Raw genomic sequence first — 51,191 nt, 5'->3', positions numbered from 1 at the left:
GATGGTAGTGTGGGGTTTCCCCATGTGAGAGTAGGTCATCGTCAAGATTAAATTCCGAAACCCCAATTGCGAAAGCAATTGGGGTTTTGTTTTTGTGCAACAAAAAATGCCTCATTCCTCGCAACACTCACGTTGGTCCTCTCAGCTGTCACCGCTGCGTGACAGTGCTAAGGTTCGGCCCTAGCTTTTGCATTTTCCAAGGAAGCCTTTATGTCGGACGCCACGTCCCTCAGCGCTGGTTTTATGGTGGTTCACGGTAACCGCCTGGACGAGTTGCGCAGCCTGGTGGTCAGCTGGATGCGGCGTTACCCCTTGGCACCCCTGGAGAATGAGATCGCCCTCGTGCAAAGCAATGGCATTGCCCAATGGCTGAAGCTGGCCCTGGCTGAAGATCCTGAGGAAGACGACATGGGCGGCTGTGGCATCGCTGCCGCTATCGACGTACAGCTCCCTGGCAGCTTCATGTGGCAACTCTATCGTATGGTGCTGGGCCGTGATGAGATTCCGCCCAAATCCCTGCTGGATAAAGCCCCACTGACCTGGCGCCTGATGCGGCTTTTGCCCGAACTGATCGATCAGCCGCACTTCGAACCTCTGCAACGCTTCCTCACGCACGACACGGATCTGCGTAAACGCTATCAGTTGGCCGAACGCCTGGCGGACCTGTTCGACCAATACCAGGTCTATCGCGCCGATTGGCTGGAGGACTGGGCGGCGGGACGTCATCAACTGCGCAGCGCCCGAGGCGAGGCCAAGGCCCTGACCCCCGCCAATTGCTGGCAAGCCGAGCTATGGCGTGCCTTGTTGCTGGACGTGGGTGAGGAAGGCATGGCGCAAAGTCGCGCCGGTGTTCACCAACGGTTTATCGAGCGCATTCTCAACCTGGATACGGCACCGCAGGGGTTGCCCTCGCGAGTGATCGTTTTCGGGATTTCCTCCCTGCCGGCACAAGCCCTTGAAGCCTTGGCCGGATTGGCTCGCTTCAGCCAGGTCCTGCTGTGCGTGCACAACCCTTGTCGTCACCATTGGGCGGATATCGTCGCCGACAAGGATCTGTTGCGCCATCAGTACAAGCGCCAGGCGCGCAAGGCCGGAATGCCAGCGGTGCTCGACCCGCAAACCCTGCACCAACATGCCCATCCGCTGCTGGCCGCCTGGGGTAAGCAGGGGCGTGACTACATCAATCTGCTCGACAGTTACGACGATCCCAACAGCTATCGCTCGGCCTTTCGCGACGGCCGCATCGACCTGTTCAGTGAGAGTCAGCCACAGACCCTGCTGAACCAACTGCAGGACGATATTCTCGAACTGCGTCCACTGGAGGAGACTCGTCAGCTATGGCCGGCAGTCGATCTGCAGCAGGACAAGTCGATCCGTTTTCACATTGCCCACAGCGCCCAGCGTGAAGTGGAAATCCTCCACGACCAACTGCTCGCGCGCTTCAGCGAGGACTCCGAATTACGTCCGCGGGATGTGATCGTGATGGTCCCGGACATCGACAGTTACGCCCCACATATTCGCGCGGTCTTCGGTCAGATGGAGCGGGACGACCGGCGTTTCATTCCGTTCACCCTGACGGACCAGGGCCAGCGTGGCCGCGATCCATTGCTGATTGCCGTGGAACACCTGCTCAAGCTGCCGGACAGCCGCTTCCCCGTCAGTGAAATCCTCGACCTGCTGGACGTCCCGGCCTTGCGCGCACGCTTTGGCGTGGATGAAGCCGATCTACCGACCTTGCATCGCTGGATCGAAGGCGCCGGCATCCGCTGGGGCATGAGCGCGGAACAGCGAGCCGATCTCGGCTTGCCGGAGGAGCTGGAGCAGAACAGCTGGCGTTTCGGCTTGCGCCGCATGTTGCTGGGTTATGCCGTGGGCCGCTCCGAGGCCTGCGAGGGGATCGAGCCTTACGATGAGATCGGTGGCCTGGATGCGGCGTTGATCGGGCCGCTGGTGGCACTGCTTGATGCGCTGGAAACGGCTTATCAGAGCCTCACCTTGCCGGCTTCGCCGCCGCAATGGGGTGAGCGCCTGCAAGCGCTCACGCAGCAGTTTTTCCTGGCCAGTACCGAGCATGACGATTATCTGCTGAGCCAGCTTGAGGACCTGCGCGAAACCTGGTTGGAAACCTGCGAGTCGGTCGGCCTGCATGACGAGTTGCCGCTGACCGTGGTCCGCGAGGCCTGGCTGGCCGGCCTGGACCAGGGGCGTTTGTCCCAGCGCTTCCTGGCCGGCGCGGTGAATTTCTGCACGCTGATGCCGATGCGCGCGATTCCCTTCAAGCTGGTATGCCTGCTGGGGATGAACGATGGCGACTATCCGCGGGCGCAACCGCCGCTGGATTTCGACCTGATGGGCAGCGACTACCGGCCCGGTGACCGCTCGCGACGGGAAGACGACCGTTATCTGCTGCTGGAGGCGCTGCTGTCGGCGCGGGATCAGTTGTACGTCAGCTGGGTCGGTCGCAGCATTCGCGACAATAGCGAGCGCCCGGCGTCGGTGCTGATCGGCCAGCTGCGCGATCATCTAGCCAGCGGTTGGACGCTGGTCAACGAGCAGGACGACCTGCTCCACGCCATGACCCAGGAGCATCCTCTGCAACCTTTCAGTGCCCGCTATTTCCACGAAGGCGCCGGGCTGTTCAGTTATGCCCGGGAGTGGCAACTGTTGCACCAGGCTCGGCCTGCTCCTCAAGCACTCGAACCCCTGGCGCCCTATGTCCAGGAGGAGCCGTTGAGCCTGGGGCAGTTGCAGGACTTTTTGCGCAACCCGGTGCGGCACTTTTTCAGTCAGCGCCTGAAGGTGTTCTTCGAGGCGGCCGATGCGCCGTTGGCCGACGAGGAGCCATTTGTGCTCGATGCCCTGCAACGCTACAGCCTGAGCGACAGTCTGCTGGAGGCGGCATTGACCAGCGCCGATGATCCGGAGCAGGCCTTGCAGGCCCAGGCGCAACGGCTACAGGCCAGCGGTCTGCTGCCCATGGCCGGTTTTGGCGAGAGCCTGCAAAGGGAGTTGATCGAGCCTTTGCCGGATCTGCTGCAGCGTTACCGGCAATTGCTGGAGCTATGGCCGATCCCGGTCACTAGCGCCTTGCCGATTACCCTTGAACTCAAGGAGGTGAAGGTCGAAGGCTGGCTGAGCGGTCTGCACCAACGCGGCGATGGCGGATTGTTGTCGGTGACGACTATCCCCAACAGCATCGGCTCGACCAAGACCCGCAAGTGGCACCGCCTGACCCGCCCTTGGGTCAATCATCTGCTGGCCTGTGCCAGCGGTTATAGCTTGACCACCGCTCTGGTCGCCAGCGACGACACACTGCTGTTGCCGCCCCTGGATCGCGATTCGGCGCTGCAAAGCCTGGGTGATCTGCTGCTGGCCTGGCAGGCGGGCATGTGCCAGCCGTTGCCGGTCGCGGTAAAGACCGCCTTTGCCTGGCTCGGCCAGAGCGACCCGGGCAAGGCCGAAGCGGCAGCGCGCAAGGCTTATGAGGGGGACGGTCAGACCACCGATGGCGAGCGGCGGGAAAGCCCGGCCCTGGCGCGTCAGTACCCGGACTACAACGCGTTGATCGCCGACGAAACCTTCAGCGGCTGGGTCGACGCCTTGTACCGCCCACTGTTGCAAGCGCCCTGGCGCTCCGCAGCCAACGGGGAGGCTGAGGCATGACCCAGGCACCTTTGGCCCTGGCGTTCCCGCTACGGGGCAGCCAACTGATCGAGGCCAGCGCCGGTACCGGCAAGACCTTCACCATCTCGGCGCTCTATCTGCGCCTGGTGCTGGGGCACGGCGGCGAGCAGGCCGGGTTCGATCGCGAATTGCTGCCCCCACAGATTCTGGTGGTGACCTTTACCGACGCGGCGACCAAGGAGCTGCGCGAGCGGATCCGTACCCGCCTGGCTGAGGCCGCGCGCTTTTTCCGGGAGGAAACCGCCGCGCCCGATGCGCTGATTGCCGAGTTGCGCGATCAGTTCTCCGCCGAGCAATGGCCGGGTTGCGCCAGCCGCCTGGATATCGCCGCGCAATGGATGGACGAGGCCGCGGTCTCGACCATCCACAGTTGGTGCCAGCGCATGCTGCGCGAGCATGCGTTCGACAGCGGCAGCCTGTTCACCCAGACTCTGGAGACCGACCACAGCGATTTGCTGGGCGAAGTGCTGCGCGACTACTGGCGCCTGTTTTGCTACCCGATGCAGGGCGACGCGTTGAATTGGGTTCGGGCCAACTGGGGCGGGCCTGCGGCTTTGCTGCCCAGGGTGCGTGCGCTGTTCGGCAGCGAGCGGGAGGTCAGCGAAGAGCAGACGCCGGCGCAACTGATCGAAGCCTGCCTGCTGGAGCGCCGCGCGGCGCTGGTCCAGCTCAAGGCGCCCTGGCTGCAATGGGCGGCAGAGCTGCGGGAGATCTGCTTGCAGGGTGTCGCGAGCAAGACGGTCGATGGGCGCAAGATGCAGGCTCGCTACTTCGAGCCCTGGTTCGAAAAGATTGCCACCTGGGCTGCCGACGAAGCCATCGAGCAACTGGATATCGGTACCGGTTTCAGTCGCCTGACCCCCGACGGCATGGCCGAGGCCTGGAAGGGCGACGCCCCGGATCATCCCGCGCTGGAGGCCATGGCGGGGCTGAAGGCCGCGCTCGATGCCTTGCCCAGCCCGGATGCCGCAGTGTTGCAACACGCCGCGCGTTGGGTCGGTGCGCGCTTCGAGGAAGAGAAGCGCCGTCGTGCGGAAATGGGCTTCGACGATATGCTGCTGCGCCTCGATGCGGCGTTGCAGGCCAATGGCGGCGAGCGCCTGGCGACGCTGATTCGCGAGCAGTTCCCGGTGGCCCTGATCGACGAATTCCAGGACACCGACCCGGTGCAGTACCGGATCTTCGAAAGCATCTACTGCATCGAGGACAACAATCCCGAGACCGGACTGTTCCTGATCGGCGACCCCAAGCAGGCGATCTACGCCTTCCGTGGCGCGGACATCTACACCTACCTGCGTGCACGTCAGGCCACCAGCGGCCGCTTGCACACCCTGGGCACCAACTTCCGGTCCAGCCACGCCATGGTCAACGCAGTGAACCATGTGTTCGAGCGGGCCGAGTGTCGTGAGCAAGGTCGCGGCGCGTTCCTGTTCCGCGACCGGAGCGGGGAGAACCCCGTTCCTTTCCTGTCGGTGGCCTCCCAGGGCCGCAAAGAGCAACTGCAGATAGCCGGGCAGGGCGTGCCGGCGCTGAATATCTGGCACCTGAGCGCCGAGCAACCCATTTCCGGGGCGCTGTACCGGCAACAACTGGCGGCGGCCTGTGCCAGTGAAATCGTCGCCTTGCTCAACGGCGGGCAGCAGGGCCAGGTCGGGTTCGCCCGGGACGGTCAGCCTTTGACGGGGCTGCTGCCGGCGGACATCGCCATTCTGGTGCGCGACGGCAAGGAAGCTCAGGCCGTGCGCGGTGAGCTGGCCGCGCGCGGGGTGCGTAGCGTGTACCTGTCGGACAAGGACTCGGTGTTCGCCGCCCAGGAAGCCCACGACCTGCTGGCCTGGCTCAAGGCCTGTGCCGAGCCGGATGTCGAGCGTCCGCTGCGCGCCGCGTTGGCCTCGATCACCTTGAACCTGCCGCTGGTCGAACTGGAGCGCCTGAACCAGGACGAGCTGGCCTGGGAGAGCCGGGTCATGCAGTTTCGCGGTTATCGCCTGATCTGGCGGACCCAGGGCGTGCTGCCGATGTTGCGGCGCCTGCTGCATGACTTCCAGTTGCCCCAGGCCTTGATCGCCCGCAGCGATGGCGAGCGGGTCCTGACCAACCTGCTGCACCTGTCCGAACTGTTGCAGCAGGCGGCGTCCGAACTGGACGGCGAGCAAGCGCTGATCCGCCATCTGGCCGAGCACCTGGCCTTGTCCGGGCAGGCCGGCGAGGAGCAGATCCTGCGTCTGGAGAGCGACGAGCAACTGGTCAAGGTGGTGACTATCCACAAGTCCAAGGGCCTGGAATACCCGCTGGTGTTCCTGCCATTCATCTGTTCGGCCAAGCCGGTGGACGGCAGCCGTCTGCCGCTGCACTACCACGACCCATCGGGCAAGGCGCAGGTGACGCTGCGGCCCACCCCGGAGCTGATTGCCCAGGCCGACGATGAGCGCCTGGCTGAGGATCTGCGCCTGCTCTACGTGGCCCTTACCCGTGCCCAGCATGCCTGCTGGCTGGGTGTCGCGGACCTCAAGCGCGGCAACCACAACAGCTCGGTGCTGCACCTTTCGGCCCTGGGTTACCTGCTCGGCGGCGGTGCGCTGTTGAGTGAGTCCAGCGGCTTGGCCCGCTGGCTGCTGGACCTGCAACAAGGTTGCGCGGACGTGCGGGTCGGCGAAATGCCGAGCCCCTCCGACAGCCGCTTCCATCCACCGCGCAACGACGCCACCCTGCTGGCGCTGCTGGAGCCCAAGCGGCGGGCCGCGGAAAACTGGTGGATCGCTTCCTATAGTGCCTTGCGCATCAGCGACAGCCTGGGGGCCGGCAACACCGAGGCCCCGGAAAGTCCGCAGGCGCAAAAGCTCTTCGATGACGAACGCCTCGACCCCGACGCACCCCGTGAAGTCGCGGTCAGTGGGGTGGATATCCACCGTTTCCCCCGCGGGCCGAACCCGGGGACCTTCCTCCATGGCCTGCTGGAATGGGCGGGCGACGAGGGCTTCGCCGCCGCTCCCGCAACCATCGAGGACGCCATCGGTCGACGCTGCAATCGCCGGGGCTGGGAAGGCTGGATCCGCACCCTGAGCGACTGGCTGCGGCATCTGTTGCAACTGCCTTTGCCTGCCGGTTCGGGACAGCCGCCCGTGGTGTTCGCGCAGTTGACCCAGTACCGGATCGAGATGGAGTTCTGGTTCGCCAGCCACAAGGTCGATGTGCTCAAGCTCGACGAACTGGTGCGCCAGTACACCCATCAGGGCGTACCCCGGGTGACCGCCGAGCCGGTGCTGCTCAATGGCATGTTCAAGGGCTTTATCGACCTGACCTTCGAGCACGCAGGGCGCTATTACGTGGCCGACTACAAATCCAACTGGCTGGGCGTGGATGACGCCGCCTATACCGAGCAGGCCATGGAACAATCGATTCTCGACAACCGTTACGACCTGCAATATGTGTTGTACCTGCTGGCCTTGCATCGCCAACTGCGGGCGCGCCTGGCGGACTACGACTACGACCGGCATGTGGGCGGTGCCCTGTATCTGTTCCTGCGTGGCACCGGGGCGGCCAGTCGCGGGGTGTTTTTCACCCGGCCGCCCCGTGAGCTGATCGAGCGCCTGGATCGTTTGTTCCAGGGCAAGCCCGAGCAGCCCAAGGCCGAGCCGGCCTGGGAACAGGGAGTCTTGCTGTGAACGAGGACCTGCTGACGCCGCTGGAATCCCGCCCCCAGCCGGACCTGGTGCCCCTGGTGCGGGCGGCCGATCTGCTGCTGTTGCTCGACCGTTGGGTCGAGCGCGGCTGGCTGCGCGCCCTGGACAAGGCCTTCGTCGCCTTCCTCCATGAACTGGAGCCGCAGGGCGATCCATTGGTACTGATGGCTGCGGCGTTGACCAGCCATCAACTGGGCCACGGCCACGTCTGCCTCGACCTGTTCGAAACCCTCAAGGAACCTGACTTCGCCCTGTCCCTGCCGCCGGAGGGCGATCTGCTAAGCACGGCGACGGTGTTGCCGTCCCAGGTGCTGGCGACGCTGGACGGTGCGCACTGGTGCAAGGCCCTGGCGGCCAGTGACCTGGTGGCGTTGGCGGCCGACCCGAGCGAGCAGGCGCGCCAGCGGCCCCTGGTGCTGTCGGGTAAGCGACTGTATCTGCGCCGTTACTGGGCCTATGAGCGGCGCATCGACAATGCCTTGCGCCAGCGTCTGGCGGTGCAGGAGGAAACCCCCGCGGACCTGGCCGAGCGCCTCGGCGGCCTGTTCGGCGCGGCCAAGGCGGCGGGGCCGGTCGACTGGCAGAAACTCGCCTGCGCCCTGGCCACCCGTGGCGCCTTCAGCATCATCACCGGCGGGCCGGGCACCGGTAAAACCACCACGGTGGTGCGCCTGCTGGCCTTGCTTCAGGCCCCGGCGGTCGAGGCCGGCAAGCCGTTGCGTATCCGGCTCGCGGCGCCCACCGGCAAGGCGGCGGCGCGCCTGACCGAATCCATCAGTCTGCAGGTGCGTTCGCTGTCGGTCGCCGACAGCGTGCGCGAGAAGATCCCCAGCGAGGTGACCACGGTGCACCGGTTGTTGGGCAATCGCCCGGGCACCCGGCACTTCCGCCACCATGCCGGCAACCGCTTGCCGCTGGACGTGCTGGTGGTGGACGAAGCCTCGATGATCGACCTGGAGATGATGGCCAACCTGCTCGATGCTTTGCCGGTGCATGCCCGCCTGGTGTTGCTGGGGGACAAGGATCAACTGGCGTCGGTGGAGGCCGGCGCGGTGCTCGGCGATCTGTGTCGCGATGCCGAAGCCGGCTGGTACAACCCACAGACGCGTCGCTGGCTGGAGTCAGTCAGCGGCGAGCACCTGGCCGACAGCGGTTTGCAGGAAGACAGCGCGGGCACCCACCCGCTGGCCCAGCAGGTGGTGATGCTGCGTCACTCCCGGCGTTTCGGCGAAGGCAGCGGGATCGGCCAACTGGCGCGCTGGGTCAACCAGCAGCAGGCCGAGGAAGCGCGCCGCCTGCTGGCCGCCCGCAGCCACGCCGACCTGTACGGCTTGAGCCTCAAGGGCGAGCAGGATCGTGCCCTGGAGCGCTTGCTGCTGGAAGGCCACGGCGAGGGGCCCCAGGGTTACCGGCATTACCTGAACCTATTGCGTAGCCAGCGTCCGCCCGCCGGTACGGCGCTGGAAGATCCGCGCTGGACGGCCTGGTCCCGTGACGTGCTGTTGGCTTTCGACCAGTTCCAGTTGCTCTGCGCGGTGCGCAAGGGGCCCTGGGGCGTCGAGGGCCTGAACCAGCGGATCACCGCCGCGTTGTTCAAGGCGCGCCTGATCGAAAGCGACCAGCAATGGTACGAAGGTCGCCCGGTATTGATGACGCGCAACGATTACGGCCTGGGCCTGATGAACGGCGATATCGGCATCGCCTTGAAGCTGCCCGAGCACGAAGGCATGCAGGGTGGGCGCCTGGTGCTGCGCGTGGCTTTCCCGCGCAACGATGGCCAAGGTGGCGTGCGCTTCGTGCTGCCGAGCCGGCTCAACGATGTGGAAACCGTGTATGCCATGACCGTGCACAAATCCCAGGGCTCGGAATTCGCCCACACGGCACTGATCCTGCCGGAGGCGCTGAACCCGGTACTGACCAAGGAGCTGATCTACACCGGCATCACCCGGGCCAAGGACTGGTTCAGCCTGATCGAGCCGCGGGCCGGCGTGTTCGAAGAGGCGGTGCGGCGCAAGGTCAAGCGCCTGAGCGGTTTGATGCTCGACCTGGGCTGAGCGTCGGGCGCCGGATACCTGGCGCCCTCGAGCCAGCGGCGAATGTCCCGTAGCAATGTGCCGAATTCGCCGCGTTGGCGAGCTTGCAAAGGGCGGTGGGCTTGCATACCGTCGAGCCGCGCCCGGCAGCTCGTCGATTGCCGGGCTCGCTGACGGTATCACTCTTGGGCGTGCAGAGTATTTCCAGTTGCATCGGCTAACCTCAACCTTGTTTCGGGCTATGCATGGCCCCCTCTGCGGCACTCGGCCGGAGCGGGCGCCATGGCGTCATAACAATAAATGCGCTTCGAGTCGAACCTGCACGGAGCTGGTCTCGCCCAGGGCGATGCCGGCGGCTCATGCGGGGGCCGATCTTGCGTGGACAATGCCGGCGATGAAGAACAGGAAGGCTCAAATCGGCCCTTCATTTTTTACTACCCCAATCGCCTGTTCTCCATGGCCGGGAGCCTCGCGGCGGTTTCTCCGGCTGTGCTATCGTTGCGGCATCATTGTATGAAGATCAAAGAGAATCCCTGCATGAACGTGGCTGTCTCGGCGACAGAGCGCTTTTCGGGCTGGAGGCAGGTACTGCTGTCCGCCCTGGTCTGTCTGCTGAGCACTTTCGCCGTCGCGGAGCCCGAGCCTGCCACCAGCCTGGCCGAGCAGCGGGCCAAGGCGGTAACTCAGGTGGTACTGGGCATTCTCAGCTACGCGCGCTGGCCGGTGGAGCCGGCCCAACTGCGTTTGTGCGTGGTCGGGCCGACCGAGTACACCGACGATCTGGTCAAGGGCACGACCCAGGCTACCGGGCGCCCGGTCCTGGTGCAGCGCTTGCTGGCCGACCATCCGGGCATCGTCAATGAGTGCGATGCGGTGTATATCGGCAAGCTGACTGACGACCAGCGTGCCCGCCTGTTCAATTCCCTGATCGGTCATCCGGTGCTGAGCATCAGCGAAGGGGGCGACCAGTGCACCGTGGGCAGCCTGTTCTGCCTGCGCGTCAGCGATAACCAGGTGTCGTTCGAGGTCAATCTGGATTCGGTGGCCCGCAGTGGCGTGCGCATCCATCCGAGCGTGCTGCAACTCTCCCGTCGTCGACCGGCGGCACCATGAGCTTCTTCAAATCTCCCGCCCGTCCTACGTTGCGTTCGGTCATTGGTCGCGGAAACCTGATCGTCGCGCTGTTGGCCATCTCCATGGCCAGCCTGTCCCTGACCTTTCTCGGGGTACTGGCGCTGCGGGTCTATGCCGACCACAACCTGCACCTGATCGCCCGTTCGATCAACTACACCGTCGAGGCGGCGGTGGTGTTCAACGACAGCGCGGCGGCGACTGAGGCCCTGGCCCTGATTGCGTCCACCGAAGAGGTGGCCGATGCCCAGGTCCTCGACGCCAAGGGCCGGGTGCTGGCCCGCTGGGAGCGCCCGGAAACCGGTCTGCTGACCGACCTGGAAATGCAGATCGCCCGAGCCTTTCTCGAGAAACCCATCACGGTGCCGATCCTGCACCAGGGCCGGGAAATCGGCAGCATCGCCCTGACCGGCCACGGCGGCAGCCTGCTGCGCTTTTTGCTCAGCGGCCTGGTGGGGATTGTCCTGTGTATCGCCGTGAGCGCCTGGGTAGCGTTGTATCTGGCGCGCCGCCAGTTGCGCGGCATTACCGGGCCGCTGCGCAGCCTGGCCGACGTGGCCCATGCCGCACGCCGCGAGCGGGCGTTCGACGTACGGGTGCCGCCGGCGGAGATTGCCGAACTGGACAACCTGGGCAACGACTTCAATGCCCTGCTCGATGAGCTGGAAGCCTGGCAGAGCCACCTGCAGAGTGAAAACGAAACCCTGGCCCACCAGGCCAACCACGACAGCCTGACCGGATTGCCGAACCGGGCGTTTTTCGAGGGGCGGCTGATCCGCGCGCTGCGCAGCGCCAGCAAACTCAACGAGCGGGTGGCCGTGCTGTTTCTCGACAGCGACCGCTTCAAGGGCATCAACGACAACTTCGGCCATGCCGCCGGCGATGCGGTGCTGATGGCGGTGGCCTCCAGGGTCCGCGCGCAATTGCGCGAGGAAGACCTGGTGGCGCGTCTGGGGGGCGACGAGTTCGCCATTCTGCTGACCCCGCTGCACCGGATCGAAGACGCCGAGCGTATCGCCGAGAAGATCATCGCCAGCATGGAGGCGCCGATCGCGCTGCCGGGCAGCGCTTCGGTGCTGACGTCGCTCAGTATCGGCATTGCCGTCTACCCTGATCATGGCACCACCCCGGGCGCGCTGCTCAACGCCGCCGACGCGGCGATGTATCAGGCCAAGCGTGTCGCTCGAGGCGGGCAACACACCGCGGGGGAGGATCCTCCCGTCGTTCATATTCAATCCAGGAGCTAATCCTTTGTTTTCGTCGACTCGTCCTGTCCTGCGATTTTTTACCGCCGCCCTGTTGCTGGCGCTGTTTTCATTGACCGGCTGCCAGAGCGTGCCGCCCAAGGGGCTGAGCCCGGAGCAAGTGGCGGTGCTCAAGCAGGAGGGGTTCGAACTGACGGATGAGGGCTGGGCCTTCGGCCTGTCCGGCAAGGTGCTGTTCGGCAGCGATATCGAGACGCTGAATGCCGCCAGTACCGAGATTGTCGAGCGTATCGGCAAGGCCCTGGTCAGCGTGCACATCGACAAGGTCCGGGTCGACGGCCACACCGATGCCTCCGGCAAGGAAGCGTATAACCAGCAACTGTCCTTGCGTCGGGCGAAAAGCGTGAGCAAGGTGCTGGTAGCCACGGGCATGCGCGAAGAAAATATCCAACTGCGTGGCCTCGGCAGCAGCGAGCCGGTGGCCCCCAACAACACCGCGACCGGGCGCACCGAAAACCGCCGCGTCTCGATCGTGGTGATCGCCGACTGATCGGCGAACAGCATCGCCCGGGTCTGCTCCATTAGCAGGCCCGGATTCTGTTCGGTCACGCTGCGTATTTAATCCCACAGCAGGGTGATGCGCTTGAGCTTGCGCAGGTCCTCGCGGCAGTACATCCAGAACTTCAAGGAAATCAGGTTAACCCAATGATTACGGGGTCTAACCGCTATGAGTCTCCTTGAAGTTCAACCTGCTGTTACAAGCACCGTTACAAACCTCGCTTTTCCCTTGAGGCCGACCACAAGGCTCGCCAAGCCGTATCACTACAGACGCAATGGTATTTACTACATGCGTCTCAGGACGACAGGTAGCACGACTGAGGCTGCTGCGGTTTCCCTCAAGACCAGCAATAGGCGGGACGCACTGGACGCCTCAGAGCAGCTTTCAGGCTTCGTCAGAGCCTTCCATCTGGAGAACCCAGAGGCTTCATGGAGCAAACTGAAGGAGCATTTCCGTAGGGTCTCGGTGGAGCTGTTTGAGTCGGGGCGTGATGGCGACGTTACGCAGGTTTGGGGAGGCTTGCACGATAGCGACTCTGGTCCTACGGGAGGATTAACCAACCCCCTGAAGCCCGGCGAGAACTCCCCTGTGTCTCTATCTGTATTGGCGCCTGCGATGACCTTTGAGATTCTCTCGGGGCTCTACTTGGCCGACCGTGGGCAAGACCAAAAGACCTCAACGCTGAAGGAGACCAAGATTTGCCACGGGACAATCTCTACGGCTCTCGGAGAGCTGGACATGCGGACTCACTCAAGGGCTGACCTCGTGGCTCTGCGTGATCGTCTTTCAGAAAGCCGCATGCCCTCAACGGTCAACAAGCTCCTCGTCAAGCTTTCAGCAGTCCTTGCATGGGCAGTTGATAACGGTCACATATCCAAGTCATACGACAAGAAGCTGAAGCTCACAAAGGGCCTTGAGTCGCGCCGTAAGGCGTTCACACAGGATCAGGTAGGCAAGCTGGTGACTTACTCCAATACGTTGCCTGAGACCTCATGGAAGCGTTGGTTGTTGAGCCTCGGGGCCATCACTGGCGGGCGTCTCAATGAAATCTCACAGCTAACGGTAAGTGATGTACAGACCCTTGCTTCAGGCATTACGGCTATTCACATCAACGAGCAGGGCGAAGGGAAGTCAATCAAGAACAAGCGCAGTGAGCGCCTGGTGCCGTTGACTGACGGTGCCTATGGGTTCGATCTCGCAGCATTCCTAAGGTACGTTGAGGCGTGCAAGATCAGTAAGTCGGAATCGTTGGCTCAGATTGGTTACAAGACCGCTGGTGATTGGGCGAATCAGCAAGCTATCCCAGCGGCTCTCGGGGAGTCCTTTGGCCCCGGCTTGGTGTTCCATTCATTGCGCCATTCGTTGGCGTCCTTGATGCAAGCCAAAGGAGTCCCTACGACTCACGCTCAGGCTGTGATGGGACATGCATCGGGTACGATTACTTTTGATGTTTACGGATCAGGGGTGCCTGTGGAGACCATTGCAGAGATGCTTTGCGGCTTGTTTGATGGGAGTCCCGAAAACCGCTGAGAACGCCGCTGACATATGGCTATCAAAAAAGACTTCTACTTCACACCTCGTGGCATCGCTGAGCCGTACTGCGCGATCCAAAAACCCGATTACGGCAATCCCGAAAAGGGCTTTGGTAATCCTCGCGGTGAATACAAGGTCAACTTAACTATTCCCTCGGCTGAAGCCCAACCGCTGGTCGATACGATCGTTAAGGCCCACGAAGCGAACTACTCGAAACTGTGCAAGCAGTTCGAGAAAGACCGCCCTGAGCTGGAAAAGAAACTGCAACGCGGTAAGAAACTTCTGGAACCCTACGAGGGTGACATGCCGTTCTTCGAGAATGACGACGGCACTGTCACCTTCAAAATCAAGGGTTACGCCTCGTACCTGGACAAGAAAACCCAAGAGTCCATAGCGCTGCCTTTGAAGGTCGTAGACGCCAAGGGCAAGCGTATGGAGAACGTTCCGGCTATTGCGGGCGGCTCTGAGCTGAAAGTGAAGCTCTCCCTGTTCCCTTACGGGTTTTCCATGGTCGGGGGCGCATCCGTCATGCTGCAATTGGATTCGGTGATGCTGATTAAGCTGGTCGAGTTCAGCCGTGATGATTCTGAGGATGGGTGGGGCAATGAGGTCGTTGAGGGCGGCTATGAAACAGCAGAGTTCAGGAGAGCTGCCATGGTCAAAACTTTGCCGAGGTTCGTCCCTGACAGTGTTCGGGAGGTATCCATAGATCGACGGCAGCCATCCTCAAGCACTCGCATGTCCCAGAAGAAGAGCAAGGAAGCGATGTTTCCCGTAATTTAATCCTTCAGGCATGCCCTATAAGAATCTTGTAGGTCTCGCAGAATCTCCCAGGTACCACGCTCGCCTTCCAGGCACCCCATGCATAGGGGGGGCATTCAGCAGCCCTTGGTGGCACCTCAGCGCTCCCAGCAAAAACCCTCACTGAAGCCGGAAGGACATCACGTCCGACTGATTTTTGATGAGGGAATCACACTATGCACGACTACTTCACTGCTCGAAGCAGTTTCCAGCGTTGGGCCGACCGACGACGAACCGATCCCTGGATTGCCGAAGACGCCGAGAGGGTTTTCCGTTTTAGCCAACGAACGGACGAACAGAAGCCTCAAGAGAAGCAACCCACTGGACCCCAGCGTGGTCGGCCTGAACTCAATACGCCCAACCCAGTAGCGTCCGTGATGCCCTTGTTGTCATTTGATCGACCTCAGTGGGTTGATGACATTGTTTATGGGGCGGTAGCAACGGCGGCTGGCGCGAGTAAAGGCAGGCTGAATGTGAAGCCGGGTTGCGTGCTTGCTGCGTTGCATCTTGCGGCTGTTTCGACTGGAGCAGTGAAGACAGCCGATATGTCCATTCGAACTGCGCAGACCATTGCCAAGGCAGCGAGACACGCCGCGCATGGAATCGCCTTCTACTTGGATCGACACCCAGCAATCAGGACTCGGTTGATGTTCGAATAAACGCAGGGAGTAATAAGTGAAGACCTTTTAGAACCAGCAAGCCAGGAAAGGTCAAGACCCGGAGAGGAAAGATTGCTTCATGGCGATCTTTGGGTTTGCTCTGTGAAGGGATGCCGGTCGTGATAACAACTTCCCTCCTGAGAGAAGAACTTCAAGATTTCCTCGTTGAGTTCTCATCAGTTGGGAACGGTTTTGCGACCACGATTCCCACCACAGGGCATCTTGCAAAGCTGCATACATGATATGACGGTCTGAGTCATAAGGTGGGTGAGCATTACTCGTTGACATGGGCGTCTGATGGTCGTAAGGTTTCGCCATTAAGTGAGTGAGTACTGCTCACGTACAAGGAGCTTATCAGCAATGACAATACATAGCAGCATTCAGCACACTGCGACCATGGACCCGGCTTTGGCATTAATCGGAAGCTTCCCCGGAACCTCGGACCCAGCGATTTACATAACGGCAGAATATAGCAGCGACTATAGCGCCTACGAGGGTACAGGGTCTTGGAAATGGGTGGCTAAACGGTCTTGGACATACGGCGGTGCGACCCGAACAGAAACTCTCGAAATCCCTCAAGACGCCGAAGGTGCAGATGCAGAGAATGTTGAAACCATCATTCGCGCCCTTACACGTGAGCCATCGAACAGCGAAGTGAAGTACGCGGTATCACGAGCTGATGAAGAACCGAGATTCATAGCGATTCGTATCGGGTGAAACAGCAAACACTCACAGCGCTGGCGGTCTAAAAAGCAAATTACCCAAATAGCAATAACATGTGTGAGCAAGGATCGTATACCTTGAAGGGCTTAACGCTACCCAAAGGAATACTCCATGGCCGCTCCACACTTTATTATCGACAGCCTCACAATCTCCAAGGCGACGCCCAAGAGGCGCCATGTTGATCTCAGGACCAGCCTCACTGATGCCCTGAACGAGTTCGTTGAGTTGGGTCTGTTCGAAAGCGTAGAAAGTGCTGAGGGTTTGACCACTTGGCAGATGATTGGGGGCGCCGTCGTTGCTCAAGAGATGATCTACGAGGACATCTTCAAGAGGCCGCAAAAACTTACGCAGCTAACCCGTGATGCCGCGTTGGGAATTATCCTGCGAGCAAGACACTCAGGCGACCGAGCGGCGCTTGTTGAAGCAATTCGCAAGGCCTGACGGTGGGCAGATTTTAAAACCCCTCACTAACAGGGAAGAGACCTCACGGTCCTTCTAATTCATTCTTCTATTTCACAAATGAGGATTTATTCATGAGTATCCATACGCAACGCAAGTTAATGCAGAAACACGTAGCGGACTTGCAGGCACAGTTATTGGGCATTGAATTGATGCGCGTAGCTGGTGAGGCTGCATTAACAGCAGGTGATGAACTTGGGGTTGCGGTGTTCGATGAGTATTCGACTTGCGGGGGGCACGATATTAGCTTCTTGAGCGATGCTGTCGAGATAGCTCGGACGTGGGCAAGAGCGCATACGTCAGAGGACTTTTTGAGCTGGAGCAATCATGCGCATTTCTCTACCGATTTGGGGGGGTGTGCGGCGGCATGTATAGTCGCTCACTGGGGAGATGTGTATCCTAAGTTTGGTCCGTTTAAAGAGCCCGAAATGGTATTCCCAGAGGATGAGGTAGAAACACCATCGGATGCAGAATTCGAGGCAGATTAAATCTTTTCTGCAACTAATGCGTCTAAGTAGGTCGCCGAGGCGGTTTGCCGACCATTAAGATTATGAGGCAATGCACTAAAGATCAGTCAGGTTGCGTTGCTTCTCAAGTTCTCTTTGTCGCGGAATAAGGCCAAGGCTACACGTCGTTTATTTTGGCAGGCTATCAAACCTGTAAATTTCTACTGTACGGTGGAGGGGCCATGCAAAGGTTTCTCCACTTACTAATTTAGCAATCATATCCAATAACGACGCCATGTAGGTCCGACCGCCTACCATGGGGCTCATCTCTTTATCACAGCTTCTTTTGGCTGAACTTCTTGGAACCTGAGAGTAACCCATGTGGGGTGCTGTGAGGCTGTCAGGAGGTCGGCCAAGAAGTTCAGCCAAAAGGAAATCACAAAACTATGAGTATCGATATCGTGCATAAGCACGCAGGCCACTTGATTGTTATTCAAGGCCAGTTTTTCAAAGCTAATGAGTCAGGCATGTGGAGTCTGACCGAAGTGTGGCAGGTTTTGAAGTTGCCCAAGGGGAAGCAGCCGGGGCGCTGGAGGGGGAAAGAGAAAGAACGCTTAGCCCAAAGCCAAAATTTGGATGTGCGAAATCTTGGTAACTCCGGCCACCAAGTTATGGCGACCAAGCGAGCAACAATTGAATACGCCGGCTGGGTCTCCCCTGAATTCAAAGATCTTGTTTATGACGCTTTCGAAGCGGTGCTTGAAATGCCAGAGGTTACTTTGCTGGTCGCCGAAAAAATGGCCGAGCTGGGGCGTACAAAGTCAGTCGAGATATTGCGTCGAATTACTGAGAGTGACAAAGAGGCGCGGCAAATTGCTCTTAAGTCGCTCAACAAAGGACGAACACCACGAAAGTTAACACCAAGAGAAGCAGAAGTCGCGAGGCTCTCCCGAAAGGCTGCCCGTTTTGAAAGGCAGCAACGAGGGTACTTGTAAAAACAGCGTCGATTACTTAGTAGGCATAACGTTCAGGCCCGACTGCCTGAAAGTGAAAACATTATTCAAACTTATTTCTGCCTGACTTTCCGAACCGTGCCGGAGCCTTGAGTGTGGGCGCTTGAGCAGGTTAGTGGAAGTTGGCGGAAAGTCAGATAAAAGGACAAGCACTCATATGACCACTGGTAACGCAGGTAATGAATACGCATCCGTGAAGGCCAAAGGAACGCCTTACGACAGCATGATTCGACAGGAAGCTGACCGCAACGGTGTCCCTTACGACTTCATGCACAAGCTGATTTACAACGAGTCCAGTTTCAACCCCACCTCTGAATCCTCTACAGGCCCTCTCGGCCTCGGACAGTTCACAGAGCTAACCGGAAAGGCTTACGGCCTGATGTCCCCAGAGGATCGCAAGGACCCCGCAAAGGCTATCCCAGCGGTCGCCCGACACCTCAAAGACCTTTCCAGTGCCTACAAGGGTGACCTCTTGAAAGCCGCTCTTGCATACAACCAGGGCCAGGGTCGTTTAGGGGCCCCACAGCTGGCCGCTTTGGACTCTGGCGACTTCAGCAAGATCAGCCCCGAAGGCCAGAACTACATGCGCAAGCTGCTGGACGTATCCGGCGACTCGCCATCCCGCCAGTGGTTCGATGCCCAGGAGGTGACCAATCCTGGCATCAACCCAAAGGCCCAGGCCGTCACCTTTGAGGAAGCCACTCAGGGCGTGACGGCAGCCTCAAAGGTTCGAGTGGGTGAGGGGCTGCCTCAACTGGGAAACATGAACCTCGATGGCGGTACGGCCCCACAGACACAGCAGGGCTACATGGGGAAACCTGAAAAGGGTTTCTTCGAGGGCACTGGCGAAGCCTCAAAGGCCTCTGTGGCTACATCCCCGCTCGCTTCGATCTTCCGCTATGCCACTCAGGAGGACCATGACCCGCTGGACTGGGTGAACCCTACTGATAACTCCCAGTGGACCGCTGAGGACTACGACATGATCCGTAAGGAAGGCGTGGACCCTCAGTATTTCAGCTTCGTGCAGGACTACGCCAAGGGCAAACGGGCAAACCTTCCGAATGCCATCGCCATGGCGAAGGAGAACATGGCCTACGAGCGGACAATCAACGGGGCAGGGACGGGCGCACAGATTGTTGGTGGATTCGCAGGCGCAGGCCTCGACCCTCTGACCTATACGCCCCTCCCAGGCGCTACCGGGTCCCGCCTCATCTCCCGAGTTGCCCAAGGTGCAATGTACTCAGGCGGTGCTGCTGTGGCCTCTGAGGGTCTACGTGAAAACATGACGGGCATAGAGGGCCACTATGGGACCGCTCTGGTTGGTGGTGCCCTGTTTGGTGCAGGTGCTACAGCTCTGTTCGATAGGGCCCTCCAGGCTGCTCCAAAAGCTGTTCCTCGCGCCGAGATGGCAGATGGTGACCTTGAGGCGATCCTTGCGCGACACGGCGAGTCTGCCTTGCCGAATGAACGCATAGAACTGCATCCCGATATGGAGTTCGACGCTAACGATTTTGCTGGCCCGAGCATCCGCCTGGAGGCCCGAGAGACGGCCCGTCAGTTGGGCGTGGAAGATCCTTCACGTTTCCCCTGGAAAGCCGGAGAGGAGCCCAAGGAGGCCCTCGACGTGACCTATGTAGACCATCCCAACGAACCGGGCGCTGTCCGGCTACAGGATGGCTCTATCTTGTCTGCAAGTAATCCTCTCAACCCGAAGCTACTGGCTGAGGCCGCTGAGGTAATGCCCGATCGTGCAGCCATGGGCGTGTCGATGGGCGGCTTTACCGAGATTGGCTACACGCTGAACCGCTCCGAAAGCTCTGAAGTCCTGGCAATTGGCAGCCAGTTGTTTCGATCCCCTACAGGGACCCTCAGCGGCTCCAATGGGAAGTTTGGGGCTACGGCCTCGGACATCATCGAGCGTATCCAGGGGCAGGACCATGTGACCTACAACAAGATGTCTGAGGAGGTCTTGGAGGCCATCAAAGACCCCAGCTATGTCATGTCGGACGGTGGTCGGCAGGCTCATATCGAGCGTGCTTTCCGTCGAGTCGCTGAGGCTATTGAGGAGGTATCGGGCAACAAGCTGACCCAGCTCACAGCAGGCGAACGTCAGCTGATGGAAACCGTTAGGAGTCACTACGACACTAAGGGCGACTATCTCGCCACACCTGCTCAGTTCGGCAATCGTAAGGCTCGCCCAGTTCTCCCTGAGACCCGCCACGCTGGTTCCTACATTCCAAACATCTACTCGACCGCCTCTAAGAACCTGCACCTGCAAAAGTTCGGTGGTCAGGATGGGCTTCAAGAGGCCATTAAGGAGTCCTGGCTTGCCAGCTATGCGGCACGACCTCACGTCAAGGCACGGGTCGATGCGTTCCTTAAGGACGCTGTGGACGAAGCGGTACAAGCCCGGATGCCTAAGCCTGTCGCGGGGAAGAAGCCAGCAGCTCCAACAGCTCCAGTGGATGCCGTGAAGCTCCGTGAAGACATCTTGAATGAACTGGTCGAGGACTATGCCGAGCGTAAGGCTTTCGGTATCGCAAAGTCTGATGACTTCGATTCCTCGAACCTCCTGGCCCTGGGCGATCAGGGGAGCATTCCGGGCTCTATGGGGCTGGCGTCCAACAACTTCCTTGAAGGGCGTCACCTGTTCGATTCGGACATGGCGATTCCCCTTTCGGACGGCTCGCAGTTCGCAGTGAATGACCTTCGTGAGTTCGACCTCTCCCGCATCACTCCAAGCTATGACCGCCGTGTTAACGGTGACATCGGAATCATGGGGGCCACTGGAAGAACCACCGCGGAACTCCTGTATGACATCAGCCGGGTGAAGACCGCAGCAGCGACTGAGCGTAAGGCTCTTGAGGAGTCCGTGAAGATCCTTACAGGCCGAGCGCGTCGAGACCCCGAAGGTGCCTTAGCTACAGCTTCGCGGGCCCTTACGGATATGAGCTTCTTTGCGAAGAACGCTTACATGGGTGTGCAAAGCATTACTGAGGTTGCCGGTATGGTGACTAAGGGGCACACACGGATGCTCTTGAAGGGTGTTCCGATCCTGAAGGACATGGCTACCTGGGGCTCGAAGGTCAAGGCGGACGACCTCGCAGATATGCACTCGATGGTATTTGGGAGGGAGCTGGACAACCACATTCGGCCAACCCGCCAGGACATCATCGACCGTCTTCGGGATCAAGCAGGAACCAACCCGATGCTCGCCCAGGTTGTGGGGACCGTTAAGGCTGCTACTGGCTGGGCTGCTGCTCGTTCTCCTTTCACCAAGTTCCTCACAGAGTCGTCTAACTACATCGCAGATGCGGGCCGTCAAGGAGTCCTCTCGGACTTTGTGAACCATGTTGTAGACGGTCGTTCGTCCAAGCTCTTCGATCCTGAGCGCCTGAAGTCGATGTCTATCACCCCTGAGCAGTTTGAGGGTGTGCAGGACCTCATCAGGACCTACGTGAAGAAACAGCCGGATGGGTCCTACAAGGTCACCGACCGGGCAGCCTTCCAGCGTGACCCGAGGACGATGGACCTGTGGCGTATGGGCGACAAGATTGCAGACGAGACCATTCTCCGTCCCCATAAGTTGTCTTCCGCTGACACAGAGGCTTACGGGGCCGGTGTGAAGATGGCTATGCAGTTCAAGAACTTCACGATGCGCTCCGTTAACTCCAGGCTCATTCGGGGTTTTCACGATGCCACTAAGAACGGTCGAGCAATCGACCAGACCATGCAGGCGGTCCTTTCGACTGGTCTGGCCGTCTCTGGCTACATCGCAATGAAGTACAGCCAAGCGGCAGGGATGCCCAAGGACCAGCGCGAGAAGTTCTTACAGCAATCGCTTGATCCCAACATGTTGGCCTATGCCGCTGTGTCGCGCAGTTCCCACATCGGCGCCCCGCTGGGCTTGGTGAACATCGTAGCGGCGCCTCTGGGATTCGATCAGGCCGCAATGGTCCGCTCCTCGATTCTCCCAAGGGGTCCTAAAGAGCAACGTCCCCAAGGTGCCATGAAGTACAGCGCTACGAAGGACGACCGGACCATTGCAGTTCTCGGACGTGTTGCCGAACAGGTCCCGGCCTATGGGGTTCTCGCGAGCGCCGGGCAGGTGGGTTACAACGCTTTTGGAGCTGCTGGTACGGATTCACGCCGTGCGGATCAGGAGTACATGACAGGCGTCTTTAACGGCCTTCGTGGGCTCGTTCCGAATGACCCTGTGAGTCAAAAGCTACTGCTCATGATGATGGAAGGGCAGGGCGTAGAGATTCGCTAAATCACCTCATTAAAAACACCCACTACAAGCAGGATTCCGCCCTGGGTCCTGCTTTCACTCATTTGAACGGAGTCCTCTCAATATGCAAAAAACCAAAGCAACTCTTGCTGACCTTATAAGCGCTTCGAACAACCTTTCCCCGAACGACCTCTCAGACTTTAACGCTATGCTGGCAGGCCGAAATCCGGTTGATGTTTTTCCTAAAGCCCTGGACGAGACTACTCATGTAATCAAGCAGGGGAACCGCGTACTGGCTGTGGGTGGGCACGCTCAGGGAGGTATTTGGTTTGTTACGACCAATGTAGTTAATGAACTATCGAAAGCTGAGCGGTTTCGATTTTACAGAATGCTTAAGAGCCATCTGGTAACTATCAAAAGTGAAAGCTCCAACGACATAGCCTTGACTAACTTTGTCTCTGTCAATAATCACGCTCATGTCAGGCTTCTGGAAGCGCTTGGAGCAACATTCCAAACGGGTCATGTGATGAGCCCTGCAGGTTTCCCTTTCAAACAGTTTTGGTTGTAGGAGGTTTTATGTGTGATCCAACAGGAGGTGTTGCAACTTTTGCTGTAATCGCCGCTACCAGTGCTGCATTGGGCGCACACGATGGGGCCAAGGCCAAGGGCCAGATGACTGACAACGAGCGCAAGCAGCAGAACGAAATCGTTAAGCAAGCAAACTGGGCCGAGAACGACCAGAAGCTCGCCACGGTGGACAAGCAAGACGAAGCACGCCGACAGCTCGCAGAAGTGAACCTTCAGGCCCTGCGCAATCAAGGGACCATCAACACGGCCATTGGCGAATCCGGTATGTCCGGTAACTCAATGGACCGCCTCAAGAACTCGGTAGCCAACGATGCGTCCGCCGAGAAGATGAACATCACCGACAACTATACCCGCGACTATCAAGCCATCTTCGCAAACCGGGTGGGGTCCTCTGAGAACTCCAAGTCTGCTGTCCGGGGTCAAGGTGGTAACAGGTACAAGGTGAACAACATCGCTAACGCTCTGAACATCGTGTCTGCGGGCGTACAGGGCTACGCAGCAGGAGGCGGTAAGTTCGGTAAGGGCACTTCAAAGACTCCTGCGGGAGGGAGTAGCGTGAGCGTTCAAAACGGAGGCACACGGTAAATCTCTAAGGGGACCTTTTAGGTTCCCTACTTTTTCAAAATGACCACCTCTGAAAGGGCCGGTTTATAAGGCCTCCAAAAGCACTCACTATATAGGGAAGGGGGACTTAAAGTTACTCATCGCTGATAGGACCCACAGAAGCCTTTAGGCCCTGTTTGATGGTGGTTATCACCCACCACCTAAACCCTACAGCTCAAGGAGGGCTATGCGATGAGTACACGGTGTGTGAATACCTGTGTTGCTGTAATCCGCACTCTGGCTACCCACCGTGTCACCTACCGATTTCTTGGTCTACTCCTTGTCAGTCTTGGAGTTGCTCAAGGTGGTCCTTTGGTCGAAGGCTTTGGGAATGTCGTCTGCGTTCTACTTGGTGGCTGTGACGGGTGACCTGGCTGTGAAATGTGCTGAGGGTTTCAGGAAAGCAAAAGGGCATGGAACCTGCAACTTTCCTCGTGCAGGTCTATGATGCCACTTTGATCCTTACCGACTTGGGTGAATTGAATGGCAGTAATGGACCTGTACTCTAAACGTCAACAGCGGTTACGGGGTGAGGTGAGTGACGTCTATTCGTATGACAGCTTTCCCGGCACATTTCGAGTGCAGTTGTCCTTCATGATTGAAGAGCTTTTAGGCGATCTTAATGAATACTTCAGTTACCACCAAGCAAAGCGCGCGTACACGGACATTGTGAAGGTATTGAGGAAGGAGTACGGCCAGCAATCCATAACCAAGGTTCATCACAATGAACCGTACTCGGAGCTTCATAACTTTCTAATCGAAGAGCGAGATGTGGAAAGGTGCCTCGATGCCATCGAGCTATGTTTTGGACTTGGTGATAGCGTGGCGCGATCTTCAACCTACATAAAGCGCTCGACCCCTAATGAACGTGTTGACGAATGTTTAGCAGAATTGAATGAAAGGTTTAAAGAAGCAGGGTTAGGGTATGAGTTCATCGATGGAAGAATTGTTCGCATGGACTCACAGCTTCTTCATTCGGAAATCGTGAAGCCTGCCATTGGGTTCCTAAATGCTGAAGGATTCGAAGGCGCCCGCGATGAGTTCTTCGGTGCATACGAGCATTATCGCCATGGCAACCACGAAGAGGCGTTGGTCGATGCGCTAAAGGCCTTTGAAAGCACAATGAAGGTCATTCTGATAGCCAACGAAAAAACCTATGGTGCTGGTGATACCGCTTCGAAGTTGATCTTGGCGTGCAGGGATGCTGAGCTGATGCCCGCGTACAACGAATCCCAACTCCAATCTTTGGTCAACGTACTCAACAGCGGCATACCTACGTTGCGGAACAAGAACGGGGGGCACGGGCAAGGGGAGGCGGTTAGGACTGTTGAGCCAGAGATTGTCGCCTATGGATTGCACTTAACGGCTTCCGCGATAGTCATGCTTGCAGGTCTTGAGGCAAAACGCAGATCGGCTCCTTGAGAATCTGACAGAAAAATCTGGATGACCACCTCAATCCGGGTGTGTCCGCGCATCCCCCGTGGGTACCCTTGCGTGAGCCTTATCGAGCCTGCGTGGGTCCTCATCGCGTGCCTATGTGCGCGCTTCCAGGCGCTCTCAGATGTTACAAGTCACGTATCAATCACTGAGACAAATCGTTGGAAAAGGCTTGTCGACCTCATTACGATGCGGCCACCTGATTCCTTGAAGATCCATCAGTCGGCGAACACCATCGCCCGGGTCTGCCCCATCAGCAGGCCCTGATTCTGTTCGGTCACGCTGCGTATGTAGTCCCAGAGCAGGGTGATCCGCTTGAGTTTGCGCAGGTCCTCGCGGCAGTACATCCAGAATTGCCGGGTAATGCTGATGTCCCCCGGCAGCACGGGCAGCAGGTTCGGGTCCTGGGCCGCCAGGAAGCACGGCAGGATCGCCAGCGAGCGGCCTTGCTGCGCCGCCACGTACTGGGCGATCACGCTGGTGCTGCGCAGGTTGGCGCTGGCGCCGGGCAGTACATTGGCCAGGTACAGCAGCTCGGAACTGAACGCCAGGTCGTCCACGTAGCTGATGAATTGATGCGCGCCCAGGTCCGCCGGGCGGCGGATCGGTGGGTGCTGGTCGAGGTATTCCTGGGTGGCGTAGAGCTGCAGGCGGTAGTCGCACAGTTTGCAGCAGACGTAGGGGCCGTGCTCCGGGCGCTCCAGGGCGATGACGATGTCGGCTTCGCGCTTGGACAGGCTGATGAAGTGCGGCAGCGGCAGGATGTCCACCGAGATCGCCGGGTAGGCGTCGACGAAATGGCTCAGCTGCGGGGTGATGAAAAAGCTGCCGAAGCCTTCGGTGCAGCCCATGCGCACATGGCCCGAGAGCGCCACGCCCGAGCCCGAGACCTGTTCACAGGCCATGTGCAGGGTGCTTTCGATCGACTCGGCATAACCCAGCAGCCGCTGGCCTTCGGCGGTCAGCACGAAGCCGTTGGTCCGGGACTTTTCGAACAGCAGGGTGCCCAGCGCGACCTCCAGCGAACCGATGCGCCGCGACACCGTGGTGTAGTCCACCGCCAGGCGCTTGGCGGCGCTGCTGGCCTTGCGGGTGCGGGCGACTTCGAGGAAAAACTTCAGGTCGTCCCAGTTCAGCGAACCGAGGGAGGTGATGTTTTTTTGCATGATGGACCGGATTTTATGTGCGTTCTTATTAGAAGTTTGCACATCTATACTCCAAAAACAGTCCGACAACCAACTCGCGACGCACGCCTCGTTTCAAGGCGGTCCCACGCCTTGGCTCCCTGCATAAGAACCTCAAGAAGTCAGGAGACCCGTATGAACGCATCCCTCAATCCCGACGGCACCACCCTGCAGCAGGTCAAGCTGTTGATCGACGGCCAGTGGGTCGAGTCCAAGACCCGCGAATGGCACGACATCACCAACCCGGCCACCCAGCAGGTGCTGGCCAAGGTGCCATTCGCCACGGCGGATGAAGTCGACGCCGCCATCGAAGCCGCGCAGCGGGCCTTCCAGACCTGGAAACTGACCCCGATCGGCGCGCGGATGCGCATCATGCTCAAGCTCCAGGCGTTGATCCGCGAGCACTCCAAGCGCATCGCCCTGGTCCTCAGCGCCGAACAGGGCAAGACCATCGCCGATGCCGAAGGCGACATCTTCCGTGGCCTGGAAGTGGTCGAGCATGCCTGCTCGATCGGCAGCCTGCAGATGGGCGAGTTCGCCGAGAACGTCGCCGGCGGTGTCGATACCTACACCCTGCGCCAGCCGATCGGCGTCTGCGCCGGGATCACCCCGTTCAACTTCCCGGCGATGATTCCGCTGTGGATGTTCCCGATGGCCATCGCCTGCGGCAACACCTTCGTGCTCAAGCCTTCGGAGCAGGACCCGCTGTCGACGATGCTGCTGGTGGAGCTGGCGCTGGAAGCCGGGGTTCCGCCTGGCGTGCTCAACGTGGTCCATGGCGGCAAGGACGTGGTGGACAAGCTGTGCACTCATCAGCACATCAAGGCGGTGTCGTTCGTCGGCTCCACCGCGGTCGGCACCCATGTCTATGACCTGGCAGGCAAGCACGGCAAACGCGTGCAGTCGATGATGGGGGCGAAGAACCACGCCGTGGTGCTGCCCGACGCTAACCGCGAACAGGCGCTCAATGCCCTGGTCGGTGCCGGTTTCGGCGCGGCCGGCCAGCGTTGCATGGCCACTTCGGTAGTGGTCCTGGTGGGCGCGGCGAAACAGTGGCTGCCGGACCTCAAGGCCTTGGCGCAGAAGCTCAAGGTGAATGCCGGCAGCGAGCCGGGCACCGACGTCGGGCCGCTGATTTCCAAGCGGGCCAAGGAGCGCGTGCTGAGCCTGATCGAAAGCGGCATCAAGGAAGGCGCCAAGCTGGAGCTGGATGGCCGCGACATTAAGGTGCCGGGCTTCGAGCAAGGCAACTTCGTCGGTCCGACCCTATTCTCCGGGGTGACCACCGACATGCAGATCTACACCCAGGAAATCTTCGGTCCGGTGCTGGTGGTGCTGGAAGTGGACACCCTCGACCAGGCCATCGCCCTGGTCAACAGCAACCCCTTCGGCAACGGTACCGGCCTGTTCACCCAGAGCGGCGCGGCGGCCCGCAAGTTCCAGGCCGAGATCGATGTCGGCCAGGTCGGGATCAATATCCCGATTCCGGTGCCGGTACCGTTTTTCAGCTTCACCGGTTCCCGCGGTTCCAAGCTGGGCGACCTGGGCCCTTACGGCAAGCAAGTGGTGCAGTTCTACACTCAGACCAAGACCGTCACCAGCCGCTGGTTCGACGACGACAGCGTCAACGATGGCGTGAACACCACCATCCATTTGCGTTGAGGAGTCGCTCATGAAAATCGCATTCATCGGCCTCGGCAACATGGGCGCGCCCATGGCGCGCAACCTGCTCAAGGCCGGGCATCAGCTGAACCTGTTCGACCTGAACCAGGCCGTGCTCAAGGAACTGGCCGGGCTGGGGGGCAGCATCAGCGCCTCGCCTCGCGCCGCCGCCGAAGGCAGCGAACTGGTGATCACCATGCTGCCGGCCGCCGCCCATGTGCGCAGCGTCTGGCTGGGCGACGACGGCGTGCTGGCGGGGATTGCCCGTGGTACGCCGGCGGTGGATTGCAGCACCATCGATCCGCAGACCGCCCGCGATGTGGCGGCGGCCGCCGCCAAGCAAGGCGTGGCCATGGCCGATGCGCCGGTCTCCGGCGGCACCGGCGGCGCGGCGGCGGGCACCCTGACCTTCATGGTCGGGGCCAGCGCCGAACTGTTCGCCACCCTGCAGCCGGTCCTGGCGCAGATGGGGCGCAATATCGTGCACTGCGGTGAAGTGGGGACCGGGCAGATCGCCAAGATCTGCAACAACCTGCTGCTGGGCATTTCGATGATCGGCGTCAGCGAGGCCATGGCCCTGGGCAATGCCCTGGGGATCGACACCCAGGTGCTGGCGGGCATCATCAACAGCTCCACCGGGCGCTGCTGGAGCTCCGATACCTACAACCCCTGGCCCGGGGTGATCGAAACCGCGCCGGCCGCGCGCGGCTACACCGGCGGCTTCGGCGCCGAGCTGATGCTCAAGGACCTGGGGCTGGCCACCGAAGCTGCGCGCCAGGCGCATCAGCCGGTGGTGCTGGGCGCCGTGGCGCAGCAGCTGTACCAGGCCATGAGCCTGCGTGGGGAAGGGGGCCTGGACTTCTCGGCCATCGTCAACAGCTACCGCAAGCCGAACTAGGAACGACCCCGGCCTGCGACCTTCAGCGGTCGCAGGCCGGGCCAATAGCTGTGAACGCTGCACGTTTCCGGGACCCATGTCGGGTGGGCTCCCGGTTTTTTATGTCTGGCGTAGAAAAAACTGTAGGAGCGAGGCTTGCCCGCGAGGCGGTGTGTCTGAGATATCGCCATCGCGAGCAAGCTTCGCTCCTACAGGTCCGCGGTGTACCCGGCCGATCAGGCGAAAACGAAGTATTTGCGCACGGTCTCGACCACTTCCCAGGTGCCTTTCATCCCCGGCTCGACCACAAAGATGTCACCGGCGCGCAGGTGGATCGGCGCCATGCCGTCCGGGGTGATCACGCAGTAGCCTTCCTGGAAATGGCAGTACTCCCATTTCACGTAGTCCACCCGCCATTTGCCGGGCGTGCAGATCCAGGTGCCCATGATCTTGCTGCCGTCTTCGCTGGTGTAGGCGTTGAGGTTGACGGTGTGCGGGTCGCCTTCGAGTTTTTCCCATTTGCAGGCGTCGAGCACGGGCAGCGGGTGGGTATCGCGGAGGACGGTAATCGGACGAGTCATGATGGCTCCAGGCAGTAGGGCGAACTGAAGTCGCACCCTATAGCGCCCGGCATCCGCTTGGTTGTCTGTACTCGACATCGGGGTGTCCAGAAACGCAGTGTTCGCCGGTGAAATGGCATTGAAATTTCCAAGCGCTAATCAGAACTTTCCTTGCATTTCATGCGAAAGATTCCACGCTTACCGGAGTATTTCGCAAGAATCTTCACGGGCATCGCTCGTATGATTCAGGTCGAAGTGGCCGAGAGCAACGCGATGAACACAACCCCAAGCTGGTGGGATATCAGCCCGCCCCTGAGTACTGCGACCCCGACCTGGCCTGGCGACACGCCGTTCCAGGAAGAGCGGGTCTGGCAGTACGGACCCGAATGCCCGGTGAATGTCGGGCGCATCACCCTGTCGCCGCACACCGGCGCCCATGTCGACGCGCCGCTGCATTACAGCGCTGATGGCGCGCCGATCGGCGAGGTGCCGCTGGACGTCTACCTCGGCCCGTGCCGGGTCGTGCATTGCCTGGGCTGCGGCCCGCTGGTATTGCCCCGGCACCTGGAGGGCCACCTGGACAACCTGCCCGAACGGGTGCTGCTGCGTACCTACCGACAGGCACCGTTGAGCACCTGGGACCCGGACTTCAGCGCCGTGGCCAAGGAAACCGTCGAGCTGCTGGCCAGCCACGGCGTACGCCTGATCGGCATCGATACCCCGTCCCTCGACCCGCAGCAGTCGAAAACCATGGATGCCCATAACGCCGTGGCCCGCCATGGCCTGGCGATTCTGGAAGGCATAGTGCTCGACGAGGTGCCCGCGGGCGACTACGAACTGATCGCGCTGCCCCTGCGCTTCGCCCATCTGGATGCGAGCCCGGTGCGTGCGATCCTGCGGCCTTTGCCGCGATAATTTTCACAACGGTTTTTACAACGGTTTCTACAACAACGAAGCTTCGACCCCCATGCGCCCTCCACCAGGGCCTGCGACGGGGGATCGATCAGCCGCGACCCGACATGAGGAGCCCACGCGATGAGTCAATGTCCTTACTCGAGCAGCCCGCCGCCCGATGGCTGGCATAACGCCGAGCTGAATTTTTCCGATTCCATGAGCTACGGCGACTACCTGGACCTGGGGCGCATCCTCAATGCCCAGCACCCCCTGTCGCCGGACCATAACGAAATGCTCTTCATCATCCAGCACCAGACCTCGGAGCTGTGGATGAAGCTGATGCTGCATGAGCTCAATGCGGCTCGCGAGCATGTGCATCAGGGGCAGTTGCAGCCGGCGTTCAAGATGCTGGCGCGGGTGTCGCGGATCTTCGACCAGCTGGTGCACGCCTGGGCGGTGCTGGCGACCATGACCCCGTCCGAGTACAAGTCGATCCGTCCGTACCTGGGGCATTCCTCGGGCTTCCAGTCGTTCCAGTACCGCGAGATCGAGTTCATTCTCGGTAACAAGAGCGCGACCCTGCTGCGTCCCCATGCCCACCGTCCGGAGCTGCTCCAGGAGCTGGAGCTGGCGATTGCCACGCCGTCGCTGTACGACGAGGCCATTGGCCTGATGGCCAGGTCCGGCCTGGCCATCGACCCCGAGCGCCTGGCCCTGAGCAGCCGCGAGCCGACCCGGCATGACCCTTCGGTGGAGGCGGCCTGGCATGAGGTGTATGCCGACCCGTCGCGGTACTGGGACCTGTACCAGTTGGCGGAGAAGTTCATCGACCTTGAGGACTCCTTCCGCCAGTGGCGCTTCCGTCATGTGACCACGGTGGAGCGCATCATTGGCTTCCAGCCCGGCACCGGCGGTACCGAAGGGGTCGGCTACCTGCGCAAGATGCTCGACACCGTGCTGTTCCCCGAGCTGTGGCGCGTGCGTTCGACGCTGTAAACGACAGGCAGGAAAAAGGCCCGGCATTCATCGAATGCCGGGCCTTTTTCATGTTGGACACGGGGGCGTTGTCATCGGGGCCACCGGGTCATCGTTTATCGTGGGCAAGCTGCGCTTCTGTAGGAGCGAGCGGGCGGCGATCCGACTTGCCCGCGATGGGCGCACCGCCGTTCTGTCAGGCCACCGCCCGAGCGTCGGCCCTGGCCAGCCGCAGGCGATAGAAGGCCCAGATCAGCAGGCCCCAGACCGGAATGGCGTAGACCGACACCCGGATTCCCGGAATCATCAGCATCACGCCAATGATCACCAGCATGAAGGCCAGGCACAGGTAGTTGCTGAACGGGAACCAGAAGGTCTTGAACGACGGCACTATGCCTTGCCGGTTCATGGACTTGCGGAACTTCAGGTGGGTCAGGCTGATCAGCGCCCAGTTGATCATCAACGACGCGACCACCAAGGCCATCAGCAGCTCCAGGGCCTCATGGGGCGCCAGGTAGTTGACCAGCACACAGAGCAGGGTGATCAGCGCCGAGACGCCCAGCGCCAGCAGCGGCACCCCCTGTTTGTTCAGCTTCATCATCGCCTTGGGCGCGTCACCCTGTTCGGCCAGGCCGTAGAGCATGCGGCTGTTGCTGTACACGCAGCTGTTGTACACCGACAGCGCCGCGGTCAGGACCACGAAGTTCAGCACCTGCGCCGCGGCGTCGCTGCCGATCAGCGAGAAGATCCGCACGAACGGGCTGCCGCCGTAGGAGTCGCCGGAGGCGTTGAGGCTGACCAGCAGCTCGTTCCAGGGGTACAGGCTGAGCAGCACGGTCAGGGCGCCGACGTAGAAGATCAGCACCCGGTACACCACCTGGTTGATCGCCTTGGGGATCACCTTGCGCGGCTCGCTGGCCTCGGCGGCGGTGATGCCCACCAGCTCCAGGCCGCCGAAGGAGAACATGATGAAGGCCATGGCCATCAGCAGGCCGGTGCCGCCGTTGGGGAAGAAGCCGTCGTGGCTCCACAGGTTGCTCACCGCCGCCTGCGGGCCGCCGGTGCCGCTGAACAGCATGTAGCAGCCGAGGACGATCATGCCGATGATCGCCACCACTTTGATGATCGCGAACCAGAACTCCATCTCGCCGAAGTTCTTCACGTTCATCATGTTGATCAGGTTGATCAGCACGAAGAACGCCGCCGCGCTGACCCAGGACGGGATCTCGGGCCACCAGAACTGGATGTACTTGCCCACGGCCGTGAGTTCGGCCATGCCCACCAGGACATACAGCACCCAGTAGTTCCAGCCAGCGAGAAAGCCGGTGTAGCCGCTCCAGTATTTGTGCGCGAAGTGGCTGAAGGAGCCGGCCACCGGCTCCTCGACGATCATCTCGCCGAGCTGGCGCATGATCAGGAAGGCGATGAACCCGGCAATCGCATAACCGAGGATCATCGACGGGCCGGCGGACTTGAGCACGCCGGCTGAGCCCAGGAACAGGCCGGTGCCGATCGCCCCGCCCAGGGCAATCAGCTGGATATGGCGATTCTTCAAGCCACGCTTGAGTTCGCCGGTTTTCAGGATCTCATCCACTACACACGCTCTCTTTATCGTTGTTATCAGATCTGCCCGTATTCGCGGCCAGATCTCGGCTGAATGCTGACGGATCAGATATTACTCTCGGTGAACTTCTCGTAATACAGCTGAACGCTCTCAAGTTGCTGATCTTGCAGCCAGATTCGGATCGATTCGACCATCGGCGGCGGTCCGCAGACGTACATGTCCACCGGGGCGTCGCGCAGTTCACTGCAATCGAAATGCTCGGCGATGTAACCGCGCTTGCCCGGCCAGTCCGCCGCCGGCTCGCTGACCACCGCAGTGTAGCGAAAGCCCGGCAATTGCCCGGAATAGGCCTCGATGCGCGCGGTTTCGCACAGGTCGGCGGCGTGGCGCACGCCGTAGTACAGGTGCACGGGCCGGGTGCAGCCGTCGGCGACCAGCTGTTCGAGCATCGCCAGCAGCGCAGACAGGCCGGTGCCGCCGGCCACCAGCACCAGCGGGCGGACGATATGGCGCAGGTAGAAGGCCCCCAGCGGCGCCTCCAGCTCGATGCGATCGCCGACCTGGCAGCGTTCGCGCAGGTAGTTGCTCATCGCCCCGTCGGGCAGCAGGCGCAGGAGAAACTGCAACTGTTGGCTGCCCGAGCGATTGGCGAACGAGTAGGAGCGCTTGCACGAGGTGCCGGGGACCGACAACCGGGCGTACTGCCCCGGCAGGAAGTCCAGCGGCGCCTGGCCCTGGTCCAGCTGCAGTTGCAGGATCGCCGTGTTGTCGGACACCTGGCGTACCTCGCTGACCGTGGCGCTCAGCGGCGCCGGTCCCGCGGCGCTGCACAGGCTGGAATCGAAGTCGAAGTAGAAGGTGGCGTCGGACTGCACCCGGGTCTGGCAACTGAGCATCTTGCCCTGGGCCAGGTCCGTGCTGGTGAGGGCTTCCTCGTCCACGTAGTCCTGGCTGTAGCGGCCGGATTCGCAGCGGCCCTGGCAGGTGCCGCAGACCCCTTCGCGGCAGTCCAGGGGGAGTTTGATGCCGTTGCGCAGGGCGGCATCGAGCAGTATTTCGTTGGCGTTCACCGGAAAGAACAGCGTCTTGCCATCGGCAAAGCTGAACGCGACCTTGTGGTTCATGCCCGGTCTCCGTCAGAGGTGGTAGAAATCGAGCACCGAATTGATGGTGTCGTTGAGCAGCAGCACATGCTTGCGGGTGATCCGCCAGCTGTCGCCGTGGGGCATGAGGCTGTAGGTGGCATGGCCGAAGAACTGCTCGGCGGTGGCCAGGCGATAGAACAGCGTGTGCCAGTTCAGCCGCACCTGCAGGCTGCCGTCGGCCTGCTCGGCGATGCGCACGTTGGCGATGTTGTGCAGGGTGCGCGGCATGGGAATGGTCGAGGCGGCCTTGCCGGTGCGGATGCGGAACACCCGGTCTTCCAGGCCCGAGCGGCTGGCATAGTAGATCAGCGACATGCCGCGCTTGGGGTCGGTGGTGTAGACATGCTCGGAGTCCCATTGCGGCAGGTGGAACTCGCTGCGCGGGTCGAAGAGTTCGAGGTATGCGTCCCAGTCCTGGGCGTCGCACAGCTCGGATTTGCGGTAGAAAAACTGCTCGATGCGGTATTGCAGGTCGGCGTTCATCGTCACACCTCCTTGAGCTTGAGGGATTGTTCAGCGGCGACCTTGCGGGCCAGGCCTTCGAGCAGGAAGCGCTGCCAGTTGCCGTGCTGGTTGACGTACAGCCCTTCGTGGGTGAATTCGGTGCCGGTCATGGCCGGCCGGATGCCGATGGCCTCGCTGTTGCGGGTCGGCCCGGTTTCCCAGCGGTGGCTGCCGCGGGAGATATCGCTCCAGCGCTCCAGGCGGCCCTGGAAACCGCGCTGGGCCTCGCGGAATTCCACCAGGTCGTCCGGGGTGCCCATGCCCGAGACGTTGAAGAAGTCCTCGAACTGGCGGATGCGGTTTTCCCGGTCGGCGTCGGACTCGCCCTTGACCCCGATGCACTGGCTGATGATCTCGGTCTTGTTCCAGGCCAGTGGGCGGATGATCCGCAGCTGGGAACTGATCTGGTCGAGGAAGAACAGGCTGGGGTAGATGTTGAGGTTGCGCAGGCGGTGCATCATCCATTCGGCCCTGGCCTGGCCGTACTCCTCCACCAGCCGCGGCATGATGCTGGCGTAGCCGGAGCGCACCGCGGGGTTGGGCATGTCGCTGAACAGCACGCTGTGGCCGTTCTCGAAGGCGAACCAGCCGTCGTCGGTGTCGGCGTCGCCGGCGCCGAGCTTGCTGTAGTCGAGGGTGGTGCCGGCGCTGCCGTTTTCGCTGTTGACCTGCTGGCGGTGCTGCACCGTGGCCACGTAGTTGTAGTGCACGGTGCTCACGTGATAACCGTCGAGGCCGTTCTCGTTCTGCAGCTTCCAGTTGCCGTCGTAGGTGTAGGCGGATTTGCCCGGCAGCACTTCCAGTTCGCCGGTGGGCGACTGGGCGACCATCATGTCGAAGAACACCTTGGCGTCGCCGAGGAAGTCTTCCAGGGCGTTGTCGGCCTGGGTATCGAGGCTGATGAAGACGAAGCCCTTGTAGCTGTCGATGCGGGCCTTCTTCAGGCCGCGGGTGGCTTTGTCGAAGCCCTCGGGGTATTCCCCCGGCGCCTTGACCTTCACCAGGCGTCCGTCGCTCTTGTAGCACCAGGCGTGGAACGGGCAGGTGAACGTGGACTGGTTGCCCTTGCCGACCCGGGTCAGGGTGGTGCCGCGGTGCTGGCAGGCGTTGATCAGTGCGTTGAGCCGGCCTTCGCCGTCGCGGGTGATGATCATCGGCTGGCGTCCGGCGCGCATCGTGACGAAGTCGTGGTTATTGGCCAGCTCGCTTTCGTGGCAGGCGTAGATCCAGTTCTTCTCGAAGATCAGTTCCATCTCCAGGTCGAACAGCTCGGGCTCGGTGAACATGTCCCGGGCGATGCGGAATACGCCGTCGTCGGGGCGGAAGTCCAGGCAGCCGTCGATGAAGCTTTTCCATTGTTCTGCGTTTCTTGCACCACTCATGAGTGAGTACCTTTTTTATTCAGGCCAATCGGTGCCTGCATTAGAGAGAGTGGGGCGCCCGGGTGGCTATCCGCTTAGTCGGCCAAGGCCATCCACAAAATTGAACAGCCCGATCACCCGTAGCCGCTGCCGAGCCTTAGCGAGGCTGCGATCGGGGCGCAGCCCCGTAAACCTGACGGCGCGGTGTGCCTGATACTCGGCGGTGCTTGGCCTGGCGGCCGCTGCGCGGCCGATCGCAGCCTCGCCAGGGCTCGGCAGCGGCTACAGGGGCTACGGGGCGGGGTTCGGGTGTGGGGGAAATACCCAGGGCCGGCGCCCCAGGCGATCAACGGCTGCACCGCGATGCGCCGATGAGCTACCGTTTGGCGCAGCCTGGCGCGGGTTTTCGGCCAGGGGCGAGCAGGTTCTATCCACTTAGTCGGCAATTGCTATCCAGGCAGTTGGCAGTGCTGGACGGTGGCGCAAAACTTGCTCCTGCAGGTCAGTACTTCCAACCAGACGCGCCGTCAGAGCGCGCGAAAATTGCCGTGGGTGCGCCGTGATGAATAGCAAGGCCGATTCGCAGTTTCGCGATATTCGTATCGATCGCTTCGACCTCGAAGGGGCGCGCAGCTGGATGTCGGGCATCTGCGGCCCGCACCGGCTCGAGACCGCGACCCCCGAGCGCATCCGCTTTCACCACAGCGCCAACGTGTTCAAGTCCCGGGCCACGACCCTGGGCACCATCGAGTACGGCACCGACGTCACCATCGACATCGAGGACGCCGAACATTTCAGCAGCTACAGCCTGAGCCTGCCGCTGAGCGGCGACCAGGAACTGAGCAAGGACGGCCGGCTGCTGCGTTCCAACCGCGACCAGGGGGTGATCATCGCGCCCAACGAAAGCCAGATGCTGGCGATCTCCGGCGACTGCCGCAAAATCCAGGTGGTGATTACCCGGGCGGCCATGAGCGAGGCCCTGGAAGCCTTGCTGCAACGCCCGCCCGAGGCGCCGCTGCGCTTCGAGGCGGTGATGGATGCGGTGCAGGGCGCGTCGGCCTCCTGGTGGCGCATGGCGCAGTATTTCATCGGCGAACTGGAGCGCAGCAGCGAGCTGTACGAGCAGCTGGCGTTCACCCGGGACCTGGAAAGCTCGCTGATCAAGGGCCTGATCCTGGCCCAGCCGAACAACTACTCGGCCCAGCTGCGCGAGGTGCTGGAGGTCAAGCTGCCGCACTACCTGCTCCGCGCCCGCCAGCATATCCACGCCAACGCCCGGGAACCCTTGTGCCTGGAGGACCTGGAGGCCGCCGCCGGGGTCTCGCGCTTCAAGCTGTTCGAGGCGTTCAAGAAGTACTTCGCCCTGTCGCCGATGGCCTACCTGAAGAAATACCGGCTCACCGCGGTGCGCCAGGAAATCCTCGAGCACGGCTCGGCGCGGACCATTTCCGAGATCGCCCTGGGCTGGGGCTTCAGCCACCTGGGGCGGTTCTCCGCCGAGTACCGCAAGCTGTTCGGCGAATCGCCCAGCGTCACCTTGCAGCGCCACGACGCGCGGCGCCTGGGCGGCTTCTGATCATTTGCGCGGTACCAGGTCCAGCAGGCCGTCCTGTTCCTTGATTTTCTGCAGGATGATTTCCGAGCGGATATCGGTGACCCCGGACGTGCGGTTCAGGTGATTGACGATGAAATCCGAGAAGTGCTTGAGGTTGCGCGCCTGGACCCGCAGCACGTAGTTGCTGGCGCCGGTGATCACGTAGGCGGTGGCCACTTCCGGCCACTGCTGGACCTTCTTGATAAAGGTCTCGTGCCAGTCCTCCACGTCCTGGCGCAGCGACACGTGGACGATGGCCTCCAGCTCGATCCCCAGGCGCTCGGCGTTGAGCACCGCGCGGTAGCCGCTGATGATGCCTTCGCCCTCCAGCAGGCGCAGGCGGCGCAGGCAGGCCGAGGGCGAGAGGGCGACTTTTTCCGCCAGTTCCTGGTTGCTGATACGGCCGTCCTGTTGCAGGAAGTGCAGGAGGCGCAGGTCTGTGGAGTCGAGAATCATGGTTGGCATTTATCCGCGTTTTTATAGGTTGTAGTCGAATAATCTTCGAGCTTGTGCCGCTCTTGCAACGCATTTTGCACGAAAATTCTCCAGGGCTTCGTTCATTATTTCTTCACCGTGCTGCTGCCGATATCCCCGGCGCAGTCGTACGCCATAGTGAAAACAGGACTTCCCATGACAACAAGAAACCACTGCCTGGCCCTCGACGCCCAGGATCCGCTGGCGCCACTGCGCAACCAGTTCGCCCTGCCCGAAGGGGTGATCTACCTCGACGGCAACTCCCTGGGCGCGCGCCCGGTGGCGGCGCTGCAACGGGCGCAGCAGGTGATCGCCGAGGAGTGGGGCGATGGCCTGATCCGCAGCTGGAACAGCGCCGGCTGGCGCGACCTGCCGCAGCGTCTGGGCGACCGCCTGGCCCGGCTGATCGGTGCCGACGCCAACGAAGTGGTGATCACCGACACCACCTCGATCAACCTGTTCAAGGTGCTTGCCGCAGCCTTGCGCGTGCAGGCGCTACGGGCGCCGCAGCGGCGGGTGATCGTCAGCGAGAGCAGCAACTTTCCCACCGACCTGTACATCGCCGAAGGCCTGAGCGAGATGCTCCAGCAGGGTTATTCCCTGCGCCTGGTGGACAGCCCCGAGGAACTGCCCCAGGCCATCGGCGACGACACCGCGGTGGTCATGCTCACCCACGTCAACTACAAGACCGGCTACATGCACGACATGCCGGCGGTCACCGCGCTGACCCACGAATGCGGCGCGCTGAGCCTGTGGGACCTGGCCCACTCCGCTGGTGCGGTGCCGGTGGACCTGAAGCAGGCCGGCGCCGACTATGCCATCGGTTGCACCTATAAGTACCTCAATGGTGGGCCGGGTTCCCAGGCCTTCGCCTGGGTGTCGCCGCAGCTCTGCGATCTGGTCACGCAGCCCCTGGCCGGCTGGTTCGGCCATGCGCGGCAGTTCGCCATGGAGACGCAATATCAGCCGAGCAGCGGTATCGCCCGCTACCTGTGCGGCACCCAGCCGATCACCTCGCTGGCGATGGTCGAGTGCGGCCTGGAGATCTTCGAGCAGACCGACATGGCCAGCCTGCGGCGCAAGTCCCTGGCCCTGACCGACCTGTTCATCGAGCTGGTGGAGCTGCGCTGCGCCGGTCACGGCCTGAAACTGGTCACCCCGCGTGAACACAACAAGCGCGGCAGCCATGTCAGCTTCGAGCACCCCGAAGGGTATGCGGTGGTCCAGGCCCTGATCGCCCGGGGCGTGATAGGCGATTACCGCGAGCCGCGGATCATGCGCTTCGGCTTTACCCCTCTTTACACAAGCTTCACCGAAGTCTGGGATGCCGTGCAGATCCTCGGCGAAATCCTTGATCAGAAAACCTGGTCCCAAGCGCAGTTCCAGGTGCGCCACAGCGTCACCTGATACCCCTGGCCTCGTAGTCCTGCCGTTGCGATTTTGCGGCGGCAGGGCTTCGGTCGCCTCCAATAAAGCGTTCTGAGAAAACATAATAATAAGGAACACGCAGAATGAAGCCGTCCCTCTGGGCAGCCTTGCCGCTTGCCATCGGTACTTGTCTCGGCCAACAGGCGTACGCCGCCTCCGACAATGGATTCGTCGAAGACAGCAGCCTGACCCTGACCAACCGCAACTTCTATTTCTATCGCAACAACCTCAACAACCCCGGCGCGCAGAATTATCGGAACGAGTGGGCTCATGGCATCCTGCTGGATTACCGATCCGGCTATACCCAGGGAACCGTGGGCTTGGGCATCGACGCCTTCGCGCAAGTGGGGATCAAACTCGACAGCGGCAAGGGGCGCAGCGGTACGGGTCTGTTGCCGCTCGACGCCGACGGTCGCGCCGAGGATGAATATTCCGAAGCGGGTGGCGCGCTCAAGATGCGGATCTCGAAAACCGAACTCAAATACGGCAATTTGACTCCGCTCAACCCGGTGTTCGGCACGGGCAACGCGCGGCTGTTCACCCAGCGGGCCAACGGCTTTCAGCTGACCAGCAGCGAATGGAACGGTCTGCAGCTCGACGCCGGGCACTTCACTTCAGGCAACGACAGTGCATCGACCAATGGCGACGGCGCCCTCAAGGCGTTGTATGCCGGCGTGGAAACCCGCAGCGTCGATTATCTGGGCGGCCTCTATGCCCTGAACGACCAGTTCAGCGTCAGCCTGTACGGCTCGCAGTTCACCGATATCTGGCGGCAGTACTACGCCAATGCCAACTACACCTACCCCGTAAGCGGCAACCAGTCGCTGAACCTCGACTTCAATCTTTACCGCACCCACGACACCGGTCGGAGCCTGGCCGGGGAGATCGACAATACCACCTGGTCGCTGGCCGGCTCCTACAAGGTCGGCGCCCATCGCCTGACCCTGGCTTACCAACGCGTCGATGGCGATGAACCGTTCGACTATCTGGGATTCGACCAGCAGCCGGGCACCTCGATTTTTCTCGCCAACTCCATACAGATCGTCGATTTCAACGCACCCAACGAGCGCTCCTGGCAACTGCGATATGACGTGGACATGGCGCCTTTCGGCGTGCCGGGGCTGAGTTTCATGTCGCGTTATGTCAGCGGCGATCATATCGACGACAGCCACTATGACGGTGGAGCCAATGGCGCCTACGGACGTTACGGCAGCGACGGAAAGCGCTGGGAACGAGACCTTGAAGCGCGCTATGTCGTGCAATCCGGCAAGGCCAAGGATCTGTCGGTGCGGGTGCGCCAGGGCACGCTGCGCTCAACCGGCCAGGTGGCTCGGGCGGATACCACCGACAACAATGAAGTCCGGCTCATCATCGAATATCCGTTGAATATTTTCTGATCCATTCGCTGCCCTGCAGGGCGGCCCCAACGCGTTACCCCAACGATGTGCTCTCTTCAAGAAAGACAATATCCAGAGGACAGAAACATGAACGACAACACCGGCTTCGAAGCCATATCCAAGCGTGAGCATGGCCTCAGGCGCCAGCTCACGGCCGGGCAGATGAGCATGATCGCCATCGGCGGGGCGATCGGCACCGGGCTGTTCATGGGCAGCGCCTACGCCATCGGCTATGCCGGCCCCAGCGTGCTGCTCAGCTACGCCATCGGCGCGCTCATCACCTTGCTGCTGATGGGCTGCCTGGCGGAAATGACCGTGGCCCATTCCACCTCCGGCTCCTTCGGCGCCTACGCCGAGTTCTACATCAGCCCGCTGGCCGGGTTCCTGGTGCGCTACGCCTATTGGGCGGCCATCGTGCTGGCGGTCGGCGCCGAGGTCACGGCCATCGCCATGTACATGAAGTACTGGTTCGCCCACGTGCCGGAATGGGTGTGGATCGTCTCGTTCTCCAGCGTACTGATCCTGCTCAACGCCATCAGCGTGAAAACCTTCGGCAACTTCGAGTACTGGTTCTCGACCATCAAGATCGCCGCCATCGTCGGCTTCATCATCCTCGCGGTGTACGTAGTGTTCGGCTCCGGCAACGCCGCCTACGGCCTGCACCACTACACCGCCGACGGCGGCTTTTTTCCCAACGGCGTGCAGGGCATGTGGATCGCGGTGATCGTCTCGATCTTCAGCTACCTGAGCGTGGAGATGATCGCGGTGGCCGCCGGTGAGGCCGAGGACCCGCAGCGGGCGGTGAAACAGGCCTTTCGCGCGACCATAGTGCGGCTGGTGGTGTTCTACCTGCTGACCCTGGCCCTGATGCTGGCCATCGTGCCCTGGGCCCAGGCCGGCAAGGCCCAGAGCCCGTTCGTCACGGTGATGCAGACCCTGGGCATTCCCGGCGCCACCGGGGTGATGAACTTCGTGATCCTGATCGCCGCCTTGTCGGCCATGAACAGCCAGCTGTACATCACCACGCGCATGATGTTCAGCCTGTCCCGCGCCGGCTATGCACCTAAATCCATGGGCGCCTTGAGCAAGAGCGGCATCCCGCTCAATGCCTTGCTGCTGTCCAGTTCGGGCATCGCCCTGGCGACCCTGGTCAATGTGCTGTACCCGGAAAGCTCGTTCACCCTGATGATGGCGATCTCGATGTTCGGCGCGATCTTCACCTGGTTCATGATCTTCCTCACCCACTACTGCTTCCGCCGTTATCACCAGCGCCATGGCGAGCAGCAACTGGCGTTCCGCATGCGCCTGTTTCCCTGGAGCACGCTGCTGGGGCTGGTGCTGATGGGCGCGGTGATGATCACCACCTACTTTACTGACGCCTTCAAGATGACCCTGGTGTTCGGCGTGCCGTTCCTGGCGATCCTGACCCTGGTGTACTGGCTGTTCTTCAAGAGGTCGCGGACGACGGCGGGCGCGTTGTCCAAGGTCTGATTGCAAACCTGTAGGAGCGAAGCTTGCTCGCGATCCGCGCAGCGGCCATCCACCGCAGCGTTACGACGAACGCTATCGCGAGCCATCGAGCGTCGACCGGCTGCTCCTACCCTTGGCCCAGGGTTTCCAGGAGTGCCCGGGCGTAGGCCGGCAGCTGCTCGAAACTGCGGGCGCAGAGCAGCAGTTGGCGTTGCGCCCAGGGCTCCGTCAGCGGCAGCACGGTGAGCGATGCATCGGGCCCCCGCCGTTGGACGGCGGCCTGTGGCACCACCGCCAGCCCGGCACCCCGGGCGACCATGCGCATCATGCCGTCGAAACCCTCGGCACGGATGCGGATCGGCATCCGCAGCCCCAGGTGCAACGCCTGTTCTTCCAGGTACACCGCCAGGGCGCTGTGGGCGGCGAGGCCGACATAGTCATGCTGCAGGCTGTCGCTGAAACTCACGGCCTGCGCGGCTGCCAGCGGATGCCCGGCGGGCAGGACCAGCACCAGCGGGTCGTGGCGAAACGCCCGGGTCTCCAGGCCCTGGGTGTCCACCGCGTCGGAGACGATCCCCAGGTCCGCCGCGCCCTGGCGCAAGGCGTGGGTGATGCGCAGGCTGGGCAGTTCCTGCAGGTCGATATCGAGGTTGGGGTGGGCGCAGAGAAAGTCCGCCAGCGGCTCCGGCAGGTATTCGCTGAGCGCCGTGGTGTTGCACAGCAGGCGCACCTGGCCTTTGACGCCCCGGGCATATTCCCCCAGGTCCTGGCGCAGGTGTTCGGCCTGTTGCAGCAGGCTGCGCGCATGCTGGGCCAGGGCCTTGCCGGCGGGCGTGGGGCTTACGCCGCGGCGCCCGCGCTCGAGAAACTCGGTGCCCAGGGACGCCTCCATCGCCCGGATCCGCGCACTGGCGGCGGCCAGGGACAGATGGCTGCGGCTGGCGCCGGCGGTGATATTGCCGGCGTCGAGGATGTTCAGGTACAGGCGCAGGTCGGTCAGGTCGAAGTGCATGAGAGGGTCCTTGATAGCGCCGCGTTGCGGCTATCGCGGGCAAGCCTCGCTCCTACAGAAGAACGCGCTCCACGTAGGAGCGAGGCTTGCCCGCGAAAGGGTTGCTACAGCCGCTGAAAATCCAGAGCCTCTGTCCAGGCAAGAGGCTGCCTCAGTATATGGCAGATTTTCACCCCGCCAGCGCCGGCGCAGGATAGCGCCATGAATACCTCTATCGCGTTTTACCAGAACCTCGGCTGGCTCCTGTCCCTGCTGGTGATCGGCACCTTCGTCCTGGCCGGCATGGTCAAGGGTGTGATCGGCCTCGGCCTGCCGACCGTCGCCATGGGCCTGCTCGGCCTGGCTATGGCACCGACGCAGGCTGCGGCCTTGCTGATCGTTCCTGCGACCCTGACCAATGTCTGGCAACTGGCGTTCGGCGGGCATCTGCCGGGGTTGCTCCGGCGCTTGTGGCCGATGCTGCTGGCGATCGCTATCGGCACCGGGCTGGGCAGCCTGTGGCTGGGTATCGACGGCGGGCGCTGGGTGGTGCGGGCGTTGGGGGCGGCGCTGTTGCTCTATGCCCTGAGCGGGTTGCTATTGCCGACCCTGCGGTTGCCGCCACGGGTGGAGCGCTGGCTGGGTCCGGCCTGCGGCCTGGTGACGGGGGTGATCACTTCGGCCACCGGGGTGTTCGTGATTCCGGCGGTGCCTTATCTGCAGGCGTTGGGTTTGCACAGGGACCAACTGGTGCAGGCGCTGGGGCTGGCGTTCACCGTCTCCACCCTGGCCCTGGCGGCCGGCCTGTACGGGCGCGGCGCCCTGGGCGGCGGCGAACTCGGTGCTTCGTTGCTGGCGCTGCTGCCTGCGTTGCTCGGCATGTGGCTGGGCCAGGCATTGCGCCAGCGCATCAGCGCCGTGTTGTTCAAGCGGGTGTTCTTCAGCGGCCTGGGGCTGCTGGGCGGCCACTTGCTGATCAGCGATTAGCAGAGGACAGGCTGAGCATATCGATGCGGCGGATATCGAAGTCGCGCTCCAGGTAGTCCATGCGCTTGTCGAAGAAGGCCTTCATGTGCGGCAGGTTGGAGTGCACGTCCAGGTGCGCCTGGGATTCCCAGATCTCATAGAAGATGAACAGGCTCGGGTCCTGCTGGTCGCGCAGCATGTGGTATTCGATGCAGCCGGGTTCGGCGCGGCTGGGCTCGACATAGGCGCGAAACAGCGTCTCGAAGGCGTCGGACATTTCCGGGCGGGTCTTGGCGTGAAGGATAAAACCGTGCTGTTCGGACATGGTGCGGTTCCAGAGCGATTGAGAGTGAAAAAATTCTATGGCACGAATCCGCCTTCCATTCGTGCTTTTCGATCAAATGTTTTTTGCCCGAACCGCGCTTATTCATATCGTCTCCCATCGATATTCTCCGCCCCATCGTTTTCAACTTTCTCGACCCGGACCTGCTCGCAGCGCCCAAGGGTCGTTCCTGATGAGGCTGGACCCATGAAAAAAGTACTGTTGCTCAACGGTGGCAAGAAGTTCGCCCACTCCGACGGCCGCTACAACGCGACCCTGCATGAAACCGCGGTGGCGGTGCTGGACCGCGGCGGCGTCGACGTGAAAGTCACCCATATCGACGAGGGCTACGACATCCGGGAAGAAGTGGCCAAGTTCCTCTGGGCCGACGTGATCGTCTACCAGATGCCGGGCTGGTGGATGGGCGCGCCCTGGACCGTGAAGAAATACATCGACGAAGTCTTCACCGAAGGCCACGGCAGCCTTTACGCCAGCGACGGCCGCACCCGTTCCGACGCCTCGCAGAAGTACGGCAGCGGCGGCCTGATCCACGACAAGCAGTACATGCTGTCGCTGACCTGGAACGCGCCGCAGCAAGCCTTCGACGACCCGACCGACTTCTTCGAGGCCAAGGGCGTGGACGCGGTGTACTTCCCGTTCCACAAGGCCAACCAGTTCCTCGGCATGCGCGGGTTGCCGACCTTCCTCTGCGTCGACGTGATGAAGCGCCCGAATATCGAGAACGACGTGAAGCGTTACGAAGAACACCTCAAGGCGGTGTTCAACCTCCCGGCGTAAATCCGGCTACTATCGGTTTTCGCGCCGCACGCCCGATGTGCCCCCTTCGGTGGCGATCGCAGCCTGCGGCAGCGGCTACAGGGCATGGCCAGCCAATCGAGACAGAGGACATACGTGAAAGCCAGATCCGACGAACTGCAGATCTTCGTCTGCGTCATCGAGTGCGGTTCGATCTCCGCGGCGGCCGAGCAGGTGGGGCAGACGCCGTCGGCGGTCAGCCGCACCCTGTCGCGCCTGGAGGCCAAGCTCGAGACCACGCTGATCAACCGCACCACGCGGCGCATGGATCTGACGGAGGAGGGCAAGTACTTCTTCGAGCAGGCCAAGCTGATCCTCGATCAGATGGACGAACTCGAAGAGCGCCTGTCGTCCCGCCAGCAGACCCCGTCCGGGCGCCTGCGGATCAACGCCGCCGGGCCCTTCATGCTGCACGCCATCGTGCCCTACGTCGCCGAGTTCCGGCGCCTGTACCCGGACATCCAGCTGGAGCTCAACAGCAACGACCTGATCATCGACCTGCTGGAGCAGAGCACCGATATCGCGATCCGCATCGGCACCCTGGCGGACTCCACGCTGCATGCGCGTTTCCTGGGTTGCAGCCCGCTGCATATCCTCGCCAGCCCCGCGTACCTGGAACGACAGGGCACGCCGGCCACGGTGGAAGAACTCAGCGAACACACCCTGCTCGGTTTCACCCAGACCGAAAGCCTCAACCACTGGCCGCTGCGCCACGTGCACGGCGACCGCTGGCAGATCCAGCCGGGCATCGGCGCCTCCAGCGGCGAAACCCTGCGCCACCTGGCGCTGGCGGGGCAGGGCATCGCCTGCCTGTCGCACTTCATGACCATCGACGACATCCGCGCCGGACGTCTCACCCCAATCCTCGCCCCGTTCAACAGCGGCTATCGCCAGCCGATCAACGCCGTGTACTACCGCAACTCGCAGCTGGCGCTGCGCATCCAGTGCTTCCTCGACTTTATCCAGGGCAAGCTGGCCGACTACGCCAACCCGCTGTTCAGCGTCTGATCCCGCCCCTGATGCCTGATCCTGCAAGGGGCGGCGGTTGGCCGCCGGGATCTGGCTTTGGGCGATGAAAATACCTCCCGTCGATTTTCATTATTCGCGACACGACATATCCGTCCGCGACAAAGCATGTCTCTTCACGAAAATTACTTTCATGCGGTTTGAAACCTAGGTCATTAAATGATTAATGAGTTTCACAACCATTCGACGTGACCCTTGTTCGAGGAGTACCGCATGACACCTGTATCGGGCTACTGGTTGCTGGGCTATGCCGCCATCGCCATCATTGCGCTGATCGTCCTGATCGCGCGTTATCGGATCAATCCGTTCATTGTCATCACCCTGGTCTCGGTGGGCCTGGCGCTGATGGCCGGGATGCCGCCGTCCGGCGTGGTGGGGGCCTACGAGGCGGGTGTCGGCAAGACCCTCGGGCATATCGCCCTGGTGGTGGCCCTGGGCACCATGCTCGGCAAGATGATGGCCGAGTCCGGCGGCGCGGAGCAGGTGGCGCGGACCCTGATCGAGCGTTTCGGCGAGCGCAACGCGCACTGGGCGATGGTCTGCATCGCCTTCCTGGTGGGCCTGCCGCTGTTCTTCGAAGTCGGCTTCGTGCTGCTGGTGCCGATCGCCTTCACTGTGGCGCGGCGGGTCGGCGTGTCGATCCTGATGGTCGGCCTGCCGATGGTCGCCGGCCTCTCGGTGGTGCATGCCCTGGTGCCGCCGCACCCGGCGGCGATGCTGGCGGTGCAGGCCTATCAGGCGTCGGTGGGGCAGACCCTGCTGTACGCGATCCTGATTGGCATTCCCACGGCCATCATCGCCGGTCCCCTGTACACCAAGTTCATCGTGCCGCGCATCCAGCTGCCCGCGGAAAACCCGCTGGCGCGCCAGTTCCTCGACCGTGAGCCGCGCACCCGCCTGCCCAGTTTTTCGATCACCATGGCCACCATCCTGTTGCCGGTGGTGCTGATGCTGATCGGCGGCTGGGCCAACCTGATTTCCACCCCGGGCAGCGGCCTCAACCAGTTCCTGCTGTTTATCGGCAACTCGGTGATCGCCCTGTTGCTGGCGACCCTGCTGAGCTTCTGGACCCTGGGCCTGGCCCAGGGCTTCAACCGCGAGTCGATCCTCAAGTTCACCAACGAATGCCTGGCACCGACCGCCAGCATCACCCTGCTGGTGGGCGCCGGCGGAGGTTTGAACCGGATCCTGGTGGACGCCGGGGTCACCGACCAGATTGTCGGCCTGGCCCATGAATTCCAGCTGTCGCCACTGCTGATGGGCTGGCTGTTCGCCGCGCTGATGCGCATCGCCACCGGCTCGGCCACCGTGGCCATGACCACCGCTTCGGGGGTGGTGGCGCCGGTGGCCATCGGCTTGGGTTATCCCCACCCGGAACTGCTGGTGCTGGCCACCGGCGCCGGCTCGGTGATCTTTTCCCACGTCAACGACGGCGGCTTCTGGCTGATCAAGGAATACTTCAATATGACCGTGACCCAGACCTTCAAGACCTGGACGGTGCTGGAGACCCTGATCTCGGTGGTCGCCTTCGCCCTGACCCTCGGTTTTGCCCAATTGCTTTGAGCCCAGGTGCCACCCATGGACATCCTCTACCAGATTCGCTCCCGCCAGGATTCCTTCAGCGCCGGCGAAAGCCGCATCGCCCGGCTGATGCTGGACGATGTGGGGTTCGCCGCCTCGGCCAGCCTGGAAGACCTGGCGCAGCAGGCGGAAGTCAGCGCTGCCACCCTGTCGCGTTTCGCCCGCAGCGTGGGCTGCCGCGACCTGCGCGATCTGCGCCTGCAACTGGCCCAGGCCAGCGGGGTCGGCAGCCGCTTTCTCGACCCGGCGGGCACTCCGGAGCAGTCGGGCTTCTACCGGCAGATCGTCGGCGATATCGAGTCGACCCTGCATCGGCACCTGGCGGGCTTCGACGAGGCGCGCTTTCGTGACGCGGTGCGCTTGCTGGGCAAGGCACAGATGATCCACGCCTTCGGCATGGGCGGCTGCTCCACCCTGTGCAGCGACGAATTGCAGGTGCGCCTGGTGCGCCTCGGCTACCCCATCGCCGCCTGCCACGACCCGGTGATGATGCGGGTGACCGCTGCGGCTTTGGGCCCGCAACACGCGCTGATCGCCTGCTCCCTGACCGGCATCACCCCGGAGTTGCTGGAGACCGTCGAACTGGCCCGCAGCTACGGCGCCAGCGTGCTCGCCATCACCCTGGCCGACTCGCCGCTGGCGCAACTGGCGGACGTGGTGCTGCCGCTGAGCAGCGCCGAGACCTCTTTCATCTACAAACCCACGGCCGCGCGCTACGGCATGCTGCTGGCCATCGACGTCCTGGCCACCGAGCTGGCGCTGGCCCTGCCCGAAGACAACCAGGAACGCTTGCGCCGGATCAAACTGGCCCTGGACGATTACCGCGGCGGCGACGATTGCCTGCCGCTGGGAGACTGACATGATCTACGACACCCTGATCCGCAACGCCCTGGTGATCGACGGCCGCGACACCCCGGGCTACCCCGCCGACGTGGCGCTGCTCGACGGGCGCATCGCTCATATCGGCGATCTCCAATGGGCGCAGGGCACGGAGGAAATCGACGCCGCCGGGCGAGTGCTGGCGCCGGGTTTCATCGATGTGCACACCCACGACGACACCGTGGTGATCCGCCAGCCGCAGATGCTGCCCAAGCTCAGCCAGGGCGTGACCACGGTGATAGTCGGTAACTGCGGCATCAGTGCGTCGCCGGTGAGTTTGCGCGGTGACCCGCCGGACCCGATGAACCTGCTGGGCAGCCAGGCGGCCTTCGTCTACCCGCGTTTTCGCGACTACCGCGACGCGGTGGACGCCGCGCAACCGGCGGTCAATGTGGCGGCGCTGATCGGCCACACGGCGCTGCGCAGCAACCACCTGGACGACCTGTATCGCACCGCCACGGCGGCGGAAATCGGCGCCATGCGCGAACAGTTGCGCGCCAGCCTGGAAGACGGTGCTTTGGGTTTATCCACCGGCCTGGCCTACGCCAGCGCCTTCTCGGCCGAGACCGACGAGGTGCTGCAACTGGCCGAGGAACTGACGGCCTTCGGCGCGGTGTACACCACCCACCTGCGCAGTGAATTCGAACCGGTGCTGGAGGCCATGGACGAGGCGTTCCAGATCGGCCGCCACGCCAGGGCGCCGGTGATCGTTTCCCATCTCAAATGCGCGGGCGCCGGCAACTGGGGCCGCAGCCCGCAGTTGCTGGCGTCCCTGGAACAGGCGGCGCAGGACCATCCGGTGGGCTGCGACTGCTACCCCTATGCGGCCAGTTCCTCGACCCTCGACCTCAAGCAGGTCACCGATGCCTTTCGCATCACCATCACCTGGTCCACGCCGCACCCGGAGCAGGGCGGCCGCGACCTGCAGGACATCGCCGCCGAGTGGGGCATCAGCCTGCTGGACGCGGCGCGCCGCTTGCAGCCAGCAGGCGCGGTGTACTACGGCATGGACGAGGCCGATGTGCGGCGCATTCTGACCCACCCGCTGTCGATGATCGGCTCCGACGGCCTGCCGGAAGACCCGTTCCCCCATCCGCGTTTGTGGGGCGCTTTTCCGCGGGTGCTCGGGCACTTCAGCCGCGACCTCGGTCTGTTCCCGCTGCACACCGCCGTGCACAAGATGACCGGCCTGTCGGCAGCGCGTTTCGGCCTCAGGCAGCGCGGAGAAATCCGCGAAGGGCACTGGGCCGACCTGGTGCTGTTCGACCCGGCGCGGGTCCGCGATGTGGCGGATTTCAAGAGTCCGCAACAGGCTGCCGAAGGCATCGAGGGGGTGTGGGTCAACGGTGTGCGCAGCTATGCCGAAGGCCAGGCCAACGGCCGTCGGGAAGGGCGCTTCCTGGCGCGGGAAGGGGATTTGCGCGAAGGCTTCAACGGCTGAATTGCCGAGTCCGTCACAGTGATGGCGTGGTGACATTAAAGAAAGGGGGCGCCGCGCCGAAGCGCTGACATCCACTGGTTGTACCGTGGGCATCTTTGATCAGGGAGTCGCGCAATGAGCTTTGGCAAAACCACCCCCATCCTGTGGATCTTCGACGAGGCCAAGGCGTTGGAGTTCTATATCGACTTCCTGGGCTTCTCCCTCGACTGGCAGCACCGTTTCGAAGACAACTTCCCGCTGTACATGCAGGTGTCGCGGGGGGCGTGCGTGCTGCATCTGTCTGAGCATCACGGCGACTGCACCCCGGGCTCGGCGCTGCGCATCGAGACCGACGAACTGGAAGCCTTCCAGCAGCAACTGCTGGCCAAGGATTACCGCTTCGCCCACCCGCAGATCCAGGCCATGCCCTGGGGCAGCCAGGACATGACCGTGCTCGATCCCTTCGGCAATCGCCTGGTGTTCACCAACGCCATTTGCGTCTGAACCCGACCACGTAGCCGCTGCCGAGCGCAGCGAGGCTGCGAACGACCCCGCAGGGGGCGCAAGGATCTTGAGACCGCGGGAGGACCTTCGGTCCTATCGCAGCCTCGCTAATGCTCGGCAGCGGCTACAAGTAGAGGCGTCTCCAACCCAGAGTCGTGCGCTGCCCCGTAGCCGCTGCCGAGCGCAGCGAGGCTGCGAACGACCCCGCAGGGGGCGCAAGGATCTTGAAACCGCAGGAGGACCTTCGGTCCTATCGCAGCCTCGCTAGTGCTCGGCAGCGGCTACAGGTAGAGGCGTATTCAACCCGGAATCGTGTGTTGCCCCGTAGCGGTTACGGGGACGGGTGGGTGCGTCGGGTCTGGCGAAACTCGCCCGGCGTCATGCCGGTGCGGCCCTTGAAGGTGCGGTGGAACGAGCGCTGTTCGGTAAAGCCCAGGTACTGGGAAATGTCGTGGATCGCCAGTTCGCTGTGCAGCAGGTAATGCTCGGCCAGCTCCTGGCGCAGGTCGTCGAGGATCTGCTGGTAGCCGGTGCCGGCCTGTTGCAGTTGCCGCTGCAGGGTGCGCACCGACATGGCCAGCTGTTTCGCCACCTGCTCCTTGCGCGGCAGGCCTTCCTTGAGCAACTGGCGCAACACGTTCTTCACCTGCTGCGGCAGCGGCGCCTCGCTGAGCGAGGCCATCAGGCCCAGGGCATGTTCCTCCAGGGTGCGCAGCAGCTGGGCGTCGGCCTGGCGCAGCGGCAACTGCATGTACTCCGGGGGGGCGATCAGCGCCGAATAGGGCTGGTCGAATAGCACCGGGCTGCCG

At 61.9% G+C, this 51,191-nt stretch carries 42 protein-coding genes and 1 pseudogene (1 of these 43 only partly in view); 32 read left to right on the top strand and 11 right to left on the bottom strand.

The window, feature by feature from the left end; all coding sequences use genetic code 11:
* Positions 1–210: 210 nt before the first annotated feature.
* The 6 genes from recC (at position 211) to ACQKQA_RS07045 (ending at position 12,286) form a co-directional block, all read left to right on the top strand.
* On the top strand, positions 211–3,663 hold the full coding sequence (gene recC, locus ACQKQA_RS07070) for an exodeoxyribonuclease V subunit gamma (protein ID WP_427554898.1): 3,453 nt from the start codon (positions 211–213) through the stop codon (positions 3,661–3,663).
* Positions 3,660–7,349 carry an exodeoxyribonuclease V subunit beta gene (gene recB, locus ACQKQA_RS07065; protein WP_427554896.1) on the top strand — a complete coding sequence of 1,230 codons (3,690 nt, stop codon included), beginning with the start codon at positions 3,660–3,662 and terminating at the stop codon, positions 7,347–7,349. The genes recC and recB overlap by 4 nt, the downstream gene beginning before the upstream one ends.
* Positions 7,346–9,421: an exodeoxyribonuclease V subunit alpha gene (recD, locus tag ACQKQA_RS07060; RefSeq protein WP_427554894.1), complete on the top strand. Its 2,076-nt coding sequence runs from the start codon at positions 7,346–7,348 to the stop codon at positions 9,419–9,421. Before recB ends, recD begins: the two co-directional genes overlap by 4 nt.
* Before the next feature lie 516 nt (positions 9,422–9,937).
* The gene (locus ACQKQA_RS07055; protein WP_427554892.1) at positions 9,938–10,513 is read left to right on the top strand and encodes a YfiR family protein; all 576 of its coding nucleotides are present in this window, start codon (positions 9,938–9,940) and stop codon (positions 10,511–10,513) included.
* Complete coding sequence (locus tag ACQKQA_RS07050; protein ID WP_427554890.1) at positions 10,510–11,778, top strand: diguanylate cyclase domain-containing protein; 1,269 nt, start codon at positions 10,510–10,512, stop codon at positions 11,776–11,778. The genes ACQKQA_RS07055 and ACQKQA_RS07050 overlap by 4 nt, the downstream gene beginning before the upstream one ends.
* A gap of 4 nt (positions 11,779–11,782) precedes the next feature.
* Complete coding sequence (locus ACQKQA_RS07045; RefSeq protein ID WP_427554888.1) at positions 11,783–12,286, top strand: OmpA family protein; 504 nt, start codon at positions 11,783–11,785, stop codon at positions 12,284–12,286.
* On the opposite strand, the pseudogene ACQKQA_RS07040 reads toward ACQKQA_RS07045, so the two are convergent.
* Positions 12,286–12,471 (bottom strand): annotated as a pseudogene (locus ACQKQA_RS07040) (LysR family transcriptional regulator); the annotation flags it as partial. The gene ACQKQA_RS07045 and the pseudogene ACQKQA_RS07040 overlap by 1 nt on opposite strands.
* On the opposite strand from ACQKQA_RS07040, the gene ACQKQA_RS07035 reads away from it, so the two are divergent.
* The 11 genes from ACQKQA_RS07035 (at position 12,464) to ACQKQA_RS06985 (ending at position 24,773) form a co-directional block, all read left to right on the top strand.
* Entirely contained in the window at positions 12,464–13,825 is a 1,362-nt protein-coding gene (locus tag ACQKQA_RS07035) for a tyrosine-type recombinase/integrase (RefSeq protein ID WP_427554886.1), read from the top strand. The pseudogene ACQKQA_RS07040 and the gene ACQKQA_RS07035 sit on opposite strands and share 8 nt — an antisense overlap.
* A gap of 15 nt (positions 13,826–13,840) precedes the next feature.
* The gene (locus tag ACQKQA_RS07030; protein WP_427554884.1) at positions 13,841–14,611 is read left to right on the top strand and encodes a DUF2815 family protein; all 771 of its coding nucleotides are present in this window, start codon (positions 13,841–13,843) and stop codon (positions 14,609–14,611) included.
* Positions 14,612–14,805: 194 nt separating this feature from the next.
* On the top strand, positions 14,806–15,288 hold the full coding sequence (locus ACQKQA_RS07025; RefSeq protein ID WP_427554882.1) for a hypothetical protein: 483 nt from the start codon (positions 14,806–14,808) through the stop codon (positions 15,286–15,288).
* Between the two features lie 834 nt (positions 15,289–16,122).
* Positions 16,123–16,452 (top strand): hypothetical protein, encoded by a 330-nt coding sequence (locus ACQKQA_RS07020; protein WP_427554880.1) that lies wholly within the window; start codon positions 16,123–16,125, stop codon positions 16,450–16,452.
* Between the two features lie 92 nt (positions 16,453–16,544).
* Positions 16,545–16,958: a hypothetical protein gene (locus ACQKQA_RS07015; protein ID WP_427554878.1), complete on the top strand. Its 414-nt coding sequence runs from the start codon at positions 16,545–16,547 to the stop codon at positions 16,956–16,958.
* 404 nt (positions 16,959–17,362) lie between these two features.
* The gene (locus tag ACQKQA_RS07010) at positions 17,363–17,911 is read left to right on the top strand and encodes a hypothetical protein (protein WP_427554876.1); all 549 of its coding nucleotides are present in this window, start codon (positions 17,363–17,365) and stop codon (positions 17,909–17,911) included.
* 175 nt (positions 17,912–18,086) lie between these two features.
* Positions 18,087–22,202, top strand: coding sequence for a transglycosylase SLT domain-containing protein (locus ACQKQA_RS07005; protein WP_427554874.1), 4,116 nt, complete (start codon positions 18,087–18,089; stop codon positions 22,200–22,202).
* A gap of 82 nt (positions 22,203–22,284) precedes the next feature.
* Complete coding sequence (locus ACQKQA_RS07000) at positions 22,285–22,728, top strand: phage protein Gp13 family protein (protein ID WP_427554872.1); 444 nt, start codon at positions 22,285–22,287, stop codon at positions 22,726–22,728.
* An 8-nt stretch (positions 22,729–22,736) separates the two neighbouring features.
* Positions 22,737–23,333, top strand: coding sequence for a virion core protein, T7 gp14 family (locus ACQKQA_RS06995; protein ID WP_427554870.1), 597 nt, complete (start codon positions 22,737–22,739; stop codon positions 23,331–23,333).
* Between the two features lie 210 nt (positions 23,334–23,543).
* Entirely contained in the window at positions 23,544–23,720 is a 177-nt protein-coding gene (locus ACQKQA_RS06990; RefSeq protein ID WP_427554868.1) for a gp19.5 family protein, read from the top strand.
* Positions 23,721–23,843: 123 nt separating this feature from the next.
* Positions 23,844–24,773 (top strand): STM4504/CBY_0614 family protein, encoded by a 930-nt coding sequence (locus ACQKQA_RS06985; RefSeq protein WP_427554866.1) that lies wholly within the window; start codon positions 23,844–23,846, stop codon positions 24,771–24,773.
* A gap of 233 nt (positions 24,774–25,006) precedes the next feature.
* Here the strand turns inward: ACQKQA_RS06985 and ACQKQA_RS06980 are convergent, their stop codons facing one another.
* Entirely contained in the window at positions 25,007–25,954 is a 948-nt protein-coding gene (locus ACQKQA_RS06980; RefSeq protein ID WP_427554864.1) for a LysR family transcriptional regulator, read from the bottom strand.
* A gap of 153 nt (positions 25,955–26,107) precedes the next feature.
* Between ACQKQA_RS06980 and ACQKQA_RS06975 the strand changes: the two genes are divergently transcribed.
* Positions 26,108–27,634, top strand: a complete 1,527-nt coding sequence (locus ACQKQA_RS06975) for a CoA-acylating methylmalonate-semialdehyde dehydrogenase (RefSeq protein WP_427554862.1) — start codon at positions 26,108–26,110, stop codon at positions 27,632–27,634.
* A 10-nt stretch (positions 27,635–27,644) separates the two neighbouring features.
* A complete protein-coding gene (gene mmsB, locus ACQKQA_RS06970; RefSeq protein WP_427554860.1) occupies positions 27,645–28,532 on the top strand; it encodes a 3-hydroxyisobutyrate dehydrogenase in 888 nt (295 codons plus the stop codon).
* A 215-nt stretch (positions 28,533–28,747) separates the two neighbouring features.
* On the opposite strand, the gene ACQKQA_RS06965 is transcribed toward mmsB, so the two are convergent.
* A complete protein-coding gene (locus ACQKQA_RS06965; RefSeq protein WP_427554858.1) occupies positions 28,748–29,092 on the bottom strand; it encodes a cupin domain-containing protein in 345 nt (114 codons plus the stop codon).
* A gap of 252 nt (positions 29,093–29,344) precedes the next feature.
* Here ACQKQA_RS06965 and kynB point away from each other — a divergent pair, with 252 nt between their 5' ends.
* Complete coding sequence (kynB, locus tag ACQKQA_RS06960; RefSeq protein ID WP_427554909.1) at positions 29,345–29,986, top strand: arylformamidase; 642 nt, start codon at positions 29,345–29,347, stop codon at positions 29,984–29,986.
* Positions 29,987–30,106: 120 nt separating this feature from the next.
* Positions 30,107–30,961, top strand: a complete 855-nt coding sequence (kynA, locus tag ACQKQA_RS06955; protein ID WP_427554856.1) for a tryptophan 2,3-dioxygenase — start codon at positions 30,107–30,109, stop codon at positions 30,959–30,961.
* A 175-nt stretch (positions 30,962–31,136) separates the two neighbouring features.
* On the opposite strand, the gene ACQKQA_RS06950 is transcribed toward kynA, so the two are convergent.
* The 4 genes from ACQKQA_RS06950 to antA all read right to left on the bottom strand — a co-directional run bounded on the left by ACQKQA_RS06950 (position 31,137) and on the right by antA (position 35,535).
* A complete protein-coding gene (locus ACQKQA_RS06950; protein ID WP_427554854.1) occupies positions 31,137–32,534 on the bottom strand; it encodes an amino acid permease in 1,398 nt (465 codons plus the stop codon).
* A 74-nt stretch (positions 32,535–32,608) separates the two neighbouring features.
* Positions 32,609–33,628 (bottom strand): anthranilate 1,2-dioxygenase electron transfer component AntC, encoded by a 1,020-nt coding sequence (antC, locus tag ACQKQA_RS06945; RefSeq protein ID WP_427554852.1) that lies wholly within the window; start codon positions 33,626–33,628, stop codon positions 32,609–32,611.
* Positions 33,629–33,640: 12 nt separating this feature from the next.
* Entirely contained in the window at positions 33,641–34,132 is a 492-nt protein-coding gene (gene antB / locus ACQKQA_RS06940; protein WP_427554850.1) for an anthranilate 1,2-dioxygenase small subunit, read from the bottom strand.
* Positions 34,133–34,134: 2 nt separating this feature from the next.
* A complete protein-coding gene (antA, locus tag ACQKQA_RS06935; protein ID WP_427554848.1) occupies positions 34,135–35,535 on the bottom strand; it encodes an anthranilate 1,2-dioxygenase large subunit in 1,401 nt (466 codons plus the stop codon).
* A gap of 541 nt (positions 35,536–36,076) precedes the next feature.
* Here antA and ACQKQA_RS06930 point away from each other — a divergent pair.
* Complete coding sequence (locus ACQKQA_RS06930; RefSeq protein ID WP_427554846.1) at positions 36,077–37,090, top strand: AraC family transcriptional regulator; 1,014 nt, start codon at positions 36,077–36,079, stop codon at positions 37,088–37,090.
* On the opposite strand, the gene ACQKQA_RS06925 is transcribed toward ACQKQA_RS06930, so the two are convergent.
* Positions 37,091–37,564 carry an Lrp/AsnC family transcriptional regulator gene (locus ACQKQA_RS06925; RefSeq protein WP_427554907.1) on the bottom strand — a complete coding sequence of 158 codons (474 nt, stop codon included), beginning with the start codon at positions 37,562–37,564 and terminating at the stop codon, positions 37,091–37,093.
* 174 nt (positions 37,565–37,738) lie between these two features.
* Here ACQKQA_RS06925 and kynU point away from each other — a divergent pair, with 174 nt between their 5' ends.
* From kynU to ACQKQA_RS06910, 3 genes are all read left to right on the top strand, one after another.
* Positions 37,739–38,989 (top strand): kynureninase, encoded by a 1,251-nt coding sequence (kynU, locus tag ACQKQA_RS06920; protein ID WP_427554844.1) that lies wholly within the window; start codon positions 37,739–37,741, stop codon positions 38,987–38,989.
* 104 nt (positions 38,990–39,093) lie between these two features.
* The gene (locus ACQKQA_RS06915) at positions 39,094–40,407 is read left to right on the top strand and encodes an OprD family porin (protein ID WP_427554842.1); all 1,314 of its coding nucleotides are present in this window, start codon (positions 39,094–39,096) and stop codon (positions 40,405–40,407) included.
* An 87-nt stretch (positions 40,408–40,494) separates the two neighbouring features.
* On the top strand, positions 40,495–41,898 hold the full coding sequence (locus tag ACQKQA_RS06910; protein ID WP_427554840.1) for an amino acid permease: 1,404 nt from the start codon (positions 40,495–40,497) through the stop codon (positions 41,896–41,898).
* A 106-nt stretch (positions 41,899–42,004) separates the two neighbouring features.
* Here ACQKQA_RS06910 and ACQKQA_RS06905 read toward each other — a convergent pair whose 3' ends face one another.
* Positions 42,005–42,889, bottom strand: a complete 885-nt coding sequence (locus tag ACQKQA_RS06905; protein WP_427554838.1) for a LysR family transcriptional regulator — start codon at positions 42,887–42,889, stop codon at positions 42,005–42,007.
* Positions 42,890–43,090: 201 nt separating this feature from the next.
* Here ACQKQA_RS06905 and ACQKQA_RS06900 point away from each other — a divergent pair, with 201 nt between their 5' ends.
* Positions 43,091–43,855 carry a sulfite exporter TauE/SafE family protein gene (locus ACQKQA_RS06900; protein ID WP_427554836.1) on the top strand — a complete coding sequence of 255 codons (765 nt, stop codon included), beginning with the start codon at positions 43,091–43,093 and terminating at the stop codon, positions 43,853–43,855.
* Here ACQKQA_RS06900 and ACQKQA_RS06895 read toward each other — a convergent pair.
* Positions 43,845–44,159: a putative quinol monooxygenase gene (locus ACQKQA_RS06895; RefSeq protein WP_427554834.1), complete on the bottom strand. Its 315-nt coding sequence runs from the start codon at positions 44,157–44,159 to the stop codon at positions 43,845–43,847. The two genes, ACQKQA_RS06900 and ACQKQA_RS06895, sit on opposite strands and share 11 nt — an antisense overlap.
* Positions 44,160–44,363: 204 nt before the next feature.
* Here ACQKQA_RS06895 and ACQKQA_RS06890 point away from each other — a divergent pair, with 204 nt between their 5' ends.
* The 6 genes from ACQKQA_RS06890 to ACQKQA_RS06865 all read left to right on the top strand — a co-directional run bounded on the left by ACQKQA_RS06890 (position 44,364) and on the right by ACQKQA_RS06865 (position 50,382).
* Entirely contained in the window at positions 44,364–44,954 is a 591-nt protein-coding gene (locus ACQKQA_RS06890) for an NAD(P)H-dependent oxidoreductase (RefSeq protein ID WP_427554832.1), read from the top strand.
* A 114-nt stretch (positions 44,955–45,068) separates the two neighbouring features.
* The gene (locus tag ACQKQA_RS06885) at positions 45,069–45,980 is read left to right on the top strand and encodes a LysR substrate-binding domain-containing protein (protein ID WP_427554830.1); all 912 of its coding nucleotides are present in this window, start codon (positions 45,069–45,071) and stop codon (positions 45,978–45,980) included.
* A 231-nt stretch (positions 45,981–46,211) separates the two neighbouring features.
* The gene (locus ACQKQA_RS06880; RefSeq protein ID WP_427554828.1) at positions 46,212–47,561 is read left to right on the top strand and encodes a gluconate:H+ symporter; all 1,350 of its coding nucleotides are present in this window, start codon (positions 46,212–46,214) and stop codon (positions 47,559–47,561) included.
* A gap of 15 nt (positions 47,562–47,576) precedes the next feature.
* On the top strand, positions 47,577–48,437 hold the full coding sequence (locus tag ACQKQA_RS06875) for a MurR/RpiR family transcriptional regulator (protein WP_427554826.1): 861 nt from the start codon (positions 47,577–47,579) through the stop codon (positions 48,435–48,437).
* A gap of 1 nt (position 48,438) precedes the next feature.
* Positions 48,439–49,899, top strand: a complete 1,461-nt coding sequence (locus ACQKQA_RS06870) for an N-acyl-D-amino-acid deacylase family protein (RefSeq protein WP_427554824.1) — start codon at positions 48,439–48,441, stop codon at positions 49,897–49,899.
* 114 nt (positions 49,900–50,013) lie between these two features.
* On the top strand, positions 50,014–50,382 hold the full coding sequence (locus ACQKQA_RS06865) for a glyoxalase superfamily protein (RefSeq protein ID WP_427554822.1): 369 nt from the start codon (positions 50,014–50,016) through the stop codon (positions 50,380–50,382).
* Positions 50,383–50,713: 331 nt separating this feature from the next.
* On the opposite strand, the gene ACQKQA_RS06860 is transcribed toward ACQKQA_RS06865, so the two are convergent.
* Positions 50,714–51,191 carry the end of an AraC family transcriptional regulator gene (locus tag ACQKQA_RS06860; RefSeq protein WP_427554820.1) on the bottom strand. The gene runs 551 nt beyond the window's last position, so 478 of the gene's 1,029 nt are visible here — the last part of the coding sequence; its start codon lies beyond the right edge, outside the window; its stop codon occupies positions 50,714–50,716.

It is taken from the genome of Pseudomonas sp. NPDC089530 (assembly GCF_050280705.1).
Classification (GTDB): Bacteria; Pseudomonadota; Gammaproteobacteria; order Pseudomonadales; family Pseudomonadaceae; genus Aquipseudomonas.
Note: the sequence above shows the minus strand (reverse complement) of the source record. Positions and strands in the feature narration are given on the sequence as shown.

Excerpts from the sequence above, each read along its gene's own strand:
- recC (WP_427554898.1), top strand. The coding sequence starts at position 211 with ATGTCGGACGCCACGTCCCTCAGCGCTGGTTTTATGGTGGTTCACGGT.
- recB (WP_427554896.1), top strand. The coding sequence starts at position 3,660 with ATGACCCAGGCACCTTTGGCCCTGGCGTTCCCGCTACGGGGCAGCCAA.
- ACQKQA_RS07055 (WP_427554892.1), top strand. The coding sequence starts at position 9,938 with ATGAACGTGGCTGTCTCGGCGACAGAGCGCTTTTCGGGCTGGAGGCAG.
- ACQKQA_RS07050 (WP_427554890.1), top strand. The coding sequence starts at position 10,510 with ATGAGCTTCTTCAAATCTCCCGCCCGTCCTACGTTGCGTTCGGTCATT.
- ACQKQA_RS07035 (WP_427554886.1), top strand. The coding sequence starts at position 12,464 with ATGAGTCTCCTTGAAGTTCAACCTGCTGTTACAAGCACCGTTACAAAC.
- ACQKQA_RS07030 (WP_427554884.1), top strand. The coding sequence starts at position 13,841 with ATGGCTATCAAAAAAGACTTCTACTTCACACCTCGTGGCATCGCTGAG.
- ACQKQA_RS07025 (WP_427554882.1), top strand. The coding sequence starts at position 14,806 with ATGCACGACTACTTCACTGCTCGAAGCAGTTTCCAGCGTTGGGCCGAC.
- ACQKQA_RS07020 (WP_427554880.1), top strand. The coding sequence starts at position 16,123 with ATGGCCGCTCCACACTTTATTATCGACAGCCTCACAATCTCCAAGGCG.
- ACQKQA_RS07015 (WP_427554878.1), top strand. The coding sequence starts at position 16,545 with ATGAGTATCCATACGCAACGCAAGTTAATGCAGAAACACGTAGCGGAC.
- ACQKQA_RS07010 (WP_427554876.1), top strand. The coding sequence starts at position 17,363 with ATGAGTATCGATATCGTGCATAAGCACGCAGGCCACTTGATTGTTATT.
- ACQKQA_RS07005 (WP_427554874.1), top strand. The coding sequence starts at position 18,087 with ATGACCACTGGTAACGCAGGTAATGAATACGCATCCGTGAAGGCCAAA.
- ACQKQA_RS07000 (WP_427554872.1), top strand. The coding sequence starts at position 22,285 with ATGCAAAAAACCAAAGCAACTCTTGCTGACCTTATAAGCGCTTCGAAC.
- ACQKQA_RS06995 (WP_427554870.1), top strand. The coding sequence starts at position 22,737 with ATGTGTGATCCAACAGGAGGTGTTGCAACTTTTGCTGTAATCGCCGCT.
- ACQKQA_RS06990 (WP_427554868.1), top strand. The coding sequence starts at position 23,544 with ATGAGTACACGGTGTGTGAATACCTGTGTTGCTGTAATCCGCACTCTG.
- ACQKQA_RS06985 (WP_427554866.1), top strand. The coding sequence starts at position 23,844 with ATGGACCTGTACTCTAAACGTCAACAGCGGTTACGGGGTGAGGTGAGT.
- ACQKQA_RS06980 (WP_427554864.1), bottom strand. The coding sequence starts at position 25,954 with ATGCAAAAAAACATCACCTCCCTCGGTTCGCTGAACTGGGACGACCTG.
- ACQKQA_RS06975 (WP_427554862.1), top strand. The coding sequence starts at position 26,108 with ATGAACGCATCCCTCAATCCCGACGGCACCACCCTGCAGCAGGTCAAG.
- mmsB (WP_427554860.1), top strand. The coding sequence starts at position 27,645 with ATGAAAATCGCATTCATCGGCCTCGGCAACATGGGCGCGCCCATGGCG.
- ACQKQA_RS06965 (WP_427554858.1), bottom strand. The coding sequence starts at position 29,092 with ATGACTCGTCCGATTACCGTCCTCCGCGATACCCACCCGCTGCCCGTG.
- kynB (WP_427554909.1), top strand. The coding sequence starts at position 29,345 with ATGAACACAACCCCAAGCTGGTGGGATATCAGCCCGCCCCTGAGTACT.
- kynA (WP_427554856.1), top strand. The coding sequence starts at position 30,107 with ATGAGTCAATGTCCTTACTCGAGCAGCCCGCCGCCCGATGGCTGGCAT.
- antC (WP_427554852.1), bottom strand. The coding sequence starts at position 33,628 with ATGAACCACAAGGTCGCGTTCAGCTTTGCCGATGGCAAGACGCTGTTC.
- antB (WP_427554850.1), bottom strand. The coding sequence starts at position 34,132 with ATGAACGCCGACCTGCAATACCGCATCGAGCAGTTTTTCTACCGCAAA.
- antA (WP_427554848.1), bottom strand. The coding sequence starts at position 35,535 with ATGAGTGGTGCAAGAAACGCAGAACAATGGAAAAGCTTCATCGACGGC.
- ACQKQA_RS06930 (WP_427554846.1), top strand. The coding sequence starts at position 36,077 with ATGAATAGCAAGGCCGATTCGCAGTTTCGCGATATTCGTATCGATCGC.
- ACQKQA_RS06925 (WP_427554907.1), bottom strand. The coding sequence starts at position 37,564 with ATGATTCTCGACTCCACAGACCTGCGCCTCCTGCACTTCCTGCAACAG.
- kynU (WP_427554844.1), top strand. The coding sequence starts at position 37,739 with ATGACAACAAGAAACCACTGCCTGGCCCTCGACGCCCAGGATCCGCTG.
- ACQKQA_RS06915 (WP_427554842.1), top strand. The coding sequence starts at position 39,094 with ATGAAGCCGTCCCTCTGGGCAGCCTTGCCGCTTGCCATCGGTACTTGT.
- ACQKQA_RS06910 (WP_427554840.1), top strand. The coding sequence starts at position 40,495 with ATGAACGACAACACCGGCTTCGAAGCCATATCCAAGCGTGAGCATGGC.
- ACQKQA_RS06905 (WP_427554838.1), bottom strand. The coding sequence starts at position 42,889 with ATGCACTTCGACCTGACCGACCTGCGCCTGTACCTGAACATCCTCGAC.
- ACQKQA_RS06900 (WP_427554836.1), top strand. The coding sequence starts at position 43,091 with ATGAATACCTCTATCGCGTTTTACCAGAACCTCGGCTGGCTCCTGTCC.
- ACQKQA_RS06895 (WP_427554834.1), bottom strand. The coding sequence starts at position 44,159 with ATGTCCGAACAGCACGGTTTTATCCTTCACGCCAAGACCCGCCCGGAA.
- ACQKQA_RS06890 (WP_427554832.1), top strand. The coding sequence starts at position 44,364 with ATGAAAAAAGTACTGTTGCTCAACGGTGGCAAGAAGTTCGCCCACTCC.
- ACQKQA_RS06880 (WP_427554828.1), top strand. The coding sequence starts at position 46,212 with ATGACACCTGTATCGGGCTACTGGTTGCTGGGCTATGCCGCCATCGCC.
- ACQKQA_RS06875 (WP_427554826.1), top strand. The coding sequence starts at position 47,577 with ATGGACATCCTCTACCAGATTCGCTCCCGCCAGGATTCCTTCAGCGCC.
- ACQKQA_RS06870 (WP_427554824.1), top strand. The coding sequence starts at position 48,439 with ATGATCTACGACACCCTGATCCGCAACGCCCTGGTGATCGACGGCCGC.
- ACQKQA_RS06865 (WP_427554822.1), top strand. The coding sequence starts at position 50,014 with ATGAGCTTTGGCAAAACCACCCCCATCCTGTGGATCTTCGACGAGGCC.